The sequence below is a fragment of the Catellatospora sp. NPDC049609 genome, from assembly GCF_040675365.1.
GTDB lineage: Bacteria > Actinomycetota > Actinomycetes > Mycobacteriales > Micromonosporaceae > Catellatospora.
Window position 1 is genome coordinate 1 of the sequence record NZ_JBFAOU010000055.1, and the last position, 45,107, is coordinate 45,107.

Here is a 45,107-nt window from a genome sequence, read left to right on the forward strand (position 1 = left end):
GCCGCCTGGTGCGGGCCGCTGGCGCAGGCGCCGCGGCGGGCCACGGTGTTCCGCGACGGCGTGCCGCACGAGCTCACCGGCACGGGCGAGCAGACACCCCTTTCGCATGCCGGGTTGCAGGAAGGTGCAATCGCGCCGTCGACCCTGTTCGGCGCCGAGACCGATGACTAGGTTTCGCGGGAGCATCACCGACGGACCGGGCCGCGATTGGACACACGATGAACCTGACACCACGAGAGAGCGCGGTCGTGGTGCTGCTGGCCAAGGGCTACCCCGACGCCGCCATCGCGGCGCAGCTCGATCTCAGCGTACGCACGATCGCCTACACCCTCTCCTCGCTGATGGAGCGGTACGGCGTCTCCACCCGCTTCCAGCTGGGCCTTCGACTGGGCGCGGAGGCGGGACGGTTCGAGGACCCCGGCGATGACGAACCTCCGCCTGGACCGCAGGATTGACGTGGGCCGGCTGGCCGGCAGCACCGTGGCGGCACGGCGCGCACCGCGGACGACCCCGTCCATCGGCGAAGTTTCACTCTCGTTGACCGCGATTGCCGGAACACGCAATCGGACGGACGGTGCTGTCGAGCCTTGACCCCGCTGTCTACGTTGCTCTTGTCCGGTTCGGGACCGCCCCGCCGGCACGGCCGACACGGGGAGGCCTTCATGCTGCATGCACAGGTCGTGCCCTCACTGATGAAGTGGGGCGTCTCGCCCCAGGCCGACCTCGTCTACCGCACCCTCCTCACCTTCGGCCCCTGGTCGGTGGACAGCATCAGCCGGTCGCTGGACATGCGAGCGCGGCAGGTGCGCAGCGCGCTCGACGAGCTGACCGCGCTGGGAGCGGCCGTGCCCGACCGCGCCCCGGCCGACGGCGGCGGTGACGACCGTGTGTGGTCCGGCCGCGCGCCCGCGCACGTGGTGTCGCTGCTGCGCGACCGGCACCAGCGCACGGCGCAGGCCCGGCACCGGCTGCACCGGCGGCTGTCCCGGACGGCATCGCCGCACCTGCTCACCGACCCGCTGCGCCTTTCCGCCAGCGGCGCCCGCTCGCTCGGCGACCGGACCCAGGCGCAGGGCCGGATCGGCGAGCTCATGGCCGCGGAGCGCCACGAACACCTGGCGATCAACCCCGAGTCGGCGTACGACGCCGCCACGATCAAAGCGGCCGCGCCGCGCAACCGCGGTGTGCTCACGCGCGGCGTCACCGCGCTGAGCCTCGGCGTGCCCGCCTCCGCGGACGACGAATCCGACTGGCACGACGAGGAGATGCTCAGCCACGGCCTGCAGTACCGCGAGCTGCCCGAGGTGCCGGGCAAGCTCATCGTCGTCGACCGGACCACCGCGCTCGTGCGGCAGGACCCCCGCGACCGGTCGCGCGGCATGTGGGAGGTCACCGCGCCCGAGCTGGTCGCCGAGCTCACGGCGCTCTTCTTCTCGTACTGGGACCTGGCGAAGGACCCGGGCCGGCAGTGGACGCCGCCCGCCGGTCTCAGCCCGCGGGAGAGCACGATCGTGGTGCTGCTCGCCAAGGGCCACACCGACGGCGGCATCGCGTCGAAGCTCGACATCAGCGTGCGCACCATCGCCTACACCATGTCCGGCCTCATGGACCGGTACGACGTCACCAACCGGTTCCAGCTCGGCCTGCGCCTGGGCGCCGAAGCGGCGCGACAGGCCGCCGGCGAGCACGTCCGCAACGAATCCGACGGGGAGCAGAATCAGTGAGCAGACTCGCACGCGTACTGGCCGCCGCCGTGACCGCGCTGGCCGTGGCAACGGCGGCGGCGCCGGCACACGCCGGCCAGAACCCGGTGCTCTACAAGTGGCTGTCCTGCCCGGCGGGCACCGGCACCACCGGGCAGCTCGACATCACGAACATCAACCCCGTGCCGGCGAACGGCACATACCTCACCGCCGTCAGCGGCGGCATGGCGCTCTGCCGGAAGGTCACGGCGACGTACAACGTCTTCGCGACCGTCCAGTACACGAGCACGAGTTCGCACGGCAGCCTGCACTCCCTCCCGCTGAACGCCACGACGTACACGTTCAACGGATACCTGGACATCGCCGCGGGGGTGGAGGCCCTGTGCCTTCTCGCCACGGACACCGAGCGCCTGGCCTGCGTGTCCATCGTCTGGACCACGGTGGACGGCGTCGCACGGCCCACGGACGGGGGTCCGCTGCCGGTCGACGCGCCGCTGGTCGACCGGCCCGTGGTGATCAACATGTACGGCGACGACCCCACCGGGCCGGGCTGTCTCGGCTGCGACTGACGCCGAAAGGGAGGGCGGTCCGCCGGACCACCCTCCCTTCACGCTGTGCAGCGGTTCAGCGCACGTACAGCACCGCCGTCTCGTTGATCTTCACGACGCACTTGTACTCCTCGTACTGGCCCTGCAGCACCAGGGCCGACCCGGTGTCGACGCAGGGGCCGAGGCCCTCGTACAGGCCGTACTGCTGCCACACCGTGATGTCGCGGCGGAACACGTGCTCGGCCACGTCCGCTCCGGTCGCCAGGCCGAAGTCGGCGTCCATCCGGTAGTGCACGCCCAGGTAGATGCGGCTGAGCGCGTTCTCCGTCGCGGCCGCCGAGATGGTGTGGAACGTGCGGGTCACCCCGATCGCGTGCGGATCCTCGGTGGTCGCGGTCCAGGTCACCGTGTCCGTGCCGAGGAACGCCTGCATCACCCCCGCCCAGGCGCCGGCGAACGTGGCGTGGCCGGAGACGTACGCCGGGAACGGCGGGCTGAAGTTCACCCCGAACTTGTCCGCCGACAGCGGCTTCCAGTTCGGGTCCGCCACGGTCGCGGCGTTGCCGTCGGTGTCGGCCAGCCGCACCGCGGACTCCGGACGCCACAGGTCCACCCCGGTGCGGTACTTGGCGTCCCACGACGCGATGCCCGCGTCGGCCATCGCGATCGCGACCAGGGCGAACAGCCGCAGCGTCGCGGTGGTGGACAGTCCGCGCAGCTCGGCGATGATCCGGGTGTGCGCGAAGAGCTGGCCCGGCGGCTTGTAGGTGTCGTCCAGGTCGTTCGCCCAGAACCACGCCAGCTGGGTCTGGTCCGCGGTGCGGGTGGTGGAGTTCGCCGCGCCGTAGCTCTTGATCTCGTTGACCTGGGCGGCGTAGCCGGGGCTGGCGAGCAGGCTCGCGTAGTCCGGGAAGCCGAGCGGCAGCTGAGGGCGGAACTGGCTGCCGGAGGTCAGGCTGAACGGCGTTACCCCGCCCCAGTTGGGCGTGGCGGCCGAGCCGGAGCCGGTGTTGCGCCACGCCCCGGGCACGGTGCCCTCGGCGTACGGCGTCGTGTCGGCGGACCCGTCGCTCGCACGCGCCGTCTTCATCGCGGCCGCGGCCTGCTGCCCGATGTAGACGGCCTCCTTCTGGTTGTTGTCGGTGCCCACGCCCTGCTGCGCCGTGGCCAGGTCGGCGTCGAAGTTGAGCGCCGGATAGAGGTTGCGCAGCACGGTCACGGCGGCGTAGTCGATCGCGGTGTTCATCACCGGCGCGCTGGCCCCGGCGTATTTCACGGTGGTCACGTTGACGAGATACTTCTTGCCGAGACACGTGTCGGCGACCGGATTCGCGCTGGTGCCCACGCGGCACTTCGCCGAATTCGCCGCGTCCCACATGGCGGCATGCATCATGGCACCGGCGCGGGCCAGCGGGCCGGGTGCGCCGCCCACCGTGCGGTAGGTGCGCAGCAGCACGTCGTTCCAGTAGAACGTGTGGTCGGCGGGCGGTGCGGCCTGTGCAGCCTGCGCCGGAACGACCGTGGCGCCCACCGCCGCCACCATCATGGTGAGCGCGCCGAACAGCGCACGACTTCGCAGTCGTCTCACTATTTCCTCCCCGTGGACTATTCGTCGACGAACGTGCATTCGTCGTTGTCCGTACGATATGGAGATCCACGGAAATGCATCGACCGCATCGGTAAACATCCGATAACAGTCCGTGTGTTGCGCATGGAAAAGGGGCCTGCCCTCGCGGGCAGGCCCCTTTCTTGCTGCGTCGGCTACCGCGTCAGTTCTTGACGTTGAGCAGCATCACCGGCGCGGGGCCGGTGAGCTCCAGCCACACCGAGATCTTGACGCCGTCGCCGGCCACCTTGACCGAGGCCCACGGGTTCGAGGCCGACCAGTAGCGGTTCGGGTCGGAGTCGTCGAACGTCGCGATGCCCTTGCTCGACGGCACCGTCAGCGGCACGCCGAGCCGGTGGAACGTCACCGCGTCGGTCTTCTGCAGACCGAACGTGGCGTCGAACGGCTGCCGCCGGTTGCCCAGCATGCAGAGGTTGTCCGGGTTGCCGGCGTTGGTCACGCAGGTGCCCGGCCACTTGATCGGCTCCGGCCGCGCGTCGACGGGGAGCACCAGGCCGGTGCCGGCGCGCGAGTTGCCCGCGCTGTCCTTCGCCGAGGTGTTGTTGTCGCCGTACAGGTAGTTCACGTACCAGACCAGCAGGCCGTCCTGGTACGGGAACTTCTCCACCCAGTCCGGCTTCGTGTTGCCGAAGCCGAAGTTGTAGGGGCCGGTCTTGAAGTTCTTGTCGTAACCGGTGTACGTGCGGTACTCCGCCAGGTAGAAGCGCGGGTAGACGGCGGTCGTCGAGCCGTTGATGCGCTCGAAGCCCTTCGCCGTCCACGCGCCCACGCCGGCCTCGACGTCGTCGACGAACCCGTTGGGGCCGTCGGTGACGAGCTTGATGTCGTCGAGGAAGGCGCCCTGGTAGTGCAGGCCACCGTCGGTGGTGTAGTGGAAGCGGAACTTGATCTCCTGGCCTGCCCACGGGGTCAGGTCGTAGGTCAGGTCCACCCACTGGGCGGGGAAGCCGGCGCTGGTGCCACCGGTGCCCGGGTCCTGGACCTTCGTCCAGGTCGCGCCGCCGTCGGTGCTCACCTCACCGTAGAGCCAGTCGTAGCCCTGCTCGATGCGGTACTGCGCCTTGGCCGTCAGCGACGCCGTGGTGGCGCCGGTCAGGTTGACCGTGCGCTCCAGCGAGACGTTGAGGTCGTCGGCACTGCCGGTCCACCACTCCCAGCTGCCGCTGAACGGGGTGTTCCAGTTCTTCGTGACGGTCTGGTCCGGCAGCGGCACGACGACCGCCTGCGGCAGGCCCTCCGGCGTTGCCGCCGAGCCCAGCGACACCAGCTTGGTCTTGCCGTTCTCGACCACGGTGTAGTCGAGCCAGCCCAGGAACAGCTTCTCCCACGGGCCCATGTACGACGGCGAGGTGCCGATGCTGTTGGGGTCCTTGCTCAGCCAGGAGCCACCCGACATCAGCGTCCAGAACGCGGTGCTGTTGTCGCCGCCCTGCGTGTCGTACAGGTCCGGCAGACCGAGGTCGTGACCGTACTCGTGGGTGAACACGCCGAGGCCGCCGTTCTCCGGCTCGGTGGTGTAGTCACCGATCCAGATGCCCGAGTCGCCGATCGGCGCGCCGCCGAGCTTGTTGCCCGCCGGGCCGGTCTTGCCCTCGTCGGTGGAGTTGACGTACCACCGGTGCGACCAGATGGCGTCGGGGCCCTGCGCACCGCCGCCGGCCTCTTCACCCTCACCGGCGTGAATGGCCTGGAAGTGGTCGATGTAACCGTCGGCCTCGTTGAAGTTGCCGTCGGCGTCGAAGTCGTACCGGTCCCAGATGTCGAACTTGGCCAGGTACGCCGCGATCTCGGCCTTCGTCTTGCCGGCGGCCAGCTGCGAGTTGTACCACTCGGTGGCGGTGTCCTCGATGAACGGCCAGTAGGTGTCCCGGTCGTCGAAGGCGTTGGGGTTGTTCTCCTCGTCCTCCGGGTCCCAGTTGTAGCCGTAGCGGGCCTCGTTGTACGGCAGCTGCACCCAGTCCGAGACGTCGCCCTTGACCGAGTACTTGCCGCCCGACTGCTTGTAGTAGAAGTCGGCCATCGACTCGCCCGGGCCGTTGATCATCTTCTCGTAGTGGGCCTTGTTGAAGTCCGAGACCCAGTACGTGGAGTTGTCGTTGGCCCGGTTGGGCTGCGGGATCTGGTTGTAGCGCGGGCCGGGGGTGCCGGCCGTGCCGTCCGGGCCGACCTGGTCGCCGAACTCCACCAGGATGGTGAAGATGGGGTCGACCTTGTCGGCCTTCTTCTTCAGCTCGGCCCAGCGGTTCTTGCCGACCTGCACGACCTCGGAACCGTTGCGCTGGATCGGCTTGGCCTTGCCCGACACGACGTCGGCGATGGCCTGCTTCAGCGTCTCCTGGCGCTTGGTGTTCAGCGGGTTGGGCAGGTTGTCCGGCCGGGTGACGCCCGTCGGGTCCTGCGGGGTGACCGCCCGGTCGGGCGCGCCGCTCGCGGGGGCACCCGTGAGACTGACAGCGACCAGCGCAGCGGTGATCCCGACTGCGCTGCTGATTTTGCGGATTCGCAAAGGGTCCTCCCTCCCTTTGACGGAAACGACCGCGAGCAGCGCACGGCAGGGTGGATCGGGCTGCCCGTGGTCGTCGATTGTGAAAGCAGCCTTGCATAACTGCGCGTCGCTGTCACCACCTTGCGCGGGCAGACATTTTCAGCGTCCACATCAGATGGCGACGGTTGTGCCTTCGCTGCCCGAACAGGGCGGACCGGCCACAAGTGTGATTGTTCGCACATCTAGATCCATCAAAATAGTCCAAATCGTCTCTGACCGGTCGTCCTCCGCATCCCGCTCGTCGGCATGGCGACAGATCGACACCGGGTGACTGTGGTGGTCCTCCAGCACCGCCCGGAGGTCCTGCAGGCGCAGCGGATCCGGGTACGCCGACAGCAGCCGGCGCGCCCGCGCCGACCGGAACAGCGACGAGCCGCCCCAGTCCTTGATGGTGTCGTACACCGGCAGCGGCGCCTCGAAGTGGTTGGCGTGCACCAGCACCCCGTCCACCGGATGCAGCCAGCCCGCCTCGCCCGGCACCAGCTCCAGGTCGATCACCTCGCCACCGGCCGGATGCGCCTGCCCGACCAGCAGGTTGATGGAGGCCGAGCGCGGTGCCCGCATCGCGTTCCGGATCGCCCAGGACAGCGAGTCCGCCTCCAGCACCGAGCGCAGCAGCACGTGGTACGGCACCCCGCCCGGCCGGCCGTCGCGGTCGCAGCCGAGCAGGTTCACGCAGACGCCCACGCCCGCGCTGTTCAGCCCGGCCTTGGCGAGCATCCCCGCCTCGGCCAGCGCCGCCACCCGGTGCCCCCGCTCGTCCTCGGTGACCAGCAGCAGGTTGACGTCGCGGTGGGCCGGGTGCCAGTCCCAGTTCTGCGCGAGCAGGGTGCGGCCGCCCGCGCTGCGCGGCGCGACCACGCCCAGGCTGGTGCACTCGCCCTGCTCTCCCCCGGCGCCGGACCCGCCCGGCGAGCCGCAGGCCGGGTCGCCGTAGAGCAGCTCGGAGCGGGCGTTGATCGCGTAGATCAGCGACGGGGCGACACCGGCGCCGCGCGCGACGCCGTCGAGCATCGCGGCCAGCCGGGGGAAGTGGCCCCGGGTCGTCTCACCGAACGCCGCACCGCGCGCGGCGACCGCCGCCCGGTCGAGGCCGGCCGTGCGGGCGAAGCGGCCCAGGTACGCCACGACGTTCTCCTTGATCGGGCCGGCCGCCGACTCGCCGTATGCCAGGCCCATCTGCTCGGGGGTGCCGCGGACGTCGACCACGGTCAGGGGGGTGTCCATGGACGGCCACTCTGCCGCAACCCGCGGCGGGCACGCCACCACTAATGCCCGGTTCGCGGCGAACCTCCGGACTTCCCGCCGTGCCGGACCGTAGGATCCGGGATCATGGGAGAGAGCCGGACTCGACCGCAGTCCAGCCCGCGGATGAAGCGGATGAGGCGCCGGCGCGCCCAGGCCGCGCGGGGTGCGGCGGCCGAGGTCGTGCGGTTCCTGCGCACCGAGCAGATCGGCGGCCTGGTGCTGCTCGGCGCGACCGCGCTGGCCCTCATCATCGCCAACTCGCCACTGGCCGGGGCCTACCAGCGGCTGAGCGCGTACACCTTCGGACCCGAGTCGCTGCACCTGAATCTGTCCGTAGCGCAGTGGGCACAGGACGGCCTGCTCACCGTCTTCTTCGTGGTCGCCGGCCTGGAGCTCAAGCGCGAGCTGGTGGTGGGGGAGCTGCGCGACCTGCGGCAGGCCGCGCTGCCCATCGCGGGGGCGATCGGCGGCATGGTCGTGCCCGCGCTGCTGTGCTTCCTCATCGCGTACGGCGCACCCGGCGGCACGGACGCGTGGGCGGTGCCGGTCGCCACGGACATCGCCTTCGCGCTCGCCGTGCTCGCCATCTGCGCGCGTGACCTGCCGTCGAGCCTGCGCGTCTTCCTGCTCTCCCTGGCCATCGTCGACGACCTCGGCGCGATCGTGCTCATCGCGGTCGCCTTCACCGCGCACGTCGCGCTGCTGCCCCTGCTCGGCGCCGCCGCCGCGCTCGTCGGGTACGGCCTGCTGCAGCAGTTCCGTTTCCGCGGCTGGTGGCTCTACGGGCCGCTGGCACTGCTCGCCTGGGCGCTGGTGCACGCCTCGGGCGTCCACGCCACCATCGCCGGCGTCGCGATCGGGCTGCTCACCCGGGTCAAACACGACGCCGGCGAGCACGAGTCGCCGGCCGAGGAGCTGGAGCACCGGCTGCAACCGATCTCGGCCGGCATCTGCGTACCCCTCTTCGCCTTCTTCGCCGCGGGCATCACCGTCAGCGCGGGGGCGCTCGGTGCGATCTTCACCGACCGGGCCTCGCTCGGCGTGCTGGTCGGCCTCGTCGTCGGCAAGACCGTCGGCGTGCTGGCGGGCGCCGTGATCGCGGTGCGGTCGGGCGCCGCCGCCCTGCCCGAGGCGCTGAACTGGCGCGACCTGACCGCGGTGGCGGTGGTGACCGGCTGCGGATTCACCGTCAGCCTGCTGATCGCCGAGCTCGCCTTCGCCCCGGGCGACCAGCAGTCCCGGATCAAGGGCGCGGTCCTGCTCGCCTCCTTGATCGCATCGCTGCTGGCCGCGGCCCTCCTGCGCAGACAGGTCCGCGCGCGTACCCGCTAACCTGCTTGCATGAGCGAGCTGGTCGACGAGTCCTGCGTGATGACCGAGGGGCCGTGGACGCACCGGTTCGTCAGCGCCAACGGCAGCCGGTTCCACGTCGTGGAGCAGGGCACCGGGCCGCTCGTCGTGCTCCTGCACGGCTTCCCCGAGTTCTGGTGGGCGTGGCACCACCAGCTGCCGCTGCTCGCCGACGCGGGGCTGCGCGCGGTCGCGGTGGACCTGCGCGGCTACGGCGCTTCGGACAAGCCCCCGCGGGGGTATGACGGCTTCACACTCGCCGGCGACGTGGTGGGCCTGATCCGGGCGCTCGGCGAGCGCCACGCCACCGTCGTCGGCGCGGGCGCCGGGGGCCTGGTCGCCTGGTCCGCGGCGGCGCTGCACCCGCGGCTGGTGAGCCGGCTGGTGGTGCTCGGCGCCGCGCATCCGCTGCGGCTGCGCTCCGCCCTGGTCGCCAACATGGCGCAGCGCCGAGCCGGCAGCACGCTGCTGCGCTTCCAGCTGCCCCGGTTCGAGCACACCCTCACCCGGGACGACGCGGCCATGGTGGGCGGGCTGATGCGCGCCTGGACGTCGCCGTCGTTCCGGCAGACCGCCGAGTACGCCGCGTACGAGGAGCGCTGCCGGGAGGCGATGCGCATCCCGCAGGCGGCGTTCTGCGCGCTGGAGGCCTACCGGTGGGCGTTCCGCTCGACGCTGCGCCTGCACGGATACCGCTTCCTGCGCGCGGTCAAACAGCCGATCATCTCGCCGACGCTGCAGCTGCAGGGTGCCCTGGACACGATCACCATGCCCGCGACCGCGCAGGGCTCCGGCCGCTACGTGCTGGCCGACTACGAGTGGCGCCTGCTCGACGACGTGGGCCACTTCCCGCATCTCGAGCGGCCCGACCTGGTGGCCGGCGAGATCATCCGCTGGACGAAGTGAGCGTCAGAGGCGCTGCTCGCGCAGCTCGCTGACCTCCTGCTTGGGAGCCCAACCCTGGTAGACGCCGTAGTCGAACTCCTCCAGGCCGAGCTCCGCGGCGACCGGGGCCTTGCCGCCGGTGTACTCCAGCCGCAGCCATGACTGGTGCTCGGCCAGCACGATGAACGGCTGCCCGCGCCACACGCAGGTGCTGCGCACGTACGCCAGGTTGTCGACCTCGGCGGCGGGCACCACCCGCACGTGCCGGCCGGGACGGACCTCCTCGAAGCCGTCGGCCGGCTCGGGGCGGTAGAGCCGGACGCTGTCGCCGTCCGGGCTGGCCTCGTACTCGCGCCCCTGGTAGCGGGCCACGTATCCGTCGCGCATCACTCGCCTCCGTCGGTGCGCAGCCACCGCGGCCCGTCGGCGTCGAGCACCGCGACCATCTCCTCCTTGCCCTCCGCGTCGACGCGCAGCAGCCGCGCGCCGTGCGGCAGCCGGGCGCTGTCCACCTTGAACTCGGCGATGATCTCGGTGCTGTCGCCCGGCGCGAAGCCGTTGCCGCGGAACGGCGGGCGCTCGATGACCCAGCCCTCCATGGCCCGCATGGCCGCCTCGTGCTGCCCGCCGTACGGGATCCGGTAGAGGCTCGGCCGGTACGCCGGCCAGCGCAGCACGTAGATGACCTCGTCGTCGGGGCCGAACGGCGTGCCCTGCCAGGTCAGCCCGAGCGCGCCGCGCAGCGCCTGCGGGCCGCGCAGGTGCCCGACCTCGCGGGCGCGGTGCACGAACCCGGAGACCCGGTCGTAGCCCCGCTCCAGGTAGTAGCCGATCTGGCTGGGCGCGATCACCTTCTGCATCTCGGTGACCTCGGGATCCCGGCGGACCGGCGGCGGCGCGCTGCCGGCCGTCGGTGCGGCCGGCGCTTGCTCCTCGGCGTCCCCGCTCAGGCCCATCTCCGCGGCCCACCGGGCCAGCTCGACCAGCTGGTCGCCGGGCAGCGTCGCGCCGACCGCGGTGCCCGGGTTGACCGCGAACGACCACGCCGGGTCGGGCCAGGCCGCGATGAGCGTGATGAACCGGACCGGCACGGCGTCCACCGGCTCGGGCATGCACTGGGTCGAGGTGTAGCAGACGACGTGCGGCTCACCGTCGATGTCGTGCGGCTGCCAGGCGAATCCGGGCTCGCCGGGCCGGGGGCCGTCCGCGCCGCCGGGCAGCAGGACGGTGGCCAGCAGCAGCGTGGACAGGAACGCGTCGGTGTTGCCCGCGTCGGCCGCTTCGAGCAGCTGCTCCTCGACGGAGTTCGCGGGCGTGAAGTCGTCGGCGGGGCTGCTCGGGCGCCCGTGCCGCGGCCCGCCCTCGCGCGCCGGGGGCACCGGCGCGGGTGGCGACACGGGCAGCGCGGCGGGCCCGACAGCCGATACGGGCGGCTCGGCGGGCCGGGTTGCCGACAGGGGCGGTGCGGCAGGATACGGCTCCGCCACGGCGGCGGGCTCGGCCGCGGAGACCTGCGGCGGCACGGCCGGTGCGGCAGCCGCTGGTGGCGGGGCGGGCGGAGGCGGCGCGGCGGCCGCCGGCACCGCGGCAGGCGGCGCGGCGGGCGGGGGCGGCGTGCGCGGCACGGACAGCGCGGCGGGGTAGGCCGGCTCGGCGGAGAACGCCGGGTCGGCGGGGAAGAAACGTTCGCCGTAGGTCTGCGGGGGCAGGGCGGGCGGCGGCGCGGCCGGCTGCGGCACGTGCACGGCCGGCGCCGGCGGTTCGAGCTCGAGCGGGACGTGCACCCGCGGCGGGGCGATCGCGGGCCGCTCCTCCTCCACGTCGATCACCTCGGCGTCCAGGATCACCTGGTCGTCGGGGTGCCCGCCGTAGCCGGGCGGCGGCCCGTAACCGGGCGGCGGGGCGTGATGGCCGGACGCCGGGCCGTAACCGGGAGGCTGGCCGTAGCCGGTGGGCTGGCCATAGCCGGGAGACTGGCCGTAACCGGGCGGCGGGCCGGGCGGGACCGCCGGGGGAGGTGCGACCCGGGCCGCCTTGGCGCGCTCCAGCGCCTCCAGGCGCTCCAGCCGGCCCCGCGCGCCCGCGGGCGCGTTCGGGATGCGCACGTCGCCGCGCACCATCTGGGTGACGAACCACGCCGGCAGGTATCCCTCGATCGGCAGACCCGGGTTCACCGCCAGCCACCACTCGTGGTTGGGCCACGCGGAGGCGAGGTCCTGGAACAGGATGCGGCGCGTCGGCCCGGCGTGCTCGGCCAGGCAGGCCCGCAGCGCCGCCGACGAGGTGAAGGAGAGCACGTGGGTGCGGTTCTCGGCGGTCCAGGTGCCCCAGCCGGCCGGGCCGTGACCGGCGTCACCGGACACCGGCAGCAGCAGCTCCGAGCGGCCGAGGATGCGGAAGTAGAGCTCCTGGTCCCCCACGCGCAGTGCGTCGCGCAGCGCGATCTCGGTGTCGTTGGCCGGCTGCCAACCCATCACGCGCTCACCTCCTGCTGCCGGGAGAGTACTGAGACAACTTACCTTGCGCCCCGTATGCGTGTCGCAACCAGCAGTCTAGGTCGGCGCGGTCCGATAGCATCTGCGCCGGGGATCGGCCACGCGGGTGACCACCCGCCCGCGCGACGCCGGGCCGCCCCGCCATAAAGCCTGGGGAGGCGACATGCACCGCACCCGCACGCCGGCCGCCATGGCCGTGCTCACGGTCGTGCTCACCTTCGGTGCCGTCGGAATATCGACAACTCCCGCTGCCGCCGCGCCCTGCTCCGGCAGTGGGCCGAGCGCCGGTGAGCCCATCTACGCCGAGCCGTGGGCGCAGAAGCGCTTCAACCTGTCCGCGCTCCCCCCGGGCATCGATGGCTCCGGGATCGTGGTCGCGGTGCTCGACTCGGGCTCCGACGCACGGAACCCGCAGCTGCGCGGCGCGGTCGAGCCGGGCCGCGACCTGCTGCCCGACGGCGGCACCGACGGCACGCAGGACTGCGTCGGCCACGGCACCGGGGTCGCCAGCGTCATCGCCGCCCGCCAGGTCGAGGGCGTCGCGTTCCGGGGCATCGCACCGGGTGCCAAGATCCTGCCGCTGCGGGTGAGCGAGCGGATCGGCGGCCAGAACAACGGGCGCCAGGCCGGAGTGGCGGGCATGGCCGCGGCGGTCCGCTTCGCGATCGACAAGAAGGTCGACGTCATCAACCTGTCGCTGACCTACAACGAGCGGCAGGACGTGCTGGAGGACTTCCGCCAGGCGATCCGGGAGGCCATCGCCGCCGACATCGTCGTGGTCGCCGCGGTGGGCAACGACAAGCAGCGCAACAACCCCACGCCGTACCCGGCCTCGTGGGAGGGCGTGCTCGGGGTGGGCGCCGTCGACGAGACCGGGCAGCGGCTGCAGGCGTCCCAGACGGGCCCCTACGTGGATCTCACCGCGCCCGGCGACCAGGTGACGGTGGCGCGTGCCTTCCGGGGCCACGGCAAGGAGAGCGGCACCAGCTTCGCCGCCCCGATGGTGGCGGGCACGGTGGCGCTGGTCCGGCAGGCGTACCCGAAGCTCACCGAGGAGCAGGTGCGACGGCGGCTGATGGCCACCGCCGACCCGGCGCCCGGCGGGCGGCGCAGCGACGACTACGGCGTGGGCATCCTCAACCCGGTGCGGGCCGTGAACGAGATCCTGGACGGCCAGCCGCGGGCCTCGGTGGCACCGCTGGCGCCGCCGGCCGTCGACCCGGCGGCGGTCGCCGCGGCCGCCCGTGCCGAGCAGGCGCACGCCCGCTCGCTGTGGCTGGCCGCGCTCGGGCTGGTGCTCGCCGGCTTCGTGCTGGCCCTGGCGGTGGCGCTGCCGAACGGCATCCGCCGCCGCTGGCGCCCCGCGGGCAGCTGACGGCCGGCAACCGCCCTGCCGCAGACAGCAGGAAGGGCGCCCACCGGTCCCCCGCCGGGCGCCCCGTCAGCTGCGCAAGCTCAGTGGAACAGCTTGGTGTTGCGGTCCTCGGCGTCCTGGAACTGCACGGCCGCCTCGTCGACGGCACCCTTGATGTCGCGCAGCATCGCGGACAGCTCGTCCGCCGCCTTGCGCCACTTGGCCTGCCGCTCGTTGTACGCCGCCTGAGCGCCGCCTTCCCACGTGGCCACCATCGGCCGCGCGTCGTCCTCCAACTGGCTCAGCGTGGTCTCCAGCTGGCCGATGGCCTTCTGGATGTGCTCGCTGGCGCCGTGGAGCGACTGGAAATTGACGACAAGCCGATCGCCGTTGCTCATAGGTCCTCCCCCTTCCGGTCTACGGTGCTCACAGGTTGAGCGAGATGCCACCGGTGTTGCGGCTGGAAACTCGGCTCGCCTGGTCCTCGTCGGCCCGGGTGTACTCCTGGCCGGCGGTGCGGATGGCGCTCGCCGTCTCGGCGAGAGCGTTGTGCAGGGTCTTCTGGTCCTCCGACCAGGCGATCTTGACCTGCTCGAAGGACGTGCCCGCACGGCCCACCCAGCTGGTCTGGAGCACCTCGAGCTCACTCAGCAGACGGCTGAGCATGCTCTGGAGATCGTCGTTGGCCCCGTCGAACTTGGCCGCGGTCGCCGCCATGACTGCGGCTTCGGATGCGGTACTCGACATTGTCGATCGTCACCCCATTCCCTTTGTGCGTTTGCGCGCCCACCGTCCTATGCGGAACTTAAGTGGCGGTGCGCCTGTCTCGGTGACGGTATCGTCCTGCGCCAACTCATGCCAGCCCGAGGCCCCCACCTGTGGATAACCGGCACATGAAGGCTCAGCCCAGAGCGAGTTGCGCCGATGCCGCCTGAGGGTCCAGCCCCGGGCCCGCGGGCAGCAGGTCCACCAGCGCCGACGGCAGCCGCAGCGGCACCGGGTTGGCGTAACCGAGCATCGGCAGCACGTCGGGCCGGGCCGCGTCGTAGCGCACGCCCTGGTCGGTGACCAGGCTCAGCGTCGTGCCGGAGGCCACGATCGCGCCGCGGCCGGACGGCACCAGCACGTAGTCGGCGTACGAGCCGCCCTCGGCGCTGCGCGCGACGGTCTGGATGCGGGTCGACAGGTCGAGCACCACCTCGGCGCGCACCTCGACGCCGCCCGCGTCGTCGCGGATCACCGTGCAGAGCGCGCCCGGACCGTACGAAGCGATGGTCGGCATCGTCGCGGGCGGCTGGCGCGGGTCGTCGCGGTCGGGCACGAGGCTGTCCGGCGAGCTGTCGAACTCGGCGAGCCGGGTCTGGTCGATCTCGATCTCGCGGCCCACGCGGTACTTCCCGAGCGCCAGCGCCGCCTGCACCTGGGTGACCATCGCCAGGCCCTCGGGGCGCACGATGGCGTACTGGTGCGTCTTGCCGTCCAGGCCCTTGATCTTGATGACCTGGCCGTTCTTCAGGTTCCTGACCGACGACGGCTCGCCGGGGGCGGTCACCCGCGGCGCGTCCAGCGGCTGACCCTTGGGCGTGCCGTTGATGAACGCGACCGGCACGCTCACCGGCTGCGCGCCGCCCGACAGCGCGGCGAGCTCGTCCGCCTCGACCTCGTACACCCGCGCGTGCCAGAGCAGGAAGTGCCGGTCCGCGGCCTTGACGAACAGGGCGTCGTCGCCGCCCATCACCCGTCCCTTGTCCGTGATCGAGGGGTCGCCCACCACCAGCACCGACGAGGGCCTGCTGTCACCGGCCGCCGCGCACACCGACCACGGCATGCCGAGCAGCGAGCCCGGGTCGGGCAGCGAGTCAGGCAGGTCGACCACGCCCACGGTCAGCCCGCGCGGCACGCCCGCGAGCGACTTGCGGGCCACGGTGACGACCTTCGGCGCGGCCGTGCCGGAGGCCAGCATGGCGGAGGTGAGGTTCAGCGCCGGGTGCAGCCTGCCCTCGCGGTACACGAAGTGCGCGCCCGACTTCTCCTCGATGATGACGGTGCCCTCGGCCTTCCAGCCCGTGTCGCCCCGGCCGCTGAAGACGCCGTACACCCCGAAGCCGGCCGCGATCACCACGGCGAGCAGCACGCTGGCGAGCGTCGCGCCGGCGGCCCGGCGGAACGGCGCCTGCGCCGGATCGGTGTCGCGCATCACCAGCGCCGAGACGACGCGCTGCACCGTGAACTGGTACGAGTGCAGTTGGTCCTGTCTCGACGGCATGGTCCCTCCCCACGGATCAGCCTGCGGCTCTAACATGAGCCGGGCGGCGTGCGGGCACGACGCGCCTAGGGGAGGTTATCGCGATGGCGGTCGACACGGTTACCGGGCCGACGACGGGGGCAGCGGTCGAGGACACGTCGCCGGCGGCGTCGCTGCCGCGGCCCGCGCGCAGATTCCTGGGCCTGGGCAGCGGGCAGATCGTGACGGTGCAGCTGGCCCTGGTGCTGCTGGTGGTCGCCGCGCAGGCGGGCGTCGCGGTGCTCGGCGTCGCCATGCCGGTGGCCGCGGCGCTCGTGGTGCTGGCCTGGGGCCGCTGGCGCGGCCGCTGGCTGTCCGAGTGGCTCGCCGTCTATCTGCGCTACCGCACCCGCCGGCACCGCATCGAGCCCGCCGACGGCGCGGTCGAGCTGATGGCGCTCGCCGCGCCGGGCGGGCGACTGTCCACAGTCGACGTCGAGGGCATCGCCTGCGCCGTGATCGTGGACGCCGAGGGCATGTGCGCGCTGCTGGAGCTGGGCGACCAGGCGGTGATGCCGGCCCGCGGCTGGCACCCGCTGCCGTCCCCGGCGACGCTGCTGCCCGCGCCCGGCGCGGACACCCCGCCGGTGCGCCTGCAACTGCTGCTGCACGCCAACGCCGCCAACGGCTCCTCGCCCGCCACCTCGTCGTACCGCCAGCTCACCGGCGGGCGGCTGCTGGCCAACGAGCGGGCGGTGCTGAGCGTGCGGGTGCACCGGGCCGAGGGCTGGAGCGAGGCCGACCTGGAGCGGGCGCTGACCGGCGCGGTGCGCAAGGTGCGGGCCAAGCTCGGCGACGTGCCGCACCGCCCGCTGGGCGACGTCGCGGCGCTGCGCGCGCTGGCCGAGGCGGCCGGGCACGACGGCACGTCCCCGGCGCAGGAGGGCTGGTCCGCGCTGCACGTCGGCGGCCTCTACTCGACCGCGTACGCCGTGGAGCGCTGGCCGATGCCGCACCCCGACCCGGCGCACGCGCTGCTGCCGCGCCTGCTGCGGCTGCCCGCCACCACGGTGTCGGTGGCGCTCACGGCCGGTCCCTGGACCGACGGCGGCTCGCAGCTGCGCGCCGACCTGACGGTGCGGCTCACCGCCCCCGACCACACCTCGCTGGCGAACGCGGGCGCCGCCCTGCGCCAGGTGCTCGCCACCGAGCACGCGCACGCCCGCCGCCTCGACGGGCAGCAGTTCGACGGCCTGCTCGCCACGCTCCCGCTGGCCGGGCCCGCCCCGGCCGAGGTCGGCGTGGGCGGGCGGCCCGGCGCCTCGCGGCGGCTGGGCGCGGTCGCCGCGCTCGGCGCGCCGTACGGCGGCAGCGGGCTCATGATCGGCGTCAACCGGCACAGCGAGCCGGTGTCGTTCCGGCTGTTCCGCCCGGAGGCCACCCGCGCGGTGCTCATCGGCGGCGTGGCGATGGCTCAGATCGTCGCCGTGCGCGCGATGGCGGTCGGCGCATACGTTCTGGTGCAGACGACCCGTCCGTGGCTCTGGGAGGCGTTCAGCCGGGGCCTGGGCGCGGGCGCGCCGCTGCTGGTGATGGCGCCCGGTCCGGTCACCGTGCCGCCGGGCTCGCCGCTGCGCCCGCTGCTCAGCATCGTCGACGCCGGTCCGGTCGCGGCCGACCGCACGCCGGGCTCGCCCTGGCACAGCACGCTGGTGGTGCGCGACGACCTGTCCCCGGTGGACGTGGACGTGCTCGGCCGGGCCGACATCGCGCTGCTGCAGCCGCTGCAGCCGGCCGAGGCCGCGGTCGCGGTGTCGGTGCTCGGCCTCAGCCGGGACCAGGAGGCGTGGCTGTCGCGCGCCCAGCCGGGCATGATCGGCGTGGTGCACCGCAGGTCCGTGCGCTGGGCGGCCATCTCGCAGACGGCGTACGAGCAGCAGCTGATCGGAGCCACCACGCACGGCCTGGGCTGAGCCGCCCCAGGGCGGGGGTGCGCACCGGGGCGAATCATGGCACGATGCCGCACCATGGGCATCCTCCTCCGTCTGGCCGCCAGCGCCGCCGCCGTCTGGGTGGCGACGTTGCTGGTGCCGGGCATCCGTGTGACGGCCGAGACGACGCTCGGCACCATCGGCACCTTCGTGGCCGTCGCGGTCATCTTCGGTCTCTGCAACGCGTTCATCCGCCCGATCGTCAAGATGGTCGGCTGCGGCCTGTACGTCTTCACGCTCGGCCTCATCGCGCTCGTGGTCAACGGCGCGCTGTTCATGCTGACCAGCTTCATCGCCGAGCAGCTCGACGTGCCGTTCCACGTCGACAACTTCTGGCCCGCCGCGATCCTCGGCGCGCTGGTGGTCGGCCTCACCAGCTGGGCGCTGAACTGGTTCATCGACGACTGAGCGAGTTCGCTCACAGGTAAGAACCCGAGGCGAAGCTGACCCTTACCATGTGGAGGTGAGTCAGCTTCGCCTCGGCTATCTGTACGGGCTCGGCGCCTACGTCATGTGGGGCTTCTTCCCGGCGTACTTCAAGCTGCTCAAGCCGTCCGGCCCGGTCGAGGTGCTGGCCCACCGGATCGTCTGGTCCGCGCTGTTCATGGTGGTCGCGCTGACCGCGATCCGCCGCTGGCGGAAGATCGTCGAGCTGGTCCGCAAGCCCGCCACCCTCGGCGGCATCACCGCGGCCGCGATCTTCATCGGCATCAACTGGGGCACCTACATCTACGCGGTGAACATCGACCGCGTGGTGGAGACCTCGCTCGGCTACTTCATCAACCCGCTCGTCGTGATCGTGCTGGGCGTGCTGGTGCTGCACGAGCGGCTGCGCCCCATGCAGTGGGCCGCGGTGGGCGTGGGCACCGTCGCCGTGCTGGTGCTCGCCGTCGACTACGGCCACCCGCCGTGGGTCGCCCTCATCCTGGCCTTCACCTTCGCGATGTACGGCCTGGTCAAGAAGCGTCTCGCGCTGCCGCCCTCGGACGGCCTGTTCCTGGAGTCGGCCGTGCTCACCCTGCCCGCGCTCGCGGTGCTGGGCTGGCTCGCCACCTCCGGTGACCTCACCTTCGGCCACGTCAGCACCGCGCACACCCTGCTGCTGGCCGTCGCGGGCGTGCTCACCGCCGTGCCGCTGCTGATGTTCGCCGGTGCCGCCAACCGCATCCCGCTGGTCAGCATCGGCATGCTGCAGTACGTCGCGCCGACGCTGCAGCTCGCGCTGGGCGTGTTCGCCTTCCACGAGCCGATGCCGCCGGTGCGCCTGTTCGGCTTCGGCCTGGTCTGGCTGGCGCTGGCCGTCTTCACCTGGGACGGCCTGCGCACCGCCCGCCGCACCCGCCTCGCCCTCCGCACGCGGGAAGCGCCCGCCCTGGTCTGACCGGCCGTCACGACCGGTGCATCCGCGGTCGGCCTCCGCGCGGCCGGATCGGCTGTCGGCCCGATTGGCCCGCGCACGGCCGGGCGCGGGCGTGAGCGCGGGCGATGGACTTGCCGGTTCAGGCGACAACTTCTGGGTTGTCGCGACAACCCAGAAGTTGTCGCGCCCAGCAGAACCTGATCCCGTCCGCCACCCGCCCGGGTGCCGGGCAGGCCAGGCGATCCGGGGCACCACCGGCTGCCCGGCGGTGTTCATGAGGCGTTCATCGGTGGGCAGAGTCCGGCTCACCCTCGCTCCTTACGTTCCGGTCGACGGCACGAACTGTCGACCTCACGTATGGAGGCAACTCCCATGAACGAATCCCGCCGCCGGCTCCCCCTGCTCGGCGGGGACGGCCACAGCGGAGGCAGCAGGTCGGCCATGACCTGCCTGTACCGCTGCGGCAACGCGTGCGACCACCCGGCCCCGAACACGTCGGGCAACGAGTACTTCGGTGACGTCGTGCGGGCCGAGGTGTCCCGGCGCGGCGTGCTGCGGGCCGGGTCGGCCGGCGCCCTGGCGCTCGGCTTCGCCGGTGCCGCCGCCGGTGCCGCCGCACCCGCCTTCGCCGAGAGCCTGAGTGCCGGTGCCGGCGCGGGTGAGGCCGAGGGTTTCTCCACCACGTCGCTCACCCGGACCGGGCGGCCGATCGCGCTCACCTTCTCGCCGATCCCGCCGAACACGCTGGACAACCTCGTGGTGCCCAACGGGTACGACCACAACGTGATCATCCGGTGGGGCGACGAGGTGGTGCCCGGCGCAGCCGACTTCGACCCCGCGCACCAGACCGGCGCCACCCAGTCCAAGCAGTTCGGGTACAACAACGACTTCGTCGCGGTGCTGCCGCTGGGGCGGGGCGGCGACCGCGCCCTGCTGGTCTGCAACCACGAGTACACCAACGAGGAGCTGATGTTCCCGGGCTTCACCGGCCTGGACGCGCTCACCCCGGACCAGGTCAGGGCCACCATCGCCGCGCACGGCATGTCGGTCGTCGAGCTGGAGCGCGTCGGGCGCACCGGGCAGTGGACGGTCGTCTCGCGCGGCCGGCGGGCGTACAACCGGCGCATCACCGGCCTGGCCACGGTGTTCGCGATGACCGGCCCGGCGGCGGGCTCGGCGCTGCTGAGGACCGCGGCCGACCCGACCGGCCGGAAGGTGATCGGCACCTTCAACAACTGCGCGGGCGGCGTCACCCCGTGGGGCACCGTGCTGTCGGGCGAGGAGAACTGGAACCAGTACTTCGTCGGCGGCGACGGCGCGCCGGAGGAGCACAAGGCCTCCCTGGCCCGCTACGGCGTGTCCACCTCGGCCCGCTACCCGAGCGGCTCGCGCAAGTGGGACCGGGTCGACGCCCGGTTCGACCTGACCGCGCACCCCAACGAGATCAACCGCCACGGCTGGATCGTGGAGGTCGACCCGTTCGACCCGGACTCGACCCCGCGCAAGCACACCGCGCTGGGCCGGTTCAAGCATGAGGGCGCGAACGTCATCGTCGCCGACAACGGCCACGTGGTGGCGTACATGGGCGACGACGAGCGGCACGACTACCTGTACAAGTTCGTCTCGCGGGACAGGATCGCGCGCGGCGACTCGTGGTGGGCCCGCAAGCAGAACCTGACCCTGCTGGAGTCCGGTGACCTCTACGTGGCGAAGCTGGGCTACACCAGCGCCGCCGAGATCGACGGCACCGGCAGGCTGCCCGCCGACGGCGCGTTCAACGGCACCGGTGTGTGGATCCCGCTGGTCAAGGACAACGTCTCGCGCGTGCCCGGCTGGACCGTGGAGCAGGTCCTGGTGCACACCCGGCTCGCGGCGGACCTGGTCGCACCGACCAAGATGGACCGTCCCGAGGACGTGGAGCCGAACCCGGTCACCGGGAAGATCTACGCCGCGCTGACCAACAACACCGCCCGCGGCACCACCGGCGGCCGCAACGCCCCGGCCGACGAGGCGAACCCGCGCAACGCCAACAAGCACGGCCACATCTTCGAGATCACCGAGGACGGCGGCGACCACACGGCCACCACCTTCACCTGGGCGGTCCCGATCGTCTGCGGCGACCCGGCGGACCCGTCGACCTATTTCATGGGGTACGACAAGAGCAAGGTCTCGCCGATCTCCTGCCCCGACAACCTCGCCTTCGACGCCGCCGGCAACCTGTGGATCTCCACCGACGGCAACGCGCTGGGCACCAACGACGGCCTGTTCGCGACCGCGCTCACGGGCCCGGAGGCCGGGCACCTCAAGCAGTTCCTGACCGTGCCCCGCGGCGCCGAGGCGTGCGGCCCGTTCATCAGCGTGGACAACCGCACCGTCTTCGTCGCCCCGCAGCACCCCGGCGAGATCAGCGGCGCCTCCATGGACAAACCCGCCAGCACCTGGCCCGACGGCGACTACGCCAAGCCCGGCATCGTCGGCGTCTGGCGCCTCGACGGCCGCCCGATCGGCTCCTGAACGCTCGCCCGAGGCCCCGCCCGGCCCCTGGGCGGGGCCTCGGCGTGCGCGGAGGGTCAGGCCGCGGCGGCGGTCGTGGTGGAGGTGACCGGCATGGTGAGGGCGGTCTTGAGGGAGCGGGCGGTGGCGTGCAGCCGCTCGCGGATGGCGGGCGCCTGCTTCACCAGGTCGACCGCGGGCAGCGCGCAGGCCACCACGAAACGCTGGCTCAGCTCGCCGGCGGTCTGCACGGACACCGACACGCAGGCCACCCCGGGCCGGAACTGCCCGATCTCCACCTGCATGCCGCGGCGCATCCCGGCCGCCAGATCCGCGTCGAGCGCGGCCGGGGAGCGCAGCGTGGCCTGGGTGAAGGCCCGCATGCCGTGCTCCTTCAGATACCGCTCGCGCTGCATGGGGTCGAGGGTGGCCAGCAGGCTCTTGCCCAGGGCGGTGGCGTGCGCGCCCTCGTCGAATCCGGGCACGAGGTCCTCGACGTGCGGCGACCGGGAACCCTCCGCCACCGCGGTGATCGCGATCCGGCCGTCGACGAAGCTGCCGAGGTAGTGGCTGTAGCCGATGTCGGCGCTCGCCTGCCGCAGCACCGCGCCGACCTCGGCCGGTCCACGCATCGCGCTGACCAGCTCGCGGAAGCGGTCGGCCACCGCCAGGCCCAGGGTGTACGCCCCGTCGGCGCGGCGCATCACGTAGCCCTGGTGGGCCAGCGTGCGCAGCATGCGGTACGCCGCGGCGATGGTGATGTCACACCGCCGCGCGATCTGCTTGGGGGACAGCCCGCCGGGGGACTCGCCCACCACCTCGAGCACCCGCAGCGCCCGCGCGACGCTGCTGACCATGTCCGATGGCGGAACCGCTGAATCTCGCACCGTCACCTCCATGCAGTCGCACCTACGATATGCAAATGCACGCCTGAGGTGAAGGCCCGCCAGCCAAAGAAATCCCTCGATCCAATGGGGACGGTCCGCGCACGTCGCGCCCCTTCTGGCACAACTCTTACGGAGTCGGCACAAAACACTCACCCCGATGGCGCGACTGCCGGCGGTCGCGCCACGGGGCGGGCGGGGTCAGGCGGGCCGGTGGGTCAGGCGATGCGGTCCGCGAGGACGTCGCACAGCGACTCGAGGGCGTCGCGGGCCGGGATGTGGGGCAGCCCGTGCAGCTGCGCCCGGGCCTGGTCCGCGTAGCCGCGCACGGTCTGCCGGGCCCGCTTGAGCGCGACGCTGTCGCGCAGCAGCTCCAGCGCCTCGGCGTGCAGCGCGTCGTCGGTGACCGGCCCGTCGGACAGGATCTGCCGCAGCCGCACCGCCGCCGGGTCGCTGTCCTGCGAGGCCAGCGCGTAGAGCACGGGCAGCGTCGGCACGCCCTCGCGCAGGTCGGTGCCCGGCGTCTTGCCCGACTCGGAGCTGTCGCTGGAGATGTCCAGCAGGTCGTCGGAGAGCTGGAAGGCCAGACCCAGGGTCTTCGCGTACGCGGTGAGCGCCTCGGTGGTCGCGGCGGGCGCGCCGGAGAACATGCCGCCGAACGTGGCGCAGGTGGCGAACAGCGAGCCGGTCTTGCCGGCCAGCACCTCGAGGTGGTGCTCGACCGGGTCCGCGTCACGCGGGCCGACGGTCTCGGCGATCTGGCCGTGCACGAGCTGCGCGAAGGTCTGTGCCTGGATGCGTACGGCGTCCGGTCCGAGACCCGCGGCCAGCTCGGCGGCGCGGGAGAAGAGGAAGTCGCCGACGAGGATGGCCAGCGAGTTGCCCCAGCGCGCGTTGGCGCTGGGCGTGCCGCGCCGGACGTGCGCCTCGTCCATCACGTCGTCGTGGTAGAGCGTGGCGACGTGCGTCAGCTCCAGCACCGCGGCCGCGTCGACCAGCTCGGGCGCGGTGGGGTCGCCGAAGTGCGCGCAGACCGCCACGAGCATCGGCCGGAATCGCTTGCCGCCGGCCTCCAGGAGGTGCTTGGCGGCCTCGGTGACGAAGGGGTCGGCCGACTCGACGCACTCTCGCAGGCGCTGCTCCACCAGCCCGAGGTTCGCCATGACCGAGGCCTCCAGGGCCGGGTCCTCGAAGCGGACACCGGTGCTTCGGGCGGTATGACCGTTCACGCTGCTCACCACGCTCTCACGATGCCACATGGCTTCGACATGATCGAAGCTCCCCCCATCACCTGACGGCAGCACGGGGGGAGCTTCGGACTCGCCTGGACCTATCGGATGAACTCGGACGCGCTGTTGGCGAGCTCGATCACCGGGCTCGGCCAGACACCGAGCACCAGCGTCGCCAGCACGCCGATCATGAGCGCCGCCGAGGTCAGCGCACCCGGGATGGACACGCTGGGGGTGTTCTCACCAGGCTCGCTCAGCCACATCATCACCACGACCCGGATGTACGGGAAGGCGAGGATGATGCTGCTCAGCACGCCGAAGAGCACCAGCCAGGTCTGGTCGCCGCCGATGGCCGCCCCGAACACCGCGAACTTGGCGGTGAAACCGCTGGTCAGCGGGATGCCCGCGAAGGCCAGCAGCAGGAACGTGAAGATGCCGGCGAACAGCGGCGACCGCTTGCCCAGACCCGCCCAGCGGGACAGGTGGGTGGCCTCCCCGTCGGCGTCGCGCACCAGGGTCAGCATCGCGAACGCGGCGATCACCAGGAAGCCGTACGCCACGAGGTAGAACATCATGCTGGACAGGCCGTCGACGCCGCCGCCGAGCACACCGACCAGCAGGTAGCCGGCGTTGGCGATGGACGAGTAGGCCAGCAGGCGCTTCAGGTCGGTCTGGGTGACCGCCAGGATCGCGCCGATCAGCATGGTCAGCACCGCGATGACGCCCAGCACCGGGGTGTAGTCCCAGGCCGTGCGGTCGAAGCCGACGTAGAGCACGCGGGCCAGGCCGCCGAACGCGGCGACCTTGGTGCAGGCCGCCATGAAGGCGGTGACCGGCGTCGGCGCGCCCTGGTACACATCCGGCGTCCACACGTGGAACGGCGCCGCGGCGGCCTTGAACAGCAGGCCGATGGCGAGCATGGCCAGACCGACCAGCAGCAGCACGATGTTGTTGGTCGAGGTGCCGACCGCGTTGTGGATGGTGCGGAAGTCGACCGCGCCCGCGTAGCCGTACACCATCGCCACGCCGAACAGGAAGAACGCCGAGGCGTACGCGCCGAGCAGGAAGTACTTGAGCGCCGCCTCCTGCGACAGCAGCCGCTTGCGGCGGGCCAGCGCGCAGAGCAGGTACAGCGGCAGCGAGAAGACTTCCAGCGCGATGAACATGACCAGCAGGTCGTTCGCGGTCACGAAGAGCATCATGCCGCCGATGGCGAACAGCACCAGCGGGTAGATCTCGGTCGCGCCCGGCGCCTTGGCCGCCTGCTGGCGGTCCTGCTCCGAGCCGACGGTGATCGCCGCCTGGGCCACGAACGGGCCGCCGTTCTCCAGCGTCCGCTCGCCGAACAGCAGCATCGACACGATGCCGAGCACCAGGATCGCGCCCTGCAGGAACAGGCCCGCGTGGTCGATCGACACCGCGCCGACGGCGGTCTGCGCGTTGTCCGCGGTCACGTCCGGCACCCGGGCCACCACCGCGACCAGTGCCGCCACCAGGGCCAGCAGGCCGAGCACCAGCTGGATGGTGTTGCGCCAGGCACGCGGGGCGAAGGCCTCGACGAGCACCCCGAGGCACGCCGCGCCGAACAGGATCAGCATCGGCAGCAGCGCCGCGTAGTCCAGCGCCGGCAGCTTGAGGACTGTTTCGCCCATGGTCAGTTTCCTGCTTCCACAGTGGAGGTGGCGGGCGCCGGATCGGCCCGCTCCGGGGTCACCACGTCAGACAGCGTGGCCTGCACCGCCGGGTTGATCACGTCGAGCACCGGCTTGGGGTAGAAGCCCAGCACGATCAGCAGGACGATGAGCGGCGCGACGACGATGCCCTCGCGCAGGTTCAGGTCCCGCTTCATCGGGGCGACGTCCTGCAGTGCCGGGTTCAGGTTGCCCTGCGTGGTCCGCTGGATCATCCAGAGCACGTACGCCGCGGCCAGGATGATGCCGACCGTCGCGATCACCGCCACCGTCTTGTTGACCGTGAACACGCCCAGCAGCACCAGGAACTCGCTGACGAACGGGGCCAGGCCCGGCAGCGCCAGCGACGCCATGCCGGCGATGAAGAAGATGCCCGCCAGCAGCGGCATCAGCTTGCCCGCGCCGCCGAAGTCGGTGACCAGCGTGCTGCCGCGCCGCGCCACGAACATGCCGACGACCAGGAACAGCAGGCCGGTGGCGAGACCGTGGTTGAGCATGTACAGCACCGCGCCGGAGCCGGCCTGGTAGGTGAAGGCGAAGATGCCGATGCCGATGAAGCCGAAGTGCGCGATCGAGGTGTAGCTGACCAGCCGCTTGAGGTCGTTCTGGCCGACCGCCAGCAGCGCGGCGTAGATGATGCCGACCAGCGACAGCGCGATCGCCCACGGCGCGAACCAGCGCGACGCCTCCGGGAACAGCGGGAGGCAGTAACGCAGGATGCCGAAGGTGCCGATCTTGTCCATCACGCCGACCAGCAGCGCCGCGGCGCCGGCCGGAGCCGCCCCGCCCGCGTCCGGCAGCCAGGTGTGGAACGGGAAGAACGGCGCCTTGATGGCGAACGCGATGAAGAAGCCGAGGAACAGCCACCGCTGCGCGGTGCTGGTGAAGTCGGCGTTCGTCAGCGTCTGCCAGCCGAAGGTGTGGCCGCCCAGCACCCACATGCCGATGACCGCGGCCAGCATGAACAGACCGCCGACCAGCGAGTAGAGGAAGAACTTCACCGCGGCGTACTGGCGCTGCTTGGCCGGCACGTCACTGCCGAACGAGCCGATGATGAAGTACATCGGCACCAGCATGACCTCGAAGAAGAGGTAGAAGAGCAGCACGTCGGCGGAGGTGAAGGTGCCGATCATGGTGCCCTGCAGCGCCAGCAGCAGCGCGAAGTACGCCGGGACGCTGCGCTTGCTGCGCTCGGCGTCGTGCCAGCTGGCCAGGATCACCAGCGGGGTCAGCAGCGCGGTCAGCGCCAGCATCACCAGCGCGATGCCGTCGATGCCGAAGGCGAACTTGGCACCCCACGCCGGGATCCAGGTGTAGGACTCCTGCAGCTGCAGCCGCTGGGTGGTGTCGCCCGCCTTGAACGCGAACCACGCCGCGACCGTGACGCCGAGCACCACCAGCGAGACGATCAGCGCCAGCCGCTTGGCCAGCTCCGGCTTGCTGCGCGGGACGAACGCGACCGCCAGCGCGCCGACCAGCGGCGCCAGGGTCAGGATTGACAGGTATTTCATCGTTATCCCATCCAGCCGAGCTGCACCACGGCGAAGGCGCCGAGCACCAGCACCGCGCCGAGAAGCATCGAGAGTGCGTACGACCGCACGAAGCCGGTCTGGAGCCGCCGCAGCCTGCCCGAGCCCCCGCCGACGAGCGCCGCGAGACCGTTGACCAGGCCGTCGACGCCCTTGTTGTCGACGAAGACCAGCGCGCGGGTGAGCCAGTTGCCCGGCTTCTCGAACACGGCCTCGTTGAAGGCGTCGGTGTAGAGGTTGTTGCGGGCGGCGGTGACCAGCGGGCCCGCGGGCTGCGGGACCAGGGCGGTGCCATTGCGGAACAGGGCGTAGGCGAAGGCCGCGCCGCCCACCGACAGCACCAGGCTCAGCACCGTGATGGCCAGGTGGCCCATCTTCGGGTGCTCCTCGGTCGGCGGGCCCACCACGGGGGTGAGCCACTCGGCGACCGGGGACGCCATCAGCGCGCCCGCGACGACCGAGCCGAGCGCCAGCAGGATCAGCGGGATCGTCATGACCAGCGGCGACTCGTGCGGGTGCTGGTCGACCGAGCCCTCCTTGGCGGTCGTCCACCGCTTCGGCCCGTGGAAGGTGAGGATGAACAGGCGGGTCATGTAGAAGGCGGTCAGGCCCGCGCCGATCAGCGCCGCGAGGCCGTAGAGCCAGCCGGTCCAGCCGGGCCGCGCGAAGGCGGCCACGATGATCGGCTCCTTGGTGAAGAAGCCGCTCAGCGGCGGGATGCCGATGATGGCCAGCCAGCCCATCATGAAGGTCAGCCAGGTGATCCTCATGTACTTCCACAGCCCGCCGAAGCGGCGGATATCCACCTGGTCGTTCATGCCGTGCATGACCGAGCCGGCGCCGAGGAACATGTTGGCCTTGAAGAAGCCGTGCGCCAGCAGGTGGATGATGGCCAGCGCGTACGCGCCGCCGCCGAGCCCGACGCCCAGGAACATGTAGCCGATCTGGGAGACGGTCGACCAGGCGAGCACCCGCTTGATGTCGTCCTTGGCGGTGCCGATGATGCAGCCCAGCAGCAGCGTCAGCGCGCCGACGCTGACCACGACCGTCTGCAGCGTGAGGTTCGCCGAGAAGATCGGGTTGGACCGGGCGATCAGGTAGACACCGGCGGTCACCATCGTCGCGGCGTGGATCAGGGCCGAGACCGGGGTCGGGCCCTCCATCGCGTCGGGCAACCACGCCTGCAGCGGGAACTGGCCGGACTTGCCGCACGCGCCGAGCAGCAGCAGCAGGCCCAGGATCAGCACCGTGGTGGCCGGCAGCAGGCCGACCTCGCTGAACACGACGTCGTAGTTGACCGAGCCGAACTGGAAGAACATCAGGAAGATGCCGATCACCAGGCCCGCGTCGCCGACGCGGTTCATGATGAACGCCTTCTTGCCGGCGGTGGCCGCGGACGGCCTGCCGTACCAGAAGGAGATCAGCAGGTAGGACGCGAGACCGACGCCCTCCCAGCCGAAGTACAGCATCACGAAGTTGTTGCCCAGCACCAGCAGCAGCATCGCCGCGATGAACAGGTTGAAGTACCCGAAGAAGCGGCGGCGGCCCTCGTCGTGGGCCATGTAGCCGGTCGCGTACACGTGGATCAGGAAGCCCACGCCGGTGATCAGCAGCACGAAGCACGCCGCCAGCGGGTCGAACAGCAGGCCGAAGTCGACCTGCAGGTTGCCCACCGGGATGAAGCTGTAGAGGTCCTGCTGCACGGCCCGGTTGGGCAGGTCGCGCAGCTGGAAGAACATGCTCAGGCCGAGCCCGAAGGAGGCGAGCACCGTCGCGCAGCCGAGCCAGTGGCCCCACTTGTCGGTCCAGCGGCCGAACAGCAGCAGGATCGCCGCGCCGACCGCCGGGATGGCGATGAGCAGCCACATGTACGAGAGCAGGCCCGTGGCTTGCGCGTAGACGACGGGCGCCTGCACCGCTTCGGCAGGCATCAGGGTCACTTCCATGTCAGCCTCAGTACTTCAGCAGGTTCGCGTCGTCGACACTCGCGGAGCGTCGCGTGCGGAAGATCGACATGATGATGGCCAGACCGACCACGACCTCGGCCGCGGCCACCACCATCGAGAAGAAGGCCATCACCTGGCCGTCCAGCGTCCCGTTCATCCGGGCGAAGGTCACCAGCGCGAGGTTCGCGGCGTTGAGCATGAGCTCGATGCACATGAACAGCACGATGGCGTTGCGCCGGATGAGGACGCCGACCGCGCCGATGCTGAACAGCACGGCGGCCAGCACGATGTAGAAGACGGGGGTCATCGGTCACTTCCCCTCGGTGTGCTTGTTGGCGATCTCGGCCGCGGTCAGCTCGCGCGTCGGCAGGATCGGCGAGATGCTCCGCTCGGCCGGGGAGCCGTCCGGCAGCTTCGCCGGGGTCGCCACCGAGGTGGAGTTCGCGAAGACACCCGGGCCGGCCTTCGGGCCGGGGTAGTTGCCCGGCTGGAAGCGCTCGCGCATCTTCGCCGGCTGGCCGACCCGCTCGCCCTCGGCCCGCTCGCGGTGGGCCAGCAGCATCGCGCCGACCGCCGCCGTGATGAGCAGGGCGGAGGTGACCTCGAAGATGTAGACGTACTTGGTGAACAGCAGCGAGGCGATGCCCTGCACGTTGCCGTTGGCGTTGGCGGCGTCCAGCCCGGCCGGCACGACGCCCTCCAGGGCGCGGGCCAGGCCGGTGCCGAGCAGGCCCGCCAGGCCCACGCCGAGGATCACCGCGACGACCTTCTGGCCGCGCAGCGTCTCGATCACCGAGTCGGAGGCGTCCCGGCCCACCAGCATCAGCACGAACAGGAACAGCATCATGATGGCGCCGGTGTAGACGATGATCTGCACCATGCCGATGAACGGCCCGGCCTGCACGATGTAGAACACGCCCAGGCTGAGCATGGTCAGCACCAGCCACAGCGCCGAGTGCACCGCGTTGCGCGCGATCACCATGCCCAGCGCGCCGATCAGGGCGACCGGGGCCAGCAGGAAGAAGACCCACTTCTCCCCGGTGGACACCTCACCCGCGGCGGCGAGCACCGAAGTTGCGAGTGTCATCGGGTCTCAGCTCCCGCCGACGTGCCCGGGTTGGTGACCGAGCCCAGGTAGTAGTCCTTCTCCGTGTCGCCCAGCCGCATCGGGTGCGGGGGCTGCTCCATGCCCGGCAGCAGCGGCGCGAGCAGCTGCTCCTTCGTGAAGATCAGGTCGGTGCGGTTGTCGCGGGCCAGCTCGTACTCGTTGCTCATGGTGAGCGAGCGGGTCGGGCAGGCCTCGATGCACAGGCCGCAGAAGATGCACCGCGCGTAGTTGATCTGGTAGTTGGACGCGTACCGCTCACCCGGGGAGAAGCGCTCCTCGGTGGTGTTGTCCGCGCCCTCGACGAAGATCGCGTCCGCCGGGCAGGCCCAGGCGCACAGCTCACAGCCGATGCACTTCTCCAGACCGTCCGGCCACCGGTTGAGGATGTGCCGCCCGTGGTAGCGCGGCGCGGTCGCGTCCGGCTTCTCCGGGTACTCCGTGGTGACGGTCTTCTTGAACATGTGCGAGAAGGTCACGCCGAAGCCCTTGACGGCACCCGTGAACGTACCCACGTCACACCTCCTTCTCGGTGGCGGAGACGGTCTCCCGCTCGGCGGTCAGGCGCTTGGCCCGGGGGTTGACCGGCACCTGCAGGTCCATCGGCGGCAGCGGGAAGCTGCCCTCGGGGCGCTTGGCCACCTGCTCCTCGACCGTCAGCACCGGCTCCTGCTTCTTCTGCGGCCACAGCAGCGCCAGCAGCACGACCACCGCGAGCGGGAGGCCGACGAAGATCATCCGGTCCATCGTGCCGAGGCCCGACTTCTGCACCGTGAGGAACAGGGCGACGGCCAGGATCCAGACCAGGTTGGCCGGGATGAGCACCTTCCAGCCGAAGCGCATGAACTGGTCGTAGCGCAGCCGGGGCAGCGTGCCCCGCAGCCAGACGAAGACGAACAGCAGCAGCAGCACCTTGATGGTGAACCACAGCAGCCCCCACCAGCCGGAGTTGATCCACGGCGCGAAGCTCTCGAACGACGTCGGCATCCGCCAGCCGCCCAGGAACAGCGTCGCGCACAGGCCCGACACGGTCACCATGTTGATGTACTCGGCCAGGAAGAACAGCGCGAACTTCAGCGACGAGTACTCGGTGTGGAAGCCGCCGACCAGCTCCGACTCGGCCTCGGGGAGGTCGAACGGGGCGCGGTTGGTCTCACCGACCGCCGAGATGGCGTAGATGATGAAGCTCGGGAACAGCAGCAGGAAGAACCAGCCGCCAATCGGGATGTTGATGTTCCCGAAGGGCAGCGCCAGCGAGTGGCCGACCGCCTGCGCGTTGACGATCTCCGAGGTGCTCATCGTGCCGGACAGCATGAAGACCGCCACGAACGACAGGCCCATGGCGACCTCGTACGAGATCAGCTGGGCGCTGGAGCGCAGGCCGCCGAGCAGCGGGTAGGTCGAGCCCGAGGCCCAGCCGCCCAGCACGATGCCGTAGATGCCCATGCCCGAGCAGGCCAGCACCAGCAGCACCGCCACCGAGATGTCGGTCAGCTGCAGCGGCGTCTTCGTGCCGAACATCGACACGAACGGCCCGAACGGCATGATCGAGAACGCGGTGAACGCGCACACGGTCGAGATCACCGGCGCGATGAAGAAGACCACCTTGTCCGCCTTGAGCGGCATGATGTCTTCCTTGAACGCCAGCTTCAGGCCGTCGGCCAGCGACTGGAGCAGACCGAAGGGACCGTGCCGGTTCGGGCCGGGACGCACCTGCATCCGGGCCACCACACGGCGCTCGTACCAGATGGTGAACAGCGTCATCACCACGAGGAAGACGAAGACGCCGACCACCTTGATGAGGACGATCCACCACGGGTCTTTCCCGAAGTCGACCAGGGTCGGATCGCCGGTCGTCGGGTCCTCGGCGAGGAATCCGATAGGGGCGAGGATCATTTGCTCGTTCCTCCGCTCACGGTCACGACCGCACCGGGGACCGCGCCGAGCGTGCGGCGCAGGGTCGAGCCCGGCGAGTTGGTCGGCACCCAGACGACGTCATCGGCGATCTCGGTGATCGCGGCCGGCAGGGTGATCGCACCCCGCGCGGTGCCCACGGTCACCGGGTCGCCGTCGGCGACACCCAGCGCGGTGGCGCGGGCCTTCGACAGGCGCACCACCGGCGGGCGGGCGGTGCCGGCCAGCACCTCGTCGCCGTCGGTGAGGCTGCCCAGGTCGATCAGCTGCGCCCAGCTGGCCAGGACGGCCTCGTTCGGCTTCAGCTGCGGCGCGGCGGCGCCTACCTCGGCCGGGACCGACACGCGGGGCGCGCCGGTCGCGGGCAGGCTGCCCAGCTCACGGCGGATCGCCAGCACGTCGGCGGTGCCCAGGGTCACGCCCATCCGCGCCGCCAGGGAGTCCAGCACCCGGGCGTCGGTCAGCTTGGCGCCCATGTTCGGGGTGTCCAGCGCCTGCTCGTAGGTGCGCAGGCGGCCCTCCCAGTTCACGTACGAGCCGGCCTTCTCGGCCGCCGCGGCGACCGGGAACACCACGTTCGCGCGCCGGGCGACCGCGCTCATGCGCAGCTCCAGCGAGACCAGGAAGCCGACCTTGTCCAGCGCCTCCTCGGCGGCCTTCGGGTCGGCCAGGTCGGCCGGGTCGACGCCCGCCACGACCAGCGCGCCCAGCTTGCCGGCGGCGGCCGCGGCCAGCATCGCGTCGGTGTCCCGGCCGGCCTGGCTGGAGATCACACCGGCGGCGACGCCCCAGGCGGCGGAGAGCTCGGCCCGCGCCGCCGCCTCGGCGACCGCGCGGCCGCCGGGGAGCAGGTTGGGCAGGCAGCCCGCGTCGACCGCGCCGCGGTCACCCGCGCGCCGCGGCACCCAGGCCAGCTTCGCGCCGGTGCGCGAGGCCAGCGCCGCCGCGGCCGAGAAGCCGCCGCGGACCGTGGCCAGCCGCTCGCCCACCAGGACGATCGTGGACGGGTCCACGTCCTCCAGGTTGGACAGCACGGCCGGCTCCTGGCCGGGCACGCACTCGACCAGCGTCGCGCCGGCCTTCTCGGTGCCCCGGGTCAGGAACGGGGCCACCGAGGTGACCTTGAGCTTGCCCTTGGCCGCCGCCTTGCGCAGGCGCAGCAGGACGATCGGGCTCTCCTCCTCCGGCTCGAAGCCGACCAGCACGACGTGCCGGGCCTGCTCCAGGTCGGTGTAGGTGACCGGCTGCTCGCCGACCACCGACGACGCCAGGAACTCGGCCTCCTCGGCCGACAGCGGGCGGGCCCGGAAGTCGATGTCGTTGCTGCCCAGCACGATGCGGGTGAACTTCGCGTACGCGTACGCGTCCTCCACGGTCAGCCGGCCGCCGGTCAGCACGCCGACGCCGTACGCGCCGTCACGCGCGGCCCGCAGGCCCTCGGCGGCGACGGTCAGCGCCTCGGTCCAGGAGGCCTCGCGCAGCTCGCCGGTCTCCTTGTCGCGCACCAGCGGCGTGGTGAGCCGGTCGAAGGCGGTGGCGTAGCGGAAGCCCCACCGGCCCTTGTCGCAGTTCCACTCCTCGTTGACCTGCGGGTCGTTGCCGGCCAGCCGGCGCAGCACCTTGCCGCGGCGGTGGTCGGTGCGCATGTCGCAGCCCGACGCGCAGTGCTCGCACTTGCTCTCCGAGGAGACCAGGTCGAACGGGCGCGCGCGGAAGCGGTACTGCTCGCTGGTCAGCGCGCCGACCGGGCAGATCTGGATCGTGTTGCCCGAGAAGTACGAGTTGAACGGCACCTCGGGCGCGTTCTCCTCGTCGTCGCCGAAGAAGCTGTCGCTGTAGACGTTAATCTGCTCGGCGGACGAGCGCTCCATCAGGTCGATGAACTTGTCGCCCGCGATCTCCTCGGAGAACCGGGTGCAGCGCTGGCAGAGCACGCAGCGCTCCCGGTCCAGCAGCACCTGCGAGGAGATGTTGATCGGCTTCTCGTACTCGCGCTTGTGCTCGTGGAACCGCGACTCCGGCCGGCCGACCTGCATCGCCTGGTTCTGCAGCGGGCACTCGCCGCCCTTGTCGCACATCGGGCAGTCCAGCGGGTGGTTGATGAGCAGCAGCTCCATCACACCCTCCTGGGCCTTGCGGGCCACCTCGGAGGTGAGCTGCGTACGCACCACCATGCCGTCGGCCACCGTCTGGGTGCACGAGGCGACCGGCTTGCGCTGGCCCTCCACGTCCACCAGGCACTGGCGGCAGGCGCCGGCCGGGGCCAGCAGCGGGTGGTCGCAGAACCGCGGGATGTCGATGCCCAGCCGCTCGGCGGTGCGGATGACCAGCTCGCCCTTGGGCGCGGTCACCTCGATGCCGTCGATGGTGAGCGTGACGGTGTCGGTGTGCTTCTGTACTTCCTGGCTCATTGTCAGTGCGCTCCTGCCAGGGCGGCGGCGCTGAGCTTCGGCGCCTTGCGACCCTCGATGTAGTCCAGGTAGTCCTGCTTGAAGTACTGCAGCGAGGAGGTCACCGGGCTGGTCGCGCCGTCACCGAGACCGCAGAAGGAGCGGCCCAGGATGTTGCTGGCGGTGTCCAGCAGGGTGTCCAGGTCCTCGAGCGTGCCCTCGCCGGAGAGGATGCGCCGGTACACCCGGACCATCCAGTAGTTGCCCTCCCGGCACGGGGTGCACTTGCCGCACGACTCGTGGTGGTAGAACTCCAGCCAGCGGTAGGTCGCGTAGACCGGGCAGTCCTGGTCGCTGAAGATCTGGGTGGCCGTGGTGCCGAGGATCGAGCCCGCCGCGGCGACCGACTCGAAGTCCATCGCGGTGTCGATGTGGTCGCCGGTCAGCAGCGGCGTGGAGGACCCGCCCGGGGTCCAGAAGCGCAGCTGGTGGCCGTCCTGCATACCGCCGGCCAGCTCGATCAGCTCGCGCAGCGTGATGCCCATCGAGCACTCGTACTGGCCCGGGTTCTTGATCCGGCCGGACAGCGAGTAGATCATCGGGCCGGACGACTTCTCGGTGCCCATCGTCTTCCACCAGGCCGCGCCGCCCAGCACGATGTACGGCACGCTGGCGATGGTGCCCACGTTGTTGACGACCGTCGGGCTGGCGTAGAGGCCGTGCGTCGCCGGGAACGGCGGGCGCAGGCGCGGCTGGCCGCGGAAGCCCTCCAGCGAGTCCAGCAGCGCCGTCTCCTCGCCGCAGATGTACGCGCCCGCGCCGGAGTGCACCACCAGGTCCAGGTCGTACCCGCTGCCCAGGATGTTCTTGCCGAGGTAGCCGGCCTTGTACGCCTCGGCCACCGCGTGGCGCAGCCGCCGCGCGGCGTGCACCGCCTCACCGCGGATGTAGATGTAGGCGCGGTTGGCCCGAATCGCGTACGAGCCGATGATGACGCCCTCGACCAGCGAGTGCGGGTCGTGCGTCATCAGCGGCAGGTCCTTGCAGGTGCCCGGCTCGCCCTCGTCGGCGTTGACGACCAGGTAGTGCGGCTTGCCGTCGTTCTGCGGGATGAAGCCCCACTTGAGGCCCGTCGGGAAGCCCGCGCCGCCGCGGCCGCGCAGGCCGGAGTCCTTGATCAGGGCGATCAGGTCGTCCGGGTGCACGGCCAGCGCCTTGCGCAGGGCCGCGTAGCCGTCGAGGCGCTCGTACACGTCCAGCCGCCACGCGTCCGGCGACAGCCAGCGCTTGGTCAGGACCGGAGTGAGCTTGTCGAGAACGGCCTTGCTGGGCGTCGTCACTTCGCCGCCTCCTTCGAGGGAGTCGGGATGGGCGTGTTGATGTCGAAACCGGCCGGGCTGATCCCGTGCTGCTGCGCCAGGCGTACGCCGCGCAGCGTGGAGTCGCCCGCCGGGCCGTCGGCGACCGCGCCCTCGCGCTCGTCGGCGAAGCCCGCCAGCTGGACCGACATCTCCTTCAGCGAGCACAGCCGGGCGCCGCGGGACGGCATCGGCCGCTGCCCGGACTTGAGCTTGCCGACGACGTCGAGCGCGCTCTCCGGGGTCACGTTGTCGAAGAAGTCGTAGTTGACGGTGAGCACCGGGCCGTAGTCGCACGCGGCGAGGCACTCGGCGTGCTCCAGCGTGATCTTGCCGTCCTCGGTGGTCTCGTCGTGCCCGACGCCGAGGGCGTCGGACAGGGTGTCGTACACCTCCTGGCCGCCGAGCACGTTGCACATCGTGTTGGTGCACACGCTGACCAGGTACTCACCGGTCGGGCGGCGCTTGTACATGGTGTAGAACGTGGCGACCGCGCCGACCTGCGCCTTGGTCAGCCCGAGCTGCTCGGCGCAGAACGCGACGCCGGCCGGGGAGACGTACCCCTCGACCGACTGCACCAGGTGCAGCATCGGCAGCAGCGCCGAGCGCTCGCGGCCCTCCGGGTAGCGCGCCACGATCTCGCGCGCCCGCTCCCGGGTCTCCTGGTCGAACACGTCCACTGCCTTCTCCGGCGCTGTCATCGGTCACACCCACCCATCACCGGGTCGAGGCTGGCCCCACCCGCGATCACATCGGCCAGCAGGCCGCCCTCGGCCATCGCGGGGATGGCCTGCAGGTTCACGAAGCTGGGTTCCCGCATGTGGACCCGGAACGGCCGGGTGCCACCGTCGGAGACCACGTGCGCGCCCAGCTCGCCGCGCGGCGCCTCGATCGGCACGTACACCTGGCCGGCCGGGACCCGGAAGCCCTCGGTGACCAGCTTGAAGTGGTGGATCAGCGACTCCATCGACTGACCCATGATGTGCGCGACGTGCTCCAGCGAGTTGCCGAGGCCGTCGTTGCCGATCGCGAGCTGCGCCGGCCAGGCGATCTTGCGGTCCTCGACCATGATCGGGCCGGGCTTGAGCCGGTCCAGCGCCTGCTCGACGAGCTTGAGCGACTCGCGCATCTCGGCCAGGCGCACCTCGTAGCGGCCCCACACGTCGGCGGTCTGCGCCGTCGGCACGTCGAACTCGTACGTCTCGTACCCGCAGTACGGCATGGTCTTGCGCAGGTCCCAGGGCAGGCCGGCGCTGCGCAGCACCGGGCCGGTGATGCCGAGCGCCACGCAGCCGGTGACGTCCAGCACCGCGATGCCCTTGGTGCGCGCGGTCCAGATCGGCTGGCCGGAGAGCAGGTCCTCGTACTCCTTGAGCCGCTGCGGCATGAAGCCCAGGAACTCGCGGATCTTCGTGATCGCCTCGTCCGGCACGTCCTGCGACACGCCGCCCGGCCGGACGTACGCCATGTTCATGCGCAGACCGGTGATCATCTCGAAGATGTCGAGGATGAACTCACGCTCGCGGAAGCCGTAGATCATCATCGACAGCGCGCCGAGCTCCATACCGGTCGTGGCCAGCCACACCAGGTGGGAGGAGATCCGGTTGAGCTCCATCATCAGCACGCGGATGGTGGTGGCGCGCTCGGTGATCTGGTCCTCGATGCCCAGCAGCTTCTCCACCGCGAGGCAGTACGCCGTCTCGTTGAAGATCGGCGCGAGGTAGTCCATGCGGGTCACGAACGTGGAGCCCTGCGTCCAGGTGCGGTACTCCATGTTCTTCTCGATGCCGGTGTGCAGGTAGCCGACCACGGTACGGGCGTCGGTGACGGTCTCGCCCTCGAGCTCCAGCACCAGCCGCAGCACGCCGTGCGTGGACGGGTGCTGCGGGCCCATGTTCACGACGATGCGCTCGTCGTGGATCGGGTCGACGCCCGACAACAGGGTGTCCCAGTCGCCACCGGTGACGGTGAAGACCTTGCCCTCGGTCGTCTCGCGCTCCTGCGCGTATCCAGGGTTGCTGCTCATCCCTGCCTCCTCGGGGTGGCGCTTGCGGGACTCCGCTTCGCTACGTTCCTCGCGCTCACCGGTACGCCCTCCGCGTGTCGGGCGGCGGGATCTCGGCGCCCTTGTACTCGACCGGCACGCCGCCCAGCGGGTAGTCCTTGCGCTGCGGGTGGCCGTCCCAGTCGTCCGGCATGAGGATCCGGGTCAGGTTCGGGTGGCCCTCGAAGATGACGCCGAACATGTCGTAGGCCTCGCGCTCCTGCCAGTCCGCGGTCGGGTAGACCGAGGTCACGCTGGGCAGGCGGGGCTGGTCGGCGGTCACCGCGCACTCCAGCCGGATGCGGCGCCGGTAGGTCATCGAGGTGAGGTGGTACGCCACGTGCAGGCGGCGCTCCTCGGTGATGTAGTCGACGCCCGAGACCGACGAGCACAGCTCGAACCGCAGCGACTCGTCGTCGCGCAGGATCTGGCACACCTCGGCGATCTTCGCCGGGACGATGTGCAGGGTCAGCTCGCCGCGGTCGATGACCACGCGCTCGATCGCGTCGGCGAAGCCCGGATAGGCCTCCTCCAGCGCGTCCACGATCTCGTCGAACCAGCCGCCGTACGGCCGCTGCGCCTCCAGCTGGATCGGCCGCTTGCGGACCAGGCCGCCGAAGCCGGAGGTGTCACCGCTGCCGGTGACGCCGAAGAGTCCTTCAGCTCGCTCGCTCATGCCGTCGCCTCGCTTCGCTCACCGACGACCTGAGCAACCTGCTGCAACATGGTTCGCTCGCGCTGCTCGCTCACCGGTGCGTCCCCTTCTCCATCCACTTCTGGATCCGCAGCTGCTCCTCGCGGCCCTCGGCGACGGCCTGCTCCCACTCGGCGCGCAGCGCCTTGTTGTAGCGGTAGCTCGACGGCATCGCGCCCGGCGCGACCACGGGCTTGCCCTCGCGGGCCTCCTTGGCGGCCAGCATCTTGCGGCCGCCGGCGCCCAGCGGCTCGGCGAGGATCTTGTCGTGCAGCTTCAGGATCGCGTCGAGCAGCATCTCCGGCCGCGGCGGGCAGCCCGGCAGGTACATGTCGACGGGGACGATGTGGTCCACGCCCTGCACGATCGCGTAGTTGTTGAACATGCCGCCCGACGACGCGCAGACACCCATGGACAGCACCCACTTGGGGTCGGGCATCTGGTCGTAGATCTGCCGCAGCACCGGGGCCATCTTCTGGCTCACCCGGCCCGCGACGATCATCAGGTCGGCCTGGCGGGGCGACGCCCGGAAGACCTCCATGCCGAAGCGGCCCGAGTCGAACCGGGCCGCACCGGTGGCCATCATCTCGATGGCGCAGCAGGCCAGGCCGAAGGTGGCCGGCCAGAAGCTGGCCTTACGGGTCCAGTTGACGAGCCCCTGGACGGTGGTGAGCAGCACCCCGGAGGGGAGCTTCTCTTCGAGTCCCATGTCAGTCCCAATCCAGGCCGCCGCGACGCCATACGTAGGCGTACGCGACGAACACCGTGCCGATGAACAGAACCATCTCCACGAAGACGAACCAGCCCTCGAACGCGTCGAAACTGACCGCCCACGGGTAGAGGAAGATGATCTCGATGTCGAAGATGATGAAGAGCATCGCGGTCAAGTAGAACTTGATCGGAAAGCGTCCGCCGCCGACGGGCTGAGGGGTCGGCTCGATGCCGCATTCGTAGGCGTCGAGCTTCGCCTTGTTGAAGCGGCGGGGTCCAATGAAGGGTGCGGCCGTGACCGAGAAAAGCCCGAAGGCCGCGGCCAGCGCGAAGAGCCCAACGATGGGCACGTACGCGGAGAGCGTCACCTGCCTGCGTCCTTTCTTCCCGGTGAACTGTGTGTTTCGCCTGCTTGCAGCTCGGTATGATCCTCGCCCCGCGGCCCGCTACACCGCGGGTGCCACGCGGGACATGGCATTGATGATCCGGTCCATGGCGTCTCCGTCACGCGGATCGGTGAGGTTGGCCAGCAGTTTGAGCACGAACCGCATGAGCGTGGGATGCGGCATGCCGTGCTTCGTGGCCACCTTCATCACCTGAGGATTCCCGATCAGCTTCACGAAGATGCCGCCAATGCGGTAGTAACCACCGAATCGGCGCTTGAGCTCGGTCGCGTACGCCTGCAGCGCCAGCTCCCGGGCCGGACCCGCCGGGCGGGCCAGCGCCTGGATCAGCACGTCCGCGGCCAGCTGGCCCGACTCCATCGCGTACGCGATGCCCTCGCCGTTGAAGGGGTTGACCATGCCGCCGGAGTCACCCACCAGCATCATGCCCCGTGTGTAGTGGGGCGTGCGGTTGAACCCCATGGGCAGGGCCGCGCCGAGGGTCTTGCCGTCGGCGTTGGCCTCGTCGTTCAGGCCCCACTCCGCTGGCGTGCCGCCCAGCCAGTCGGTGAGCATGTTGCGGTAGTTCGTCGCCTGGTAGGCCTTCGACGAGTTGAGCACGCCCAGGCCCACGTTGACCCGGCCGTCGCCCAGCCCGAAGATCCAGCCGTAACCCGGAAGCTGCGCGCTGCCGGCCTCCCGGCTGCGCAGCTCGAGCCACGACTCCAGGTAGTCGTCGTTCGTCTTGACCGGGCATCGGTAGTAGCGGCGCACCGCGACGCCCATCGGCCGGTCCTCGCGCTTGGCCATGCCCAGCGCCAGCGCGAAGCGCCCGGAGACGCCGTCCGCGGCGACCACCAGGTGCGCGCGCAGCGTCCTGGTGCCCTCGGCGGTCTTCACCTCGACGCCGACCACGCGGCCGTCGGCGTCCAGCACCGGGCCGGTCACGTTGTGGCCGGTGCGCAGCTGGGCACCGGCGGCGACGGCCCGCTGGGCGAGCATGTCGTCGAAGTCCATCCGGGTGCGCACGAGGCCGAAGTCGGGGAAGCTGGCCAGGTCGGGCCAGTCCAGCTCCAGCCGGACGCCGCCGCCGATCACGCGCAGGCCCTTGTTGTGCAGCCAGCCCGCCTCGGGGCTGACGTCGACGCCCATGTCGATCAGCTGCTTGACCGCGCGCGGGGTCAGCCCGTCGCCGCAGACCTTCTCCCGGGGGAACTCGGTCTTCTCCAGCAGCAGCACCCGTGCACCGTGCTTGGCGAGGTGGTACGCGGCGGCGGAGCCACCCGGACCGGCACCAACGACGATCACGTCGGCATCGATATCGGTCGGTGTCATGCTCACCTCCACCTCTACCTGAACGTTCGTTCGGGGCTCGTGAAAGTCTTCACAAGCCAGTCCGGCGAGCAGTCTAGAACTGCGCCGAGACCCCGTAATGGTTAGGTGACCCTAACCATGAATCAACCCCCGAAACCGCTCCCACCAGCCGGACCCAGGTCCCCCCACCCCGACCCCGCCCACCCCCGCTGCCGCAACTCTTAACGAGTCGGCCCCTCGCACCCGCGACGAAGCCGCGACTCTTTAAGAATTGCGGGATGTAGGGGTGCCGTCCGGCGTCGCGGGCGGGCGGGCTCGTCCGGCGTCGGAGGCGGGCGGGCTCGTCCGCGGTCGCGGCGGTGGGAGTCGCCCGTCGCGGCGGGGCGGCGCGGAGGCGGTCAGGTGTGCTGCGGAGATTCGGGGGGTGCTGCGGTGCCGTCCTGGCCCGGCGGGACGTCGGCAAGGACCGGGGGCGGCGCGGCAGGCGTGCGCGACGACGGCGCGGTGTCGGGGACGTCGACGGGCGCGACGGTGCCGGCCGGGCGAGCGGCGGCGCGGGCGGCGGCACGCCTGCGGGCGGCCTCCTCCAGGTCGGCGACGCGCACCGGCGGCTCGCCGTACCCGCCGCCGAGAAAGCCGATCACGGCGCTCTCGTCGTCCCCCATGGTCTGATCGTGCGGCGGCGGCGCCGCCGGTGTCCGGGAAACGGCCGGATCAGGCCGGGCGGACCGCCTTGTGCAGAGCCACGATGCCACCGGTCAGGTTGCGCCACTTCACCTGCGACCACGTGTTCTCGCCGATGATCGTGGCGAACTCGCGCTGGTCGGGCCACGCCCGGATGGACTCGGCGAGGTAGACGTACGCCTCGGGGTTGCTGGCGACCTTGCGTGCCACCGCGGGCAGCGAGCGCATCAGGTACTGCAGGTACACGGTGCGGAACGCGCCGTTGGTGGGGTGCGAGAACTCGCAGATGACCATGCGCCCGCCGGGCTTGGTGACCCGGGCCAGCTCGCGCAAGGCCGCGGGCGTGTTCGCCACGTTGCGGATGACGAAGGACGTGGTCACCGCGTCGAAGGTCTGGTCCGGGAACGGCAGCGCCAGCGCGTCGCCCGCGACCAGCGGCACCTGCGGCCGGTCGCGGCGGCCCACCGCCAGCATGCCCAGGGACAGGTCGAGGCCCACCACGTACGCGCCCGAGCGGGCGAGCTCCTCGGTGGAGACGCCGGTGCCGGCGCCGAGGTCGAGCACCTTCTCGCCCGGCTTGAGGCTCAGCGCGGCGCGGGTCGCCCGGCGCCAGCCCTTGTCCTGGCCGAACGACAGCACGGAGTTGGTCTTGTCGTACTTCTCCGCAACCCCGTCGAACATCGAGGCGATCTCGTGCGGCTCTTTATCCAGGTCTGCGCGGCTCACAGCGTCACTCTGCCAAACGCGGCGCGGCGGCGCTGCGGCGGCTGCCACACTGCGCTACTCCTCGCCGTCATCGTCGCCGCCGGAGCGGTCGCGCCACAGGAACGCGGCACCGCCGAGCCCGACCAGCCCGAACAGCACCGCGCCGATCCCGATCAGCATGAAGCCGCTGCTGGTGGAGTCCTTCCCGGCGGGCGGCGGCTGCTCCGCGGCGGCCGGTTCGGTGCTGTCGCCGGCGACCGGGTCCTCGGTCGCCTCGGGGCTCAGGCTCTGCTGCGGCGACGGGCTCGCGCTCGCCCGCGCCGACGGCCGGGCCGACGCCTTCGGCGACGCGCTCGGCTGCGGCTTGGTCACGCCGTTGACCACGATGTTCGTGGCGTCGTTCGCCTTCTTCGGGTCGCAGCCGCAGGCCACGGTGAACAGGCCCGGGGCGGTGACCTTGGCGACGATCTTCAACTGGAGGTCCTGGTAGCTGCCCTTCGGCTGGGCCGCGACGGCCACCCGCCAGCCCGCGCCGAGCTGGCAGCGCGCCGTGGTCCGGGCCTGGTTGAACTCGCAGTTGGTGGCGCCGTTCGCGCGGACGATCACGGTGCCGGCCGGGGCGCGGAACCCGAGGGTCACCTCCTTGCCGCCGATCACGTCCGGACCGTGGTTGGCGATGCCCAGCGGCACGCTCACGGTCGCCCCGATCGCGCCCTGGCGGCCGTCGCGGGAGAGTGCGGCGAGGTCGGAGCCCGCCGCCCAGGCGGGTGCGGCGGCGGTCCCCACCGCCGCGAGCAGCGCCACGAGCAGCGCCGCGATCCTGGTCATGCCACGCGCCATCGATGTCCCCCCGAGGTCACGGTCAGGAGGACCCTAATCGCCGCCGCCGCGACCGGCCCATAGTCCGATCAGGCACAGCGCCCGAACGGGGCCGGCAGGGGACCGGTCCGCAGGGATGATCGCCATCTCAGGTCAGCACCTGGAGCCAGACTCCGCATCGTGACCGTGAACAGCGATCATGCCCCCGCCCGCGACGCGACTCAACGCGCGTCGACCAGCGGAAGTTGGCGGCCGACGCCGCCGCCCTCGATCGCGATCGAGGAGAAGTGGGAGGTGACGCGCTCGTCGGTCGGGTCGTCGGCGGGCGTCCAATGCACGTTGAGGTGGCGGTACAGCGTGTCGCGCTGGGCCGGGATGCGGCCGGCGGTGCGGATGAGCTGGACCAGGTCGTGCAGGTTGGACCGGTGCTTGGCGCCCGCGGAGGAGATGACGTTCTCCTCCAGCATGATCGAGCCGAGGTCGTCGACGCCCATGTGCAGCGCGAGCTGGCCGACGTCCTTGCCGGTGGTCAGCCAGGACGCCTGCAGGTGCGCCACGTTGTCGAAGAAGAGCCGGGCCACCGCGATCAGGCGCAGGTACTCCAGCGAGGTGGCCTGCGTGCGCCCCTTGAGGTGGTTGTTCTCAGGCTGGTAGGTCCACGGGATGAAGGCGCGGAACCCGCCGGTGCGGTCCTGCACGTCGCGGATCATGCGCAGGTGCTCGATGCGCTCGGCGTTGGTCTCGCCGGTGCCCATCATCATGGTCGCGGTGGACTCGACGCCGTGCCGGTGCGCCACCTCCATGACCTCCAGCCAGCGCGCGCCGGACTCCTTGAGCGGGGCGATCGCCTTGCGGGGGCGGTCGGGCAGCATCTCCGCGCCGGCGCCCGCGATCGAGTCGAGGCCGGCCGCCTTGATGCGGACCACAGCCTCCTCGATGGACACGCCGGAGACCTTGGCCATGTGCAGGATCTCACTGGGCCCGATCGAGTGGATCATGAGGTCCGGGTACGCCTGCTTCACCGAGGCGAACAGGGTCTCGTAGTACTCCACGCCGTACTCGGGGTGGTGGCCGCCCTGCAGCATCACCTGCGTGGCGCCCAGCTCGACCGCCTCGCCGCAGCGGCGCAGGATCTCGGCGGTGTCGTGGGTCCAGCCCTCGGCGTGCTTGGGCGCGCGGTAGAACGCGCAGAACTTGCACGCCGTCACGCAGACGTTCGTGTAGTTGATGTTGCGGTCGATCAGGTACGTGACGATGCCCTCGGGGTAGCGCCGACGGCGCACCGCGTCAGCCGCCTCACCCAGCGCGTGGAACGGCGCCTCGGTGTAGAGCAGCAGCGCCTCCTCGGCGCTGATCCGGCCGCCGTCGGCGGCCCGCTGCACGATGCTGTCGATCTCCCTGTTCGCACTCACGCCCCCGAGACTAACCGGTCCCCACCGGCCCGAGGCCGCCTGGTCGGTCACACCCGGGGCCGATCAGGCGTCGAAGTCGAGCGAGAGCGTGTCCGTGGTGGGGCTGGACTGGCAGGTGAGGACGTAGCCGGCGGCCAGCTCGTCGGGCTCCAGCGCCCAGTTCGCGGCCATCTGCACGGAGCCGGTGACGACCTTGGCGCGGCAGGTCGAGCAGACGCCGCCCTTGCAGGCGTACGGCAGCTCGCCGCGGTGCCGGAGCGCGGCGTCCAGCACCCGCTCGCCGCGGTCCATGGTGAAGTCGGTGGAGCGTCCGTCCAGGAGGATCGAGACCTCGACGTCGCCGCCCGCGACGGCGACCGGCGGCGGGGGCGGCTCCTCGGCGCGGAACAGCTCGACGTGCACCTTGCCGGCCGCGCCGACCGCGGCCAGCGCGTCGCGGGCCGACCGGACCACGCCCAGCGGCCCGCACCTG

At 71.2% G+C, this 45,107-nt stretch carries 38 protein-coding genes and 2 pseudogenes; 10 read left to right on the top strand and 30 right to left on the bottom strand.

Features of this window, described 5'->3' with window-relative positions; all coding sequences use genetic code 11:
• The first annotated feature begins 218 nt into the window (after positions 1-218).
• From AB0J67_RS17445 to AB0J67_RS17455, 3 genes are all read left to right on the top strand, one after another.
• Positions 219-455, top strand: a complete 237-nt coding sequence (locus AB0J67_RS17445) for a helix-turn-helix transcriptional regulator (RefSeq protein WP_363483176.1) — start codon at positions 219-221, stop codon at positions 453-455.
• A 207-nt stretch (positions 456-662) separates the two neighbouring features.
• The gene (locus AB0J67_RS17450; RefSeq protein WP_363483178.1) at positions 663-1,724 is read left to right on the top strand and encodes a helix-turn-helix transcriptional regulator; all 1,062 of its coding nucleotides are present in this window, start codon (positions 663-665) and stop codon (positions 1,722-1,724) included.
• A complete protein-coding gene (locus tag AB0J67_RS17455; RefSeq protein WP_363483180.1) occupies positions 1,721-2,272 on the top strand; it encodes a hypothetical protein in 552 nt (183 codons plus the stop codon). Before AB0J67_RS17450 ends, AB0J67_RS17455 begins: the two co-directional genes overlap by 4 nt.
• A gap of 55 nt (positions 2,273-2,327) precedes the next feature.
• On the opposite strand, the gene AB0J67_RS17460 is transcribed toward AB0J67_RS17455, so the two are convergent.
• From AB0J67_RS17460 to AB0J67_RS17470, 3 genes are all read right to left on the bottom strand, one after another.
• Complete coding sequence (locus tag AB0J67_RS17460; RefSeq protein WP_363483183.1) at positions 2,328-3,839, bottom strand: vanadium-dependent haloperoxidase; 1,512 nt, start codon at positions 3,837-3,839, stop codon at positions 2,328-2,330.
• Between the two features lie 181 nt (positions 3,840-4,020).
• Positions 4,021-6,384: an immune inhibitor A domain-containing protein gene (locus tag AB0J67_RS17465; protein WP_363483186.1), complete on the bottom strand. Its 2,364-nt coding sequence runs from the start codon at positions 6,382-6,384 to the stop codon at positions 4,021-4,023.
• Positions 6,385-6,534: 150 nt separating this feature from the next.
• Positions 6,535-7,650 carry a C45 family peptidase gene (locus tag AB0J67_RS17470; RefSeq protein ID WP_363483189.1) on the bottom strand — a complete coding sequence of 372 codons (1,116 nt, stop codon included), beginning with the start codon at positions 7,648-7,650 and terminating at the stop codon, positions 6,535-6,537.
• Positions 7,651-7,803: 153 nt separating this feature from the next.
• Here AB0J67_RS17470 and nhaA point away from each other — a divergent pair, with 153 nt between their 5' ends.
• Both nhaA and AB0J67_RS17480 read left to right on the top strand, forming a co-directional pair.
• Complete coding sequence (gene nhaA / locus AB0J67_RS17475; protein ID WP_363483192.1) at positions 7,804-9,003, top strand: Na+/H+ antiporter NhaA; 1,200 nt, start codon at positions 7,804-7,806, stop codon at positions 9,001-9,003.
• A 9-nt stretch (positions 9,004-9,012) separates the two neighbouring features.
• The gene (locus tag AB0J67_RS17480; RefSeq protein WP_363483195.1) at positions 9,013-9,927 is read left to right on the top strand and encodes an alpha/beta hydrolase; all 915 of its coding nucleotides are present in this window, start codon (positions 9,013-9,015) and stop codon (positions 9,925-9,927) included.
• Positions 9,928-9,930: 3 nt separating this feature from the next.
• On the opposite strand, the gene AB0J67_RS17485 is transcribed toward AB0J67_RS17480, so the two are convergent.
• Positions 9,931-10,296: a hypothetical protein gene (locus tag AB0J67_RS17485; RefSeq protein WP_363483198.1), complete on the bottom strand. Its 366-nt coding sequence runs from the start codon at positions 10,294-10,296 to the stop codon at positions 9,931-9,933.
• On the bottom strand, positions 10,293-12,383 hold the full coding sequence (locus AB0J67_RS17490) for an SseB family protein (protein ID WP_363483201.1): 2,091 nt from the start codon (positions 12,381-12,383) through the stop codon (positions 10,293-10,295). Before AB0J67_RS17490 ends, AB0J67_RS17485 begins: the two co-directional genes overlap by 4 nt.
• A 181-nt stretch (positions 12,384-12,564) precedes the next feature.
• On the opposite strand from AB0J67_RS17490, the gene mycP reads away from it, so the two are divergent.
• Positions 12,565-13,776: a type VII secretion-associated serine protease mycosin gene (gene mycP / locus AB0J67_RS17495; protein WP_363483204.1), complete on the top strand. Its 1,212-nt coding sequence runs from the start codon at positions 12,565-12,567 to the stop codon at positions 13,774-13,776.
• Between the two features lie 80 nt (positions 13,777-13,856).
• Here the strand turns inward: mycP and AB0J67_RS17500 are convergent, their stop codons facing one another.
• The 3 genes from AB0J67_RS17500 to eccB all read right to left on the bottom strand — a co-directional run bounded on the left by AB0J67_RS17500 (position 13,857) and on the right by eccB (position 16,021).
• On the bottom strand, positions 13,857-14,153 hold the full coding sequence (locus tag AB0J67_RS17500) for a WXG100 family type VII secretion target (RefSeq protein ID WP_363483207.1): 297 nt from the start codon (positions 14,151-14,153) through the stop codon (positions 13,857-13,859).
• A 28-nt stretch (positions 14,154-14,181) separates the two neighbouring features.
• Complete coding sequence (locus AB0J67_RS17505; RefSeq protein WP_363483210.1) at positions 14,182-14,472, bottom strand: WXG100 family type VII secretion target; 291 nt, start codon at positions 14,470-14,472, stop codon at positions 14,182-14,184.
• Between the two features lie 184 nt (positions 14,473-14,656).
• The gene (eccB, locus tag AB0J67_RS17510) at positions 14,657-16,021 is read right to left on the bottom strand and encodes a type VII secretion protein EccB (protein WP_363483213.1); all 1,365 of its coding nucleotides are present in this window, start codon (positions 16,019-16,021) and stop codon (positions 14,657-14,659) included.
• Positions 16,022-16,104: 83 nt separating this feature from the next.
• Here eccB and eccE point away from each other — a divergent pair, with 83 nt between their 5' ends.
• The 4 genes from eccE to AB0J67_RS17530 all read left to right on the top strand — a co-directional run bounded on the left by eccE (position 16,105) and on the right by AB0J67_RS17530 (position 21,844).
• On the top strand, positions 16,105-17,952 hold the full coding sequence (gene eccE, locus AB0J67_RS17515) for a type VII secretion protein EccE (protein WP_363483216.1): 1,848 nt from the start codon (positions 16,105-16,107) through the stop codon (positions 17,950-17,952).
• A gap of 54 nt (positions 17,953-18,006) precedes the next feature.
• Positions 18,007-18,378: a phage holin family protein gene (locus tag AB0J67_RS17520; protein WP_363483219.1), complete on the top strand. Its 372-nt coding sequence runs from the start codon at positions 18,007-18,009 to the stop codon at positions 18,376-18,378.
• 55 nt (positions 18,379-18,433) lie between these two features.
• Positions 18,434-19,351 carry an EamA family transporter RarD gene (gene rarD, locus AB0J67_RS17525; protein ID WP_363483222.1) on the top strand — a complete coding sequence of 306 codons (918 nt, stop codon included), beginning with the start codon at positions 18,434-18,436 and terminating at the stop codon, positions 19,349-19,351.
• A 351-nt stretch (positions 19,352-19,702) separates the two neighbouring features.
• Complete coding sequence (locus AB0J67_RS17530; protein ID WP_363483225.1) at positions 19,703-21,844, top strand: PhoX family phosphatase; 2,142 nt, start codon at positions 19,703-19,705, stop codon at positions 21,842-21,844.
• 56 nt (positions 21,845-21,900) lie between these two features.
• Here the strand turns inward: AB0J67_RS17530 and AB0J67_RS17535 are convergent, their stop codons facing one another.
• The 22 genes and pseudogenes from AB0J67_RS17535 to AB0J67_RS17640 all read right to left on the bottom strand — a co-directional run.
• Positions 21,901-22,680, bottom strand: coding sequence for a helix-turn-helix domain-containing protein (locus AB0J67_RS17535; protein WP_363483228.1), 780 nt, complete (start codon positions 22,678-22,680; stop codon positions 21,901-21,903).
• A 245-nt stretch (positions 22,681-22,925) separates the two neighbouring features.
• Positions 22,926-23,945, bottom strand: a complete 1,020-nt coding sequence (locus AB0J67_RS17540) for a polyprenyl synthetase family protein (RefSeq protein WP_363483285.1) — start codon at positions 23,943-23,945, stop codon at positions 22,926-22,928.
• 92 nt (positions 23,946-24,037) lie between these two features.
• Positions 24,038-25,588: an NADH-quinone oxidoreductase subunit NuoN gene (gene nuoN / locus AB0J67_RS17545; RefSeq protein WP_363483230.1), complete on the bottom strand. Its 1,551-nt coding sequence runs from the start codon at positions 25,586-25,588 to the stop codon at positions 24,038-24,040.
• Positions 25,589-25,590: 2 nt separating this feature from the next.
• Entirely contained in the window at positions 25,591-27,138 is a 1,548-nt protein-coding gene (locus tag AB0J67_RS17550) for an NADH-quinone oxidoreductase subunit M (protein WP_363483233.1), read from the bottom strand.
• A 2-nt stretch (positions 27,139-27,140) separates the two neighbouring features.
• A complete protein-coding gene (gene nuoL / locus AB0J67_RS17555; RefSeq protein WP_363483237.1) occupies positions 27,141-29,102 on the bottom strand; it encodes an NADH-quinone oxidoreductase subunit L in 1,962 nt (653 codons plus the stop codon).
• Positions 29,103-29,109: 7 nt separating this feature from the next.
• Positions 29,110-29,409 carry an NADH-quinone oxidoreductase subunit NuoK gene (nuoK, locus tag AB0J67_RS17560; RefSeq protein ID WP_363483240.1) on the bottom strand — a complete coding sequence of 100 codons (300 nt, stop codon included), beginning with the start codon at positions 29,407-29,409 and terminating at the stop codon, positions 29,110-29,112.
• Between the two features lie 3 nt (positions 29,410-29,412).
• Positions 29,413-30,189 (bottom strand): NADH-quinone oxidoreductase subunit J, encoded by a 777-nt coding sequence (locus AB0J67_RS17565; RefSeq protein ID WP_363483243.1) that lies wholly within the window; start codon positions 30,187-30,189, stop codon positions 29,413-29,415.
• Positions 30,190-30,194: 5 nt separating this feature from the next.
• Positions 30,195-30,722, bottom strand: a pseudogene (gene nuoI / locus AB0J67_RS17570) (NADH-quinone oxidoreductase subunit NuoI); the annotation flags it as partial.
• 1 nt (position 30,723) lies between these two features.
• Positions 30,724-32,103, bottom strand: coding sequence for an NADH-quinone oxidoreductase subunit NuoH (gene nuoH / locus AB0J67_RS17575; protein WP_363483246.1), 1,380 nt, complete (start codon positions 32,101-32,103; stop codon positions 30,724-30,726).
• Positions 32,100-34,532: an NADH-quinone oxidoreductase subunit G gene (locus AB0J67_RS17580; RefSeq protein WP_363483249.1), complete on the bottom strand. Its 2,433-nt coding sequence runs from the start codon at positions 34,530-34,532 to the stop codon at positions 32,100-32,102. Before AB0J67_RS17580 ends, nuoH begins: the two co-directional genes overlap by 4 nt.
• A gap of 2 nt (positions 34,533-34,534) precedes the next feature.
• Positions 34,535-35,851, bottom strand: coding sequence for an NADH-quinone oxidoreductase subunit NuoF (gene nuoF, locus AB0J67_RS17585; RefSeq protein WP_363483252.1), 1,317 nt, complete (start codon positions 35,849-35,851; stop codon positions 34,535-34,537).
• Between the two features lie 11 nt (positions 35,852-35,862).
• Positions 35,863-36,549 (bottom strand): annotated as a pseudogene (gene nuoE / locus AB0J67_RS17590) (NADH-quinone oxidoreductase subunit NuoE); the annotation flags it as partial.
• A 17-nt stretch (positions 36,550-36,566) separates the two neighbouring features.
• A complete protein-coding gene (locus AB0J67_RS17595; protein ID WP_363483255.1) occupies positions 36,567-37,895 on the bottom strand; it encodes an NADH-quinone oxidoreductase subunit D in 1,329 nt (442 codons plus the stop codon).
• Between the two features lie 55 nt (positions 37,896-37,950).
• Positions 37,951-38,589, bottom strand: a complete 639-nt coding sequence (locus tag AB0J67_RS17600; protein WP_363483258.1) for an NADH-quinone oxidoreductase subunit C — start codon at positions 38,587-38,589, stop codon at positions 37,951-37,953.
• Positions 38,590-38,659: 70 nt separating this feature from the next.
• A complete protein-coding gene (locus tag AB0J67_RS17605) occupies positions 38,660-39,316 on the bottom strand; it encodes an NADH-quinone oxidoreductase subunit B family protein (protein WP_363483261.1) in 657 nt (218 codons plus the stop codon).
• Between the two features lies 1 nt (position 39,317).
• The gene (locus AB0J67_RS17610; protein ID WP_363483264.1) at positions 39,318-39,686 is read right to left on the bottom strand and encodes an NADH-quinone oxidoreductase subunit A; all 369 of its coding nucleotides are present in this window, start codon (positions 39,684-39,686) and stop codon (positions 39,318-39,320) included.
• Positions 39,687-39,764: 78 nt separating this feature from the next.
• Positions 39,765-41,036, bottom strand: a complete 1,272-nt coding sequence (locus tag AB0J67_RS17615; protein WP_363483267.1) for a geranylgeranyl reductase family protein — start codon at positions 41,034-41,036, stop codon at positions 39,765-39,767.
• 377 nt (positions 41,037-41,413) lie between these two features.
• A complete protein-coding gene (locus AB0J67_RS17620; protein WP_363483270.1) occupies positions 41,414-41,680 on the bottom strand; it encodes a hypothetical protein in 267 nt (88 codons plus the stop codon).
• 49 nt (positions 41,681-41,729) lie between these two features.
• The gene (locus tag AB0J67_RS17625; protein WP_363483273.1) at positions 41,730-42,425 is read right to left on the bottom strand and encodes a demethylmenaquinone methyltransferase; all 696 of its coding nucleotides are present in this window, start codon (positions 42,423-42,425) and stop codon (positions 41,730-41,732) included.
• A gap of 54 nt (positions 42,426-42,479) precedes the next feature.
• Complete coding sequence (locus AB0J67_RS17630; RefSeq protein WP_363483276.1) at positions 42,480-43,232, bottom strand: hypothetical protein; 753 nt, start codon at positions 43,230-43,232, stop codon at positions 42,480-42,482.
• A gap of 212 nt (positions 43,233-43,444) precedes the next feature.
• Positions 43,445-44,635: a cyclic dehypoxanthinyl futalosine synthase gene (mqnC, locus tag AB0J67_RS17635; protein ID WP_363483279.1), complete on the bottom strand. Its 1,191-nt coding sequence runs from the start codon at positions 44,633-44,635 to the stop codon at positions 43,445-43,447.
• 63 nt (positions 44,636-44,698) lie between these two features.
• Positions 44,699-45,107, bottom strand: a 409-nt coding sequence (locus tag AB0J67_RS17640) for a 2Fe-2S iron-sulfur cluster-binding protein (RefSeq protein WP_363483282.1), incomplete at its 5' end; no start/stop codon positions are given.

Coding starts and splice junctions, on each gene's coding strand:
- AB0J67_RS17445 (WP_363483176.1), top strand. CDS start 219: ATGAACCTGACACCACGAGAGAGCGCGGTCGTGGTGCTGCTGGCCAAG.
- AB0J67_RS17450 (WP_363483178.1), top strand. CDS start 663: ATGCTGCATGCACAGGTCGTGCCCTCACTGATGAAGTGGGGCGTCTCG.
- AB0J67_RS17470 (WP_363483189.1), bottom strand. CDS start 7,650: ATGGACACCCCCCTGACCGTGGTCGACGTCCGCGGCACCCCCGAGCAG.
- nhaA (WP_363483192.1), top strand. CDS start 7,804: ATGAGGCGCCGGCGCGCCCAGGCCGCGCGGGGTGCGGCGGCCGAGGTC.
- AB0J67_RS17480 (WP_363483195.1), top strand. CDS start 9,013: ATGAGCGAGCTGGTCGACGAGTCCTGCGTGATGACCGAGGGGCCGTGG.
- mycP (WP_363483204.1), top strand. CDS start 12,565: ATGCACCGCACCCGCACGCCGGCCGCCATGGCCGTGCTCACGGTCGTG.
- AB0J67_RS17500 (WP_363483207.1), bottom strand. CDS start 14,153: ATGAGCAACGGCGATCGGCTTGTCGTCAATTTCCAGTCGCTCCACGGC.
- AB0J67_RS17505 (WP_363483210.1), bottom strand. CDS start 14,472: ATGGCGGCGACCGCGGCCAAGTTCGACGGGGCCAACGACGATCTCCAG.
- eccB (WP_363483213.1), bottom strand. CDS start 16,021: ATGCCGTCGAGACAGGACCAACTGCACTCGTACCAGTTCACGGTGCAG.
- eccE (WP_363483216.1), top strand. CDS start 16,105: ATGGCGGTCGACACGGTTACCGGGCCGACGACGGGGGCAGCGGTCGAG.
- AB0J67_RS17520 (WP_363483219.1), top strand. CDS start 18,007: ATGGGCATCCTCCTCCGTCTGGCCGCCAGCGCCGCCGCCGTCTGGGTG.
- AB0J67_RS17530 (WP_363483225.1), top strand. CDS start 19,703: ATGAACGAATCCCGCCGCCGGCTCCCCCTGCTCGGCGGGGACGGCCAC.
- AB0J67_RS17535 (WP_363483228.1), bottom strand. CDS start 22,680: ATGGTCAGCAGCGTCGCGCGGGCGCTGCGGGTGCTCGAGGTGGTGGGC.
- nuoN (WP_363483230.1), bottom strand. CDS start 25,588: ATGGGCGAAACAGTCCTCAAGCTGCCGGCGCTGGACTACGCGGCGCTG.
- AB0J67_RS17550 (WP_363483233.1), bottom strand. CDS start 27,138: ATGAAATACCTGTCAATCCTGACCCTGGCGCCGCTGGTCGGCGCGCTG.
- nuoL (WP_363483237.1), bottom strand. CDS start 29,102: ATGGAAGTGACCCTGATGCCTGCCGAAGCGGTGCAGGCGCCCGTCGTC.
- nuoK (WP_363483240.1), bottom strand. CDS start 29,409: ATGACCCCCGTCTTCTACATCGTGCTGGCCGCCGTGCTGTTCAGCATC.
- AB0J67_RS17565 (WP_363483243.1), bottom strand. CDS start 30,189: ATGACACTCGCAACTTCGGTGCTCGCCGCCGCGGGTGAGGTGTCCACC.
- nuoH (WP_363483246.1), bottom strand. CDS start 32,103: ATGATCCTCGCCCCTATCGGATTCCTCGCCGAGGACCCGACGACCGGC.
- AB0J67_RS17580 (WP_363483249.1), bottom strand. CDS start 34,532: ATGAGCCAGGAAGTACAGAAGCACACCGACACCGTCACGCTCACCATC.
- AB0J67_RS17595 (WP_363483255.1), bottom strand. CDS start 37,895: ATGAGCAGCAACCCTGGATACGCGCAGGAGCGCGAGACGACCGAGGGC.
- AB0J67_RS17600 (WP_363483258.1), bottom strand. CDS start 38,589: ATGAGCGAGCGAGCTGAAGGACTCTTCGGCGTCACCGGCAGCGGTGAC.
- AB0J67_RS17605 (WP_363483261.1), bottom strand. CDS start 39,316: ATGGGACTCGAAGAGAAGCTCCCCTCCGGGGTGCTGCTCACCACCGTC.
- AB0J67_RS17615 (WP_363483267.1), bottom strand. CDS start 41,036: ATGACACCGACCGATATCGATGCCGACGTGATCGTCGTTGGTGCCGGT.
- AB0J67_RS17620 (WP_363483270.1), bottom strand. CDS start 41,680: ATGGGGGACGACGAGAGCGCCGTGATCGGCTTTCTCGGCGGCGGGTAC.
- AB0J67_RS17630 (WP_363483276.1), bottom strand. CDS start 43,232: ATGACCAGGATCGCGGCGCTGCTCGTGGCGCTGCTCGCGGCGGTGGGG.